Source organism: Thiocystis violacea, assembly GCF_016583565.1.
GTDB classification, from domain to species: Bacteria; Pseudomonadota; Gammaproteobacteria; order Chromatiales; family Chromatiaceae; genus Thiorhodococcus; species Thiorhodococcus violaceus_A.
In genome coordinates this window covers 1-48,020 of sequence record NZ_NRRF01000039.1, presented here as the reverse complement: position 1 = coordinate 48,020, position 48,020 = coordinate 1, and the positions used below count along the sequence as shown (strand labels likewise).

The window sequence follows — 48,020 nt, the reverse complement described above, 5'->3', positions numbered from 1 at the left end:
TGGAACTGGGACGAGGATCGCTGCACCATCCGCACCGGCCACGGACCCGAAAACATCACCCGCCTGCGCCGCTTCGCCATCGGGCTGATCAAGACGAAATCGAAGGATTCCGTGGCGGCAACCATCGATAAACTCGCCCGTAAAGTCCGTCGTGTCTTCGACTATCTGGGCATGACGGCAAACTCCGCACCCCGCGTCGCCCAATCAGCGCCCGCCGGTTACCGTGAAACAGCGCACTTGTTGTAGGAGGCTCAACAGGACGCAATATGTTGCCTCTCCTGGCGTCCGTCCAAGCTACCGCCCCGTTTCATGGTCCGGGGTGGCGCTCCGCCATGTGCGTTAGAACGGATTCGCCGTGGCCGGCTCGGCGGCTTGCGCAACACCCCGTAGCGGGCACTCGCCCTATCGATAGCGACCAGGAAACCGCGTGCCTTGCCTGATTGGCGCCGAATCGAGAGGATCCGTCTCGACGAGCCGGGGCCTCAGGGGCGTCGCTCAGGATGTTGCGTCGGCACATGATGAGCGGGCGAAGCCGGGCCGAGAACGCAGCTGATCAGCGCCCCGCCGAGAAGGCGCGCCGAACCGAACGCAACGGCGATCCAACCGGCGGTTCGCGCCGCCCGCGCCTTGACCGCAGCCGAGCTTAGGGCTAGCGTCGGGCTGTTTGGTCCAGAGGTCGCGGGCGATCACGCCGCCATCCTCCGTTGCTCCCTGCCACGAGCGCGCGGCTGGGAATCCTCCATGCCCCCGGGAGCCGTTCGGCGAGCCTATCCGCGATTACCAAGAGTCCCGCCATGTTCACGAATCTCCGTCTGTGGGCCAATCATCTCCTCGGTTTCGGGACCGCGATCCTGATCGCCATCTCGACGCTGACCTTTTTCAATCTGCGCGGCCTGGATGATGTGATCCTGGAAGCCGAGCGCACCGAGCTGCGGCAATACGCCGAGGCCATTCGGGTCGATGTCGCGGCCGAGACCCGTCTCGCCGAGGCCATGAGTGCGCTCGTCGCCAACATCCCGGAGGTCCAGCGGCATTTCGCCGCGAGTGATCGGGACTGGCTGCAAGCACAATTGCTCCCGCCCTTCAAGGTGCTGGCGGCCGACTATGGGGCCGTCCAGTTCCAGTTCCACACACCGCCCGCCACCTCCTTTCTACGGTTGCATAAGGTCGAGCAATACGGCGACGATCTCTCCGGTTTCCGCCATTCGGTCGTGGACACCAATACGAAGCTGACGGCACAACGCGGCTTGGAGTCCGGGGTCGCCGGACTGGGTGCTCGCGGCGTGGTGCCGGTGTTCGATCAGGGACGGCACCTCGGCTCCGTCGAATTCGGCATGTCATTCGGTCCCGGCTTCTTCGCCGCCTTCAAGAAAAGCCATGGGGTGGAGGCCGGACTACATATCTTTCGCGACGGCACGATCACAACCTTTGCCATGACCAAGGGTGACAGGCCGCTCTTGGATCCAGCCAGCCTCCAGAGCGCCTATGGCGGTACCCCGCAATACAAGCAGATCGAGGTCGATGGTGTCCCCATGGCGGTCTATGCCGAGCGGGTGGATGACTATGCCGGCGCCCCGCTCGGTGTCCTGGAAGTGGCCAAGGATCGGCTGCATTACCTCGCGGTCAAGTCGCGGGTGACCAACCAGGGGTGGCTGATCGGCGGCCTGGCGTTGCTGCTCAGTCTGGCGATCGCGATCCTGACCGCGCGCGTGCTCGCGCGACGTCTCCTGCGGGTCGCGGACGGATTGAATCGCGTCGCAGCGGGCAATCTGACCGGCGAGATCCTCCTGGGAGGGCGCGACGAACTGGCGGAGCTGGCGCAGATCACCAACCAGATGCGCCATCAGTTGCATGGGCTCGTGTCGCAGGTCGAGACCCATGCCGCGTCGGTGCTGAGCGCCGCGCGCGAGATCGCCCAAGCGGTGGATGGTCAGGCGGCGACCTCCAGCGAGATGTCGACCTCGGTGGCGGAGATCACCTCGACCATGGAGGAGCTCTCCGCGTCCTCCAGCCAGATCGCCGAATATTCCGGGTCCGTGGTCGAGGTCGCCCGCCGCACCTACGATGACAGCCTCCAGGGCGCCGAGGCCATGCAGCAGCTGGTCGACAAGATGGCGGAGATCCGCCGCGACAATCAGCACTCGCTCACCGAAATCGTCGACCTCGGCAGCAAATCCAAGGAGATCTCGCGCATCATGGAGATCATCGACACGGTCGCGGATCAGACCAAGCTGATCGCCTTCAACGCCGCGCTGGAGGCATCCTCGGCGGGCGAGGCGGGCAAGCGCTTTGGGGTGGTCGCGGCGGAGATCCGCCGGCTCGCCGATTCAGTCACCGAATCCACCGGGGAGATCGCGAGAAAGGTCGGCGAGATCCAGGAATCCATCAGCCGTCTCGTGATCAGCTCGGAAAAGGGCAGCCTTGGGATCGAGCAGGGCATGGACGCCTCCTCCCGCACGGCGGCCTTCCTCCAAGAGCTGGTCCAGGCCGCGAGCGAGACCACCAGTTCCGCCCAACAGATCAGTCTCTCGACCCAACAGCAGCGAACCGCCAGCAATCAGGTCGTGGTGGCGCTCAGGGAGATCGTGATGGCCAGCTCAGACACCGCGAAGTCGGTGCGCCGGATCTCCGAGGTCGCCCAAGCGATGACCCAGCTCTCCGCGACGCTTAAGGTTGAGATGGACCGCTTCACATTGAAGGAGACGACGACGGCGTCCGACTCGGCCGACAGCGACGCGCGGATCGGCTGATGAAACCGAGCGGCAAGGAGCCGATCAGCGTGCTGGTGGTCGACGATAGCGGCTCGGCGCGGGCGCTGATTCGCGCCCTCCTGGAAGAGGATCCGGGCCTGCGGATCTGCGGCGAGGCCGAAAACGGTCGCGAGGCGGTCGAGAAGGTGCTGGCGCTCAAGCCGAACATCGTCACCATGGACTTGCAGATGCCCGAGATGGACGGCATGGCGGCCATCGAGGAGATCATGGCCGTGCGCGCGACACCCATCCTGGTGCTGTCCGACCTGGCCGATGCGCGCAACGCCATGTCGGCGGTCGAGCGCGGCGCCCTGGAAGCGACCCATAAGCCGACCATCGATGAGGGTCGCGCCCTGGCGGCCCGCCTCAAGGTGCTCGCCGGCGTCCCCGTGATCCGCCATATTCGCCGCGCACAGGCGTCCGTGGCGACGGGCGGCACGTCTCAAACCGCTGTCGCGCCGATCCTGACCGGCGTTGTCGCACGCTCGCCCAAGGCCTCCGAGGTCAGTGACCGCGCGGGCTCGGTTCAGCCGCGTGTCTTCGCGATCGCCTCATCGACCGGCGGCCCCCAGGCGCTGGCGAGCCTACTGCCAGCGCTACCGGCGGACTTCCAGTCCCCCGTCCTCATCGCGCAGCACATCTCCGAGGGCTTCGCCGAGGCCATGGCCGGTTGGCTGAACGACCTCTGCCCGCTGAACGTCGCGGTGGCTCGGGCGGGCGAGTCGCTGCGGCCAGGGTGGATCTATCTGGCCGATCCAGCCGCCCACATGACCATCACCAGCGACAACCGCATCCAGCTGACGCCCTGTGTCGAGTCGGATATCTATCACCCGAATTGCGACCGTCTGCTCGCGTCAGTGGCCGAGGTGTGCGGCTGTCACGCGGTCGGGGTGATCCTCACGGGCATGGGGCGCGACGGGGCACGCGGCATGCTCGATATCCGCCGGGCGGGAGGCATCACCATCGCTCAGGACGAGGCCAGCTCGGTGATCTTCGGCATGAATCGGGAGGCCATCCTCGCCGGCGCCGTGCAGTCGGTGCTCCCGCTGCAGGCCATCGCCAACGAGCTCGGCTGGCTCGCGCGCATCCCGCCGGCGGCATGACAAGCCCCAACGCCATGAATCTCCAATCGGTTCAGTCCTTCATCAAGGAGCACTTGGGATTGCATTTCGGCGAACAGGCCGACGCGCCCTGGCGCCGGCTGCTCGCCAACCGAATCGCCAGCGTCGGTGCCGACTCCGCCGATGCCTACCTGGCGCGTTTGCGCACCGATGAGGCTGAATTGCATGCGCTGACCAGTCTGCTCACCATCAACGAGACCTACTTCTACCGCGAACCTCAGCATCTCAAGCTCTTGACCGAGCGTCTCTGCCCCGAGCTGCTCGCGCGCAAGCCGCCGGACAGGCCCATCCGTATCCTGTCGGTCGGCTGTTCCAGTGGAGAGGAGCCCTATTCCATCCTCATGGCGCTGCGCGAACGCTATGGCGAACTCGCCGACAGTCTCTTCGATCTCAGTGCCGGCGATGTGGACCGCGAGGCCCTCGAGCGTGCCCGCGCGGGCGTCTACAACGAGTTTTCGTTCCGCGCCCTGGCCCCGGCCTTGATCGAGCGCTATTTCACGGCCGTCGAGGGTCGCCGCCGTCGCATCGATGCCGGCCTCCGCCGCCGAGTGACCTTCCATCCGCTCAACCTGCTGGCCGCTGAGTATCCCGCGGTATTGCGCGGACAAGACCTGGTGTTCTTCCGCAACGTCTCGATCTATTTCGACGCGCCGACGCGCGAGCGCGTGCTTGGCCGGCTCAAGTCGCTGCTCAATCCAGGCGGCTATCTCATCGTCGGAATCTCGGAGACCCTGGCCAACGATGTCGGCATCCTGACACTGCGCGAGTTGGACGGCGCGTTCTTCTTCGCGGACGTCATCCCGGAGCGGCCCGTCCACACACCAGCTTTCAGCGCCGGCCCCGGGTCGTCCGCGCGTCCAGCGCTGGGGCTTGACGCCACCATGCGGCCGAGACCAGCCTCGGAGGCCGATCCCGCGCTGCTCGGCGGCGGCCCATTGCACGGGGAGCCGGAGCGGCGCGAATCGGCTGTCGAGCCGAGACAGAGGATGCGGGAGCAAGGGCTGGGCGAACAGCCCCTCATCGCGCCGCCCACGGCAGAACCCAGCAAGCTTCTGGCCCCCGAGTCCGTGGAGAGGCGCTACCAAGAGGCATTGGCCTTGACCCGAGCCGAGCGCTTCGACGATGCCCTGGCTCGGCTGGCCCCGCTCTGTGCCAGCGCGTCCCCCCGCATTCAAGACCTGACGCTCCAGGCGCACCTCCTCCTCGAAGGGGACGACGCGGCCGGCGCGAGCGCGGCGGTGGCGCGCGCGCTGGCGATCGACCCCTGGTGCCTGGATGCCTTGCTGTTGTCGGGCCGCATCGCCCAGGGACAGGGCGACGCGGCGGGGGCGATCGGCCACCTGCGCCGGGCCATCTACCATCGCTCGGATGCCTGGCAGGCCCACTTCCAGCTCGCCGAACTCTACCGCGAGGGCGGACACTGGGATCAGGCGCGGCGTGAGTATCGGATCGTGCTGCGTCAATTGGAGCGGCCGGACCGGTCACGGCCCGACCCACCCAGCGGCGAACCCGGCGCGCGGGTCGCGGACAGCGCGCGAGACCACAGTCCGCTGCCATTCCCCTACGCGCTTCGGGATCTACGCCTGCTCTGCCAGACCCGCCTGTCCCGACTCGACGCGACCCCGGGCTGAGGCGCGAGCATGGCCCTGGATATCAAGAAATTCCTCGGTCGCTTTACCGGTGAGGCGCGCGATCACCTGGCGCGACTCGAGGGCGGGCTGACGGCGCTGTCCGCCGGCGACGGGCTCGACGGCGAAACCATCAACGGGCTCTTTCGCGCCGCGCACACCATCAAGGGCTCCGCGCGCATGCTCAAGCTCGACAGCATCGCGGAGACCGCCCATCAGTTGGAGGAGGTGCTGGGGGCGCTGCGCGATGGCAAGCTCCAGCAGCCTCCCGAGCTTGGCAGCCTCTTGATGCGGGGCGTGGATGCCATCAGTGCACTCGTCGAGCAGGTGGAGCCGAGCGGCGGACAGCTCCCGCCCGCGGACCAGTCGCTCTGCGCCGCGCTCGCCCAGGCCGCGGCCGGCACGCCCCCCGCCGCCGCTGCCGAGAGTCCGGGCGCGACCAATCAGCCAGATCCAGATCCAGAGCCAGAGTTGGATATTCCTCCATCCGCTCCCGCCGCCGCGTCGTCCGCCGGCGTTCGCGCCCCAGAGACCGTGCGCGTACGCCTGGAGAAGCTCGACGAGCTCATCAAGCTGATGGGCGAGGTCGTCTCCGGCCAGACCAAGCTCCGCCAGCAGCTCCTGCACGCACGGGCCTTGGATGCCGCCTTTCAGTCGCTCCTGAGTGAGTCGCATGGTGCGCAGGGCGTCGACACGGCACGGCTGGCCGAGCAGACGGCGGCCTTACACCGCTTTACCCTGGGTCTGCGCGACCTGGTCATGGAAGAGGAGCTGCTGAGCGGCGACCTCAACGACCGGGCCTTGATCATGCGCATGCTGCCCTTGGCCATCGTCTTCGATCCCATCGCCAGGGTTGCCCGCGAACTGGGCCGCGACTTGGGCAAGGAGGTGCACTGCGAGATCAGCGGTGGCGAGATCGAGCTGGATCGCCATCTCATCGACCGCCTGAGCGATGTCCTGGTGCATCTTCTGCGCAACGCCATCGATCACGGGATCGAGTCTGCGCAAGAGCGCCAGGCCGCGGGCAAGCCGCGGCTCGGGCGGATTCGCCTGTCGGCGCGCCAGGAAGGGGTGGGGGTCCTGATCGAGATCGGCGATGACGGTCGCGGGCTGGATCGCGACAGGATCCTCGCCAAGGCAGTACAAAAGGGCCTGATCGAGCCCGCGCGCGCGACCGGGATCAACGACGATCAGGTCGCGGAGCTGATCTTCCAGCCCGGTTTCAGCACCAGCGCCATCATCACCGACGTCTCCGGTCGCGGCGTGGGGATGGACGTGGTCAAGCGCACCATCGTCGATGACCTGCAGGGCGTGGTGTCGGTCTCCAGTCGCCCAGGGGCGGGTGCCCTGATGCGCATCCAGCTCCCAGTGTCGCTCGCCGTCATGCGGATCCTAGTGTTCCAGGCCGCGGGCAAGGCGTTCGGGCTCACCGCCCAGCATGTCGCGGAGCTGATCCGGGTCCCCAAGGGGGAGACCATCGAGGTCGCCGGTCGTCCAGCCATCGTGCTGCGCAACGAATTCCTGCCCCTGATCCCCCTGGCGGAGCTCCTGCGCCTCGATGACTCCGCGCCAGGCGCGGGTGAGACCGCGCTGGATCGGCGCCCTGGTGGCAAGGCCCATCTGGTGGTTGTGATCAAGATCCATGAGTCCAAGCTGGGGCTGGTCGTGGACCGGCTCATCGACGAGCGTGACATGGTCATCAAACCCCTGCCCGAGCACCTGCGCGGCCTGGGCCTGGTGGCCGGGATCGTGGTCACCGGGACCGATGAGCTGGTCAGCGTCCTGCAGGCCCCGGCTCTGCTGGCCGCCGCGCGCCGCGCGCGCGGGGAGGCGCTGAGCGCACCGGAGCAAAGCCGCGCGCGCGACACGCCCGCGGGAGGGCAGCAGATCCTGGTCGTCGACGACTCGCGAAACACCCGCGAAATCGAGAAAGAGATCCTGGAGGCCCATGGCTACCGCGTCACGCTGGCCGAGGATGGGCTGGAAGGCTGGCAGAAGGCCTTGAGCGGTCACTTCGACGCGGTGCTGACCGACATTGACATGCCCGCCATGGACGGTTTTTCGCTCACCGCCCGGCTGCGGGAGAACGATCGCTATCGCGGTATCCCCATCGTCATCGTCACCTCCCGGCAGAAGGAGGAAGACAAGCAGCGCGGCATTCAGGTGGGGGCCGATGCCTATATCGTGAAGGGCGATTTCAATCAGTCCAGTCTGGTTGAGACGCTGCAAAATCTGCTAGGGTGAATTGACTCGGCGCGGCCCGATCGGCCGGCGGTCTTCCTTTGGATGGGTGGGCGCGCGCGAGCCAAACGCTCAAAGCCCGGGCGCGGCGCAACGATGCGGCCTGTCACCGCAATCCTGATCACCGATGGAGATGTGGAAGCCGATGCGTATTCTGGTCGTCGATGACGATCCCCTGGCCGGGGAGATGACGGTGGCCGTCCTGGAGGACGCCGGACATGAATGCCAGCTCGTCGAGCAGGGCCTGGAGGCATTGGAGGCGCTCAGCGACGCCACGCCCTTCGAGCTCGTGGTCGCGGATATGCACATGCCCCTGATGAACGGGCTGGAGCTCTTCGAGGAGATGCGCGGTCAAGGGCTGATGATGCCCTTCGTGCTGCTCACCGGTGACGATCCGCGGCCGCTGGCGGCGCGCCAGCCTGGGCTGCTGGCGTGCCTCATGAAGGACAGCTCGATGGAGGTCAACCTGCCCCGCGTCATCGCGCGGCGCTAGCGCACGGGCGACCGAGATGGCGAGCGGCAAGAACGAATCCTTCCGAGAGCGCAAACAGCGGCTGCGTCAATCCTTTGTCGCGCAGTTCCCGGAACGGCTCGCCCAGGCGCGCGAACTCCTCGCCCGCCTGAGGAGCGGAAGCGACCAGCGTGAGGCGCTCGAGAGGCTCCATCTCGTCTTGCACACCCTCAAGGGCTCTGGCGCCTCCTTTGGTTTCGATGCCATCAACGCGCCGGCCAAGGCCGCCGAGCACGCGCTGCGCGGCGTGCTGGATCAGGACGCGCGGGTGACGGACCGGCTGATCCTCGCGCTGGAGCAGGCATTAGGCGCCCTGGAAGGACTCGATCTCGCGCTTGAGCTCCCCGCCGCCCCTGAGTCGTGGCCGCGCTTCGAGATTCCCGCCCGTCACGCGGTCGAGGGCGACACCCGTGAGCGTCGCCAGCGCCTGGTCTATCTGTGCGACGACGATCCGATCATCGCCCAGGAGCTGTCCGGTCAACTGAGCTGTTTCGGTTATCAGATCATCCCGTTCGTGACCTTGGACAGCCTGCGGCAGGCCTTCCGGCGTGAACGGCCGAGCGCGATCATCATGGATGTCATCTTCCCGGAAGGTCAGGACGCGGGTCCCACGGCCATCGCTGCGCTGAACGCCGGCATTGACCAGCCGGTTCCCTGCATCTTCATGTCGAGCCGGGACGACTTCAGTGCCCGCTTGCGAGCGGTCCAGTCCGGTGGCAACGCTTACTGCCCCAAGCCGGTCAAGGCCGTCGAGCTGGCGGAGATTCTCGACCAACTGACCAACCCCGGAGCCACCGAGCCCTTCCATATTCTGATCGTGGATGACGACCCGGACGTCGCCCAGTTTTTTTCCATGGTGCTGGAAGAGGCGGGGATGGTCACGCGGGTGGCGAACGAACCCGCGCGCGTGCCCGGTGCGCTCGATGGTTTCAACGCCGATCTGGTCTTGATGGACCTCTACATGCCCAACTGCTCGGGTCCAGACTTGGCTCGGGTGCTGCGCCAGATGCCCGGGCATCTCAGTCTGCCGATCATCTACGTCTCCGCGGAGACCAATCTCGATCGCCAGTTCAAGGCATTGGAGGTCGGCGCCGACGGCTTCCTCACCAAGCCGCTCGAACCCGCGCGGCTGGTCGCCGAGGTCCATCTGCGCGCGGAGCGCATGCGTATCCTGCGCTCGCTGATGATCCGCGACGGCCTGACCGGTCTGTTCAACCACAACACCATCCTCCAGTTGCTGGATGTCGCCCTGGCCTCTTGCCGTCGGAATCAGACCAGCCTCTGCATGGCCATGATCGACGTCGATCACTTCAAGTCCGTCAACGATACCCATGGTCATCCGGCCGGAGATCAGGTGCTAAGGGCGCTGGGTCGCACGCTGCGCCTTCGACTGCGCGAGGTCGATCTGGTGGGACGCTATGGCGGGGAAGAGTTCGCGATCATCCTGGTCGGCGTGGATGCCGTGCATGCAAAGGAGATCATGGACGAATTGCGGGCGGATTTCGCCGAGGTGTCCTTTTTCGCCGATGACGTTGAATTCCATTGCGCCTTCAGTGGCGGTATCGCCGCCTACCCGCAATTCACCAGTGCCTCGGCCTTGGTCGATGCCGCGGATCGAGCGCTCTATCAGGCCAAGCGCGCCGGTCGGAATCGGGTCGAGATCGCCACGACCACGGCTGAGCTGGCGGATGCGCCGCCCAGCGAGCCAATGGGCGGACATGCAAGGGAGGGCCTGAATTCGAAGGCGTCATCCTCCGGTGTGGAGATGCGCGATGAGCACTAGCAGCACGACCAAGGGCCGCGAAGAAGACCAATTGGCCGCGCTACTCGAGCAGCGTCGGGATGCCGATCAGGGCATCCTCGAGGTCGAGGCAGCGACCGTCAAGCTGGTGATCTTTGCGATCGACGAGTCGCTCTTCGCCTTTTCGGGAGCCAATGTCGCCGAAATCCTGCCGCTGACGACCATTCACTTCGTGCCGGGTTGCCCGCCTTCACTGGAAGGCGTGATCAACGTCCGTGGCGATATCACCTCGGTGATCCGCCTTGGCGATCTGCTCGGACGCCCGCACGCGCCCGACAGCCGGCGCGCGGCGATCCTGTTGGGACAGAGTCGCGCCGAGGATGATGAAGCGCCCATGCGCAGCGGCCTGCGCGTCGACCGGGTGGAGGATGTCCTGGACATCCCCGAGGCATCCATTCGACCGCCGACCGACACCCTGCCGGAGCAACTGCGGGGTCTGGCCACCGGTCTTTTCCAATACCGTGGCGAGGTGGTCATCGCCCTGGATCTGGAGCGGCTGTTTCACGACTACCGCGGCGCACTGCGGTAACCGCCATGCCCGCGGCGACAGACCAGCAAAGGCCAGAGGCGAGCGAAACGGCAGAGTCGCGCGGGATCGATCTGGTGCGCTTCCGCGCCGGCGGTCTGACGCTTGCCGTGGAAGCGGCCAAGGTGCGCGGCATGCGCGAAACCCAGGGCTCGCTCGCCCCCAGGCTGGCCGACCTGCTCCATATCCAGGAATCACCGGCGACGGCCGCTCCCCCGGAGCGTCTGTTGGAATTCGCCCATCCCGAGGGGCCGCACAGCCTGCGGGTGGACGAGCCGGTCGTCCACTGCCGTCTCCCCGCCAGCGCCCTGCGGCCCCTGCCGCCGCTGCTGGCGGCCCGCCAGGGTCTCGCCTGCATTCGCGCCCTGGCCTGCGTGGGGCAGCCGCCCGATGAAGTGCTGATCATTGTTCTCGATGCCTGGCGCTTGCCCCGACTTGTCACGTCAGCGGACGACGAAGACCCGCCGGACGATGGCCCATCGAACCCGCCGGCCTTGATCCGGCAGATCGGGGATTAGCAACTCAGGTGGGTTGCGAGGACAACGGAATCGGACAGGCTCCTGGCATCAGACCAATTCCAGATAGCGGGCCGCGATGGCACGCCAATCCAGAGGCCGCACGAACGCCCGCGCGGCCTCGCCCAAGCGCCGGCGTGTCTCCTCGTCGGCCAGGAGATCCGCCACGGCCTGGGCGAAGGCGTCAGGTTCATCTGCAATGCGCAGATGCCGATCAGGCTCGACCGGGATGCCTTCAGCCCCCTTGGCGGTGCTGACCACGGCGAGACCGGCCGCGAAATAGTCGAGGATCTTCATGCGTGTCCCGCCGCCCTGCTGCAGCGGGACCACGGCGAGGTCGGCCGCCTTGAGATAGGGCGCCACGGCGTCGACCGGGCCGGTGAATCGGATCTGGGGATGGAGCGCCCGCGCTGGCGGGTAGGCGCCGATCGCAAGCACCGTCGCCCGCACGCCCGCGCGCTCCAGCCGTGGCAGGATCTCCGCCGCCATGACCTCCATGGCCTCCAGATTGGGCGGATAGAGGTAGATCCCGTGGTAGACCAGGATCCGCCGATCGCGGGGAATGTCGAAGAGCGCATGGAGATCCAGCGTCTCGGCGCGCTCGAACTGATCGAGATCGACGCCGTGCGGGATGACATGCACGCGCTTGGGGTCGATCCCGTCGGCCAGCAGGCGCTGGCGATCGGCCTCGGAGACCGTGATGACCGCATCGGAACGCTCGCACCAAGCCAGCTCGATCTTGCGCAGCATGGCGTAGCCGTGCGGCGGCAGATCCTTGGTCTGGTCCGCGAGGCGTTGGTACTCGATATTGTGCTCGACCAGGAGCGCCCGGCCGCCCAGCAGGTCCCGCGCCCAGACGCTTGCCCGCCCGTAGGCGGGGAACTCGGCCTGATAGGTCCGGGCGCCCGTCTTGAGGGCGAGATAGAGGGTGCGGACGATGAAGCTCCAATCCGCGACCGGAATGTAGAGGAAGGCGTCGTCGCGCGGAATGCCGGATGCGGCAAGGAAGTCGCGCACACGCCCCTCGTCCGGCCCGATTCCCCGCAGCCAGCGGGGAAAACGCCGCTCCTCGAAGACCCCCTTGCGCACGAGCCAATAGGTTGCGCGTTGCTCGCTCACCAGATAGACGGCGCCGACCGAGTAGGACAGCCCCCAGGCCGTGCGATCGATCTTGACGGCGGCCCCATGATTCGCCGGGCGAATATCCGCGCGCGAGATCAAGATCACGGCATCGCTGCGGCGCAGACTCCCGACCGCGCGGATCAGCCCTTTCAGCACGGGCTTCGCCAGCGGGCGAACCACTGCCTTCAGCCCGCGCAGCCCGGGGGCCAGCAGCGCGACGGGGCTCCTGCCGCGCCCGGTGTCGGCGCGCTCGGGCCGATCCGGCTCGACGGGTGCCGTGGCCTCGGGGGCCATCGCGGTATCGGCCTCAACCAGCCCCAGCCCGAGCAGGGGTTCCCCGAGCGGGATCCTGCGCGGCGACCGCAGAAAGGCCAGGAGCGGCTCGATGGTGTTCGCGTAGTGGAAGCGCTCCGCGACCAAACGCTGGGCGTTCGCGGACTTCTCGGCGACGCGCTCCGGATGGGCGATGATCTCGCGGATGACGCCGTCGAGTTCATCCTGACCCTCGACCACCCAGCCGGCGTCATAGTCGCGCACCGCGACCGCCAGCTCCATGTAGGCGTTGCAGATGAGCGGCAGCCCGTTGCGCAGGAACTCCATGGCGCGGAAGGATTGGCTATGCCAGCGTTCGGGATTCTCGTCGGCCAGCTCCACGCCGATGTGGCAGCGGGTGCGGAGAAAGCGCTGCATCTCGCCATAGGGCAGCAGGGGATAGTCCCTCACCGGGCCGTCCGCGCGGGCGGATTCGGGCGAGCCGCTGCGCGCCGCGCCGCCGGCGTCCGCCGCGTAGACATAGCTGCCCGAGAACAAGGCCAGCTCTTCCGTGCCCCTTCCATGGCGTCGCAGCGCGCGCACCAGGTGATCGAACCAGTCCTGGGTCCGCCGCCAAGGCCAGGAGACCCCGCCCGACACCAGCCGCAAGACCTCCTCGGCGGCGCCCTCATCGGTCTCGGCGGGGCCTTCGACGGAGATCGGCAGGACATCGATGGGTGCCGCGCCCCGGCAGTCGATGCCGGCGAGGATCAGCCAGGCGAGCAGGAAACTGGCCTGGCGCTGATTGCCGACGAGGAAGCGATCGGCCCGGCGATAGCAGGCCAGCGTGCGCCGGACCTCGTTGGGGAGATCCAGGTGCTCCTGGTACATGGCCTCCAGAATCCGCGGCGCCACGACATCCAGGACGATCGGCAGATCCAGATCCTCTGGCAAGGACTCGATCAGTTCCCAATAGCCGATGAGGAGCGCTGCGGGCGACTCCTGCGCGATGAGGCTCGCCAGGGTGTCCGCATCCGCGTAGGTCCGCACCCGAATGCCAGGACGCGGCGCCGGATCCCTCGGCGCCCCCAGGTCCGCCGGGTAGACGTGGACGACCTCGATCCCGGCCTGCGCGAGGCCAAGCGCCAGGAAATAGGCGCGCACACTGTTGCCGGAGGCGACCCCGGTCGGGTCGAGATAGGCCCCGTGGGTGATGAGCAGAACCTTCACGCCCAAGGCTCCGCCAGCAGGCGTGCCAGGGTCGCGCGGGCGGTCTGGCGGGAGAAATGCTGCTCGATGTTGGTCAGCCCTTGCGCGGAGAGCCGCGCCCAAAGGGCGGGGTCGCTGTAGAGGCGCGTGACGGCCGCGGCGAAGGCGGCGCCGTCCTCCCCGACGAGGATGTCCTCTCCGGGGGTGAGGAACATGCCCTCGGCGGCACAGGCGGTCGCCACCACGGGCACGCCGTAGGCCATGCTCATATTGATCTTTCCCTTGACGCCCGCCCCATAACGCAGCGGCGCGATCGACAGGCGTGCGCGCTCGAAATAGGGGGTGACGTCCTCGACGTAGCCGGTCACGTGCAGACCCCGTTCCGGATCGTCCAGGGCCAGCACCTCGCGCGTCGGTCGGCTGCCGATGATGAAGGTGGGCACCTGACCGATCTCGGCCTGAACCAGCGGCAGCACCTCCTGAACGTAATAGCGCACGGCGTCGACATTGGGGTCGTGATTGAAACCGCCGATGAAGAGGATGGCGTCGCGCGCCTCGAACGGCGCATGCGTCGGATGCAGGTCGTGGATGTTGCTCAGGATCTCCACGCGGACCTCGGGCACCTCGGCCGCGAGCAGATCCTGCTCGATGTGACTGACGACCAGCGTGAGATCCGCGCGCCGCATGAGGTCGAGCTCCTGGCGTTTGCGCTGCTCGGCGAGCTTGGACGCGGCCGGGTCGCCGCGCAGATCCGCCTCGCGCTGCTCGCGCAGGAAGTGCAGATCCACGGTATCGAACCACAGCCGCGCCTGGGGCGCATGCAGCCGCGTGGCGTCGAGGAGGGCGCTGGCAACCAGGACGCGGCTGAGGATGACCAGGTCGTACTCGGCACCGCGGCGACGCAGAAAGTCCTGAATGGAGGGCGTCTGGGGTGCGTGCAGCACCTCGATCCCGCGCCGCTGCAGCAGCGGACCATAGGGCTCGCCGTATTCCAGGTTGGAGGGCGCGAAGGTCACATGCCAGTCCTGCTCCAGGAAGGTCTCCAGCAGGTTGAACATCCGCAGCGAGCCCGAGTCCTGATCCGGGGTCAGCATCACGGCGTCCACGACCAGCAGCCGACGCCGGGCGTGCCCCATGAGACCCGCGTGGGCTGGAGCGCGGGACAGCGGCGCGGGAATGACGGCCGTGACCTCCGGCTGATAGAGGAGCGTCCAGCCCTGCGTCTGCATCGCGGCGCAGAGATCCTCCACGCCAACGGCCGCCGCCAACCGATCGCCCCCCGCATCGAGCAAGGCCTGCCGGCTCAAGAGGAAGCAGGCATCGGAGCCCGCGTCGACCTTGCGCAGGAAGTTGTACTCCGGGGCCAGGATATCCTGGCCCGCGCCGATCGGGAGCATGGCGCCGTCGCGCGTCCGCAGGCTGCCGGCCATGACCAAACGCCCGTCCGTCCCCATCACCTTCACGCAGACGCCACCCGCCGGCGCATCGCCGAGGCGCGTATCCTGGGCGGTCTGGATCATCCGCGCGAGCCAGTCGTTCGGCTCGATGTTGACGCAGGAGAGGAGCAGCAGCCAGTCCCCGGCGGATGCCGCCAAGGCCGCGGACACGGCCTGCGCCGCACTCGCGTCCCCATCCAGCGGCACGCGACGCAGCCCTGGCAGCCGGTCCTTCAGCGGCCCGAGGATGGGATGGCCCTTGGGGTAGTGGAGCAGCAGCTCGAACGGCGGAACATGATGACCCTGGGCCAGGGCCTTCAGTAGCCGAACGCTGTCCGGCGCGACGCGGGTCGGATCCAGCAGGATGGTCACGACGGGCTGGGAATTCGGTTCGAGACCGATGGAGGCCAATTCGAGGACCAGCCAAAGATCCCTGATGCTCGGCTCCTGACAAGGGCGGGAGCGGCGTCGCTTGCACAGCAGCGAGCGCACGACGACAGCGAGCCCGTAGGCCTGCGCGGTCTGGGACAGATTCCTGGCATGCGACACCCACCGGACAAGGGGACGCCGGATCCTCCCCAGGACGGCCTTGGCCAGCCGATAGGGGCGTCTGAACGGCGCGCCGACGAGCGCGAGAGCCTTCAGGAAACGGCCGTGCAACGACCGATAGCGCGCCAGCTCGTCCCGACACCCAAAGGCATCCGTCAGGCTCTGGACACCCAGTATCTCGAGCAGCTCGCGATCCGCCTCACGCGCCGACTCCAGGCTGCGCCGCCGCGCGTCAGCGCTCAGAATGCGCTCGTGCAGCGTCGCGATCTGCTGCTCCACCGCGCGCTTGTCCGCCGCGAGGATGCTGTGTCGCATCTTCCACTGCTCGAGGTCGAAGGTCGCCGCACTGAGCTGCTCGCTCAGCACCGCGTGCTTGCGCGCACTCTCCTCGCGCAGCTCCTCGTACATGCTGCGGTGCTTGGCGTAGTCGACGATGCCCAGCAACTGCTCCAGGGTCCAGCGCGGGCGCCATTTCTCGAAGATGGCGGCAAGGCCGGGGTCGAGCTGCTCGTCATCCTCACGCAATCCGAAACCGCTCGTGTGCGCGATGCGATAGACGGCACTCACATGATCGACATGGATCAGCGGGGTCAGCGCACTCAACTGGAGCCAGAAATCCCAGTCCTCATAGACGTCCAGTCGCTCATCGAAGCCTAGCGACTCGCCAAGCAGGCGACGCGCGAAGAGCACGGCGTGGATGGGCAGATAGTTCTCGATCAGCAGACGCAGCGGGTCATAGGGCGCGTTGAAGGTGTGCAGCACGGGCCAGTCGCCGTCCGGGGTCTCGCCGCGGCAGACCACGCCGGCATAGGCGGCCGCGGCGCCCTCGCCGCCGCGAACGGCCTCCACCAACCCGGCGATGTGCTCGGGCAGCAACCAGTCGTCATCGTCGAGGAAAAGGATGTAGTCGCCACGCGCCTGCGACAGGCCCAGGTTCGCCGCGGCACCGCGGCGCAGGGGAGCGCCGGCCGACGCGGTGCGCATGGCGAATTCGCCGCAGCGCTCGGGCCGCCCGAGCTGGTCGCGACCTTGCACATCGACCAGGATCACTTCGATGCCGCGATAGGTTTGGGCGGCGATGGAGTCCAACGCCTGATCCAGGGTGTCGCGGTTGGCCGTGCGGACGATGATGGAAACGAGCGGCTCGGTGTGCGCGGCATGCGCCGGATCGCTCGCGCGAGGGCGGCTCAGCCCAGGGGTCGTGTCGGTGATCCGCGCCGCCGTCGTCAGCCGAAAGCCCTCGGCGTCCGAGCCAGCCGCCGCGAGCCCAAAGGCGCGCACGGCATCCAGCGCGAGGGTCTGCCGCATCAGCGGCTCGGCGTCCTGGCGGACGTCCAGGCTGCTCATCGCGCGGCGTTTGAGGTCGAGCGTCTCAGTGATGCCGACCACATGGCTGAGCGGCATGGGCGAACCCAGCTCGTAGACCGCCAGCTCGCCGCCAACGCCGGCGCGCCTCAGCGCCTCGCGGGCCGTGAGTCCGAGCTTGGCCCGTCGCGGGTCGGGGTCGTCCACGCCGGGCGCATAGAGCCGCGCCGGGGCGCGGGCCTGAAGCGCCTGAATCAGGCGCCGAACGGCCGACTCGTCATAGACGAAGGGACTGGCCGGCAGGCTCCAGACCTCTGGCCCCTGATAGCCGAGGCAGGCTCCGGCGGCGCGGCAGGCCTCCACGACCGCGGGATCCTCCGCGCCATCGCTCAGCACCAGGACCGCGACCGCGTGCCCACGGGCGGCATGGAGCGCCAGGGTGCCGCCGCAGCCGAAGACCTCGTCGCCAGGATAGGCCGCCAAGGCCAGGACTGGGCCGGTATCCACTGCCATGATCGGCAGAGGCTGGAGATGCGGGGTTTCGCGAGTAAGCATGCAGGCAGCGGGTCGGCGTCGGTGTTGATCGGACTGAATGCCGTCTGGCCGTCGGATGATACACCAAGGCAGAGCGGTAGATCGGCCGCGTTGCGTTCGCGCAACGCTCGAGCCCATTGAACGTCGCCGACGCGCCTGGAGCTTAACGAGCTGCGGGGCCGGCGCGCTGTGGCGCGCATGCCGCCTGGCCTGCCGCGACGCCGTTCGCGACCGCGCAAACCTGGTCGACAAGGCGAGAGAATGCTGTCAATGTCGTTGATTGGACGAGAGGCGGCTCAAGGCCCCGCCCGCGCGCAAGCGCTGGGCGGCCTCGAACTCCTCATCGGTCATCTGGCAGCCGACGACCTCACGCAGACGCTCGGCATCTCGGTCGCCCTGATCCATCGCCAGCGACAGCCAGAAGTGCGCCTGCGCCAGATCGATGACCACACCCCGGCCCTCGGCATAGATGAGACCCAGGGCGTACTGGGCATCGATCTCGCCACGCTCTGCCGCGGCACGAATGGGCGCGACCTTGGAGGGGTCGTTGCGCAGCAGGATGAGGTCTTTGAGGAAGCTGTTATCACGCATGGGGACGCCTGTCGGAATCGCATTTCGAAATCGATTGGTCGGGATCGGGCATCCACAGACCCGAGTCCGGTGGAAGCGGCGCATGATCATCGGGCACCATTATGGACTGGGGAGCCATTGGGGACATCCCGGTTTCCCAGCCTTGGAGCCGGCTGCTACCATCGCCACCGCACGAGCACAGGCAACCGAACCAGCCATGTCGATCGCTCGACCCATTCCGCGCGGCAAGGCACCGACGTGCGGAGCCAACCAGGAGCAAGCCCTCCATGTCTCTGATCAGCCCCTTCGCCGGCCTGCGTCCAGCGCCCGGCCGCGCCGCCGATGTCGCCGCCCCGCCCTATGACGTCATGAGCGCCAGCGAGGCCAGACGCATGGTCGAGGGGCGACCCTGGAGTTTCCTCCACATCTCGCGGCCCGAAGTCGACCTGCCCGAGGGCTCGGATCCCTATGCGCACGCCGTCTATGCGAAGGCGCGCGAGAACCTCGAGCGCATGCGCTCCGCTGGCGTACTGGCCCGCGACCCGAGCCCGAGATACTACGCCTACCGCCTGACCATGGGCGATCACCAGCAAACCGGCTTGGTCGCGGCGGCCTCGGTGCGGGCCTACGACAGCAACCGCATCAAGAAGCATGAGCTCACCCGCCCCGTCAAGGAGGACGACCGCGTCCGCCAGATCGAGGCGTTGGACGCCCAGACCGGCCCGGTCTTCCTGGTCTACCGCGCCAACAGGGCGATCGACGACCTGCTCGCGCGCCTCTGCGCAGCGCCGCCGGAGGTTGAGGTGACGGCAGCCGACAGCGTCCGCCATGAGCTTTGGTGTATCGCCAGCGCCGATGACATCGCCTTTCTCACCCAGGCGTTCGATGCGCTGGACGCGCTCTATGTCGCCGACGGCCATCATCGCTCGGCCGCGGCTTCGCGCGTCGCCGCCAACCGCCGGTCGGCGGCGGGCGACCAGGGCGACAGCGGCTTCCTATCCGTCATCTTCCCGCACGATCAGATGCAGATCCTCGACTACAACCGCGTCGTCAAAGACCTCAACGGCCTGAGCGCGGACGCCTTCCTGGCCCGTTTGCACGATGCCTTCAGGGTCACCCGCGCCGAGACGCCGGTGAAGCCTGGCGAGCCGGGCAGCTTTGGCATGTACCTGCAAGGCGCCTGGTACCGGCTGCACCTGGACCCGAGCCGCATCCCAAGTGACGACCCTGTCGCAAAACTTGACGTGAGCCTTCTGCAGAATCATCTCATCGGCCCGATTCTGGGCATCGCCGACCCTCGACGCGACGAGCGCATCGATTTCGTGGGCGGCATCCGTGGGCTGGAGGGCTTGGTCGCGCGCGTCGACTCGGGCGAGATGGCGGTCGCCTTCGCCCTGTACCCCACAAGCATGGTCGACCTCATGAGCGTCGCCGACGCGGGCGAGGTCATGCCGCCGAAATCCACCTGGTTCGAGCCCAAGCTGGCGGATGGTCTCGTGAGCCTCGTCCTGGACTAGCGACGCGCACCCATCCGACCCTCGCAGCCGGCGACGTCCGCCAGCGGACGGGCGCCGGCTGCCGGAGGCCTTAACCTGGATGCGGCGGTTGGACGGCCTCCGGGGTGGGTCAGCAGACAACCTCGATCTCTAAGACGACCAAGGCGTTACACAAAGCGCGGAGCGCTCAACTGCCGGATCTAGGTTTAAACATGGTGAAACCGAACTACAACCTTCCCGACCAGGACACGGACGATCGCACCGCCATCCGTCACTGGCTGACCAACCTTGCGACGCACTATCCGGCCGACGAGGTCGCGCAGGTCGCCACGGCCTGCGAGGCGATCGCGGACTGTCACGGCGACCGCCACATCGAGACGGGCGAGACGCATGTGCGCCACGCCGTCTCCACCGCGGACATCCTGGTCAGCCTGCGCATGGACCACGAGACCCTGATCGCGGCGCTCCTCAACGGCTGCCTCGACCACGGCGACATCACCGAGGCCCAGCTGCTGGAGCGCTTCGGGCCGGGGATCACCCGCATGATCGGCGACCTCGCGCGTATCGGCCAGATCGCCAACGTCGACGCCATCATCGCGGACAAGGACCAGCCGCAGCACGAAGAGAACCTGCGCCGACTCCTGCTCGGCATCGCCGAGGACGTGCGCGTCGTCCTGGTCGTGCTCGCCGAGCGCGTGCACCTGATGCGCGCCATCAAGAACCTGGAGCCCGCGCGCCGCACCAAGATCGCGCGTGATACCCAGCGCATCTATGCCCCGCTCGCTAACCGCCTGGGCATCTGGCAGGTCAAATGGGAGCTGGAGGACCTGACGCTGCGCTACCTCCAGCCGGAGGATTACAAGCGCATCGCCACACTGTTGGCCGAACGTCGCGAGGAACGCGAGCAGTACATCGCCGCCGTCATCCAGACCCTGCGCGAGAAGTTCGCCGAGGCCGGTATCCAGGCCGAGATCAGCGGCCGGCCCAAGCACATCTACAGCATCTGGAAGAAGATGCAACGCAAGGCCGTGGACATCGGGGAGATCTTCGACCTGCGCGCGGTGCGGATCATGGTCCACACGGTGGCGGACTGCTATGCCGCGCTCGGCGTGGTGCATGGCCTCTGGAAGCACATCCCCAAGGAGTTCGACGACTACATCGCCACCCCCAAGGGCAATCTGTATCAGTCCCTGCACACGGCGGTGATCGGCCCGGAGGACAAGTCGCTGGAGGTGCAGATCCGCACCTATGACATGCACCGCCATGCCGAATTCGGTGTCGCCGCCCACTGGGCCTACAAAGAGGCCAAGGGCCACGACGCCGCCTTCCAGCGCCGCGTGGTCTGGATGCGCAACTGGCTGGAGCTGAAGAACGAGGGTGACGAAGCGGCCGACTTCGTCGAACGCTTCAAGGCGGAGCTGGAACCGGTCCATATCTACGTGCTCACGCCCCAATCCAAGGTGGTCGAGTTGACCAAGGGCGCGACGCCGCTCGATTTCGCCTATGCCATCCACTCCGAGATCGGCAACCGCTGCCGCGGCGCACGGGTCAACGACCGCATCGTTCCCTTGAACTATCGCCTCGACAGCGGCGACGTGGTCGAGATCCTGACCCAGAAGAACGCCGCCCCCAGCCGCGACTGGTTGAGCCCGCATCACGGCTATCTGACCACGGCGCGCGCGCGCAACCGCGTGCGCCAGTGGTTCAAGCAGCAGCACTTCGACCAACACCTGCACGAGGGCCGCGCCGCACTCGAGCGCGAGATCGCCCGGCTCGGCATCGTCGAGAAGCCCCAGCTGGACGAACTGGCGCCCAAATTCAATTTCAAGCGCGGCGACGACGTGCTCGCGGCCATTGGGCGCGGCGATCTGGCCGTGGGGCTGGTTGCCCGCAAGGTTGGCGAGCCCAAGTCCGAAGAGGCCAAGGCGAAGGAGGCCGAGCCGAAACCGCGCGCCCCGTCCAGACACAAGCCATCCAGCGGCGGCGTCATCGTCGAGGGCGTCGACGACCTCATGACCCAGATGGCCCAATGCTGCAAACCGGTGCCGCACGACGCGATCATCGGCTTCGTGACCCGAGGGCGCGGCGTGACCATCCACCGCAAAAGCTGCAGCAATGTGCGTCACCTGCCGGCCGACGAGGCCGAACGGCTGATCCAGGTGCGCTGGGCCGACCAGCCGACCGAGTCCAGCTACCCGGTCGACCTCCTGGTCATCGCCTCCGACCGCAAGGGGCTGCTGCGCGACGTCACCTCCATCTTCTCGGACGACGACGTGGACGTGGTGGGAGTCAACACCCACTCGGAGAGGAGCACGGACACTGCGTCCATGCGCTTCACCCTCGAGGTGAAGGACATGGGCCAGGTCGAGCGGCTCATGGGCAAGCTCCAGCAACTGCCCGAGGTGCTCAGTGTCAGGCGCTCAGTCTGATGCGCGGGGCGGCATGAGCAGGTCAGCCGACATCACCGCCGCGAACCTGGACGCCATCGCGGCCAGGTTCGAAACGGACAAGCCCGCGCGCGCCATCACGCCGCTGGGGCGTGGGCTGATCAACGACACCTTCCGGGTCGAAACCGCCGGCGAGAGCTATGTGCTTCAACGCATCAACGGCGAGGTCTTTCCGCACCCCGAGCAGATCATGGCCAATCTGCTCGCGCTCAGCGAACTGCTGGCCGATGCCGACGCGGGTGGTCTGCGCATCCCGCACATCGTCCTCACCGGCGATGGCGTCGCCTTCGCACGCGATCAGGCGGGCGCGCTCTGGCGGATGATGGAGCTGATCCCGGACGCCAGGAATCTGGCGGGGATCGAGAGCGCGGAGGAGGCCCAGGAGGTCGGTCGGGTGCTCGGCGCCTTCCATCGCGTCACCGCAGCCTTACCGGTCGCGCGTTTCGGCGTCTCGCTGCCGGGGTTCCACGATACGCCCGCCTATCTGCGGCGGCTGGAGCAGACGGCGTCCGAGCGGAGGCATCAAAACGCAATCGGTGAGGCCGAGGAGCCGCTGGCATTCGTCGATCAACACCGGGACCTGGCGGGCCTGCTGGCCGGTGCGGAGCGCGTGGGACGGATCCGGCGGCGCATCACGCACGGCGATCCCAAGCTCGACAATATCCTCTTCTCCACGGGCAGCCCCAAAGCCCTGGCGCTCATCGATCTGGACACCATCCAGCCAGGACTCCCGCAGCACGACCTGGGGGACTGCCTGCGCTCCTGCTGCAACCGCGGCGGCGAGGGTGCGCCGGATCCAGGCGACACGCATTTCGACCTGGAGATCTGCGAAGGCATTCTGCGGGGTTACGCCGCGGAGACCCGCGGACTGCTCGGCGCCGGGGACATCGCCAGCCTCTACGACGCGATTCGCTCGGTGCCCTTTGAACTCGGACTGCGGTTCCTGACCGATCATCTCGACGGCAACCGCTACTTCCGCATCGACTACCCAGGTCAGAACCTGCTCAAGGCACGCATCCAGCTTGCACTGGTCGCGGACATCGAAGCCAAGGAGCCATCGCTGCGGAGCATGATCGAGGAGGTCTTCGGCGGGGACGGCAGATGACGCGGCCCTACTGGGCGGACGCTTGCAACTCCTTGTGCCGACGCAGGATGTAGCGCCCAAGCAGATCCTTGGTATTGTCCTCCAGCGGCTCGAAACAGATGCCGAGCTGAACCCGTTTGTCGTCGAGCTGGGTGTGCCGTACCACATAGCCGAGCAGGCGGACGAATTCGGCCTCACCGGGCAGAACCAGCCGGAGATCCGTCAGCGGCTGACTCAGGTTCGGAATATGATCGGCCGGCTGCTCGATCGCCATGCCGGTGTAGGACAGGTTCACTACGCGCGGACGCTCCAGCAGACCGCTCTGATCCACCAGTTGCATCTCGTCGTCGCTCGCGGACGACACCCGCCAGCTGCGCGAGCGCTCGCCGCCTTCCAGGATCTCCGGGATGCCGACCTCGAGGGTCATCTCGCCGGTATCCACGCGCGCGCGCGGCTTGAGCGGGAAGCGCAGCCGATGGCCTTGCCAGCCCGCCTGCAGCTCGATTCGCGGGCTGTCGGAGAAGGCTTCGATCAGGCCGGCGGCATCCTCGGAGACGCGCAGCCACCCACCGACCTCCTCCGGCTCGTGCTCCGGCTGGGCGAAGAGTTGCTGGATGTAGTCCAGCTCCTCGGAGGAAAGGATCTCCTTACTGCGTGATGCCACAAGAAGTCACCAGATCGTTAAGTCGCCAGATCGTTAGGCGATTTCCGGGAAAAAAACAGACCCGCGGTTCCGATCCCGTAGGATGGGCAAAGCCCTGGCGATGCGCTGCTTTCGGAGTGCCGAGGGTCGCGGGGCGTGCCCATCATCCCAGCTCGGCGTCTTGCAAGATGGGCACGTCCGTCTGGCGTCGAGCTTGGGCGCGAGCCCAGAGCGCGGACGTTGCCCATCCTACCGATCCGGATCTATGTGGGTAAGATCATTTCCGGAAATTGCCTTATCTCGCCAGGTCGTCAGAAAGGAGGCACCCAGGCATGGTATCCGCCCCTCGCGCGACTGCCCATCCCTCGAAAGATCTGCAGGCGCCGAACCGCGGTACCCGCCAAGTATCAAGTATGGCTGACAATTCAGACAAGTAGCGAGACGACGGGTTCGCGCCCATCACGCACTTTCATCTGTGCCACGCCATCCACCGATGGACTGAGCCTTGTCAGGGACGGCGCGCCCGTGCCCCGCTATGCTGGCGAGGTCTCAAGCCGTCACGAGCCGCCATGACCGCCTCGATCGAGAATTCACATTTTCTGCTGAGACGGCTGCACTCGCTGCTCGGCCTGGTGCCGGTCGGCGCCTTCCTGGTCTTCCATCTCTGGGAGAACTCCCAATCCCGATTCGGAGCGGCGCACTACAACGGCGAGGTCGTCGCCTTCCTGCAAGGCATGAACTATCTGACGGTGATCGAGCTCCTGGTGATCGCCCTCCCACTCGCCTTTCACGCCGGCTACGGGCTCCTGATCTTGCCCCAGATGCGCCTGGAGCCCAGGCGCTATCCCTATGCCAGGAACTGGCTCTACGGCCTGCAGCGCGTCTCCGGGGTCGGCATCCTGCTCTTTCTCCTCGTGCATGTCGGCACCACGCGGATTCAGGGCCTCTGGCAACCAGCGATCCGCGCGGACCTCTATGGCCACATGCAAGCGCTGCTCTCCGAGCCCTGGATGCTCGGCCTCTACGCGGCCGGACTGCTGCTCTCCGTCTTCCACCTCGCCAACGGGCTGGCGACCATGGGGATCGTCTGGGGTCTCACGGCATCGGTCCAAGCGCAACGGATCTTCGGCTATGGCTGCCTCACCTTCGGCCTCGTCCTCGCCGCCATCGGCATCCAGGGACTGCTGGGGTTCCTGCCATGACGGCCGCACCTGGCGCCATCGTGATCGGCGGCGGGCTCGGCGGGCTCTGGGCAACCCTGAGGATTGCGGACGCCGGCTTTCCGGTGCAGCTCTTTTCGCTCTTCGAGGTCAAACGCAGCCACTCGGTCTGCGCCCAGGGCGGCATCAATGCGGTGCTGGATACCAAGGGCCAGAGCGACTCGGTGCGGCAGCACATCATCGACACCATCAAGGGCGGCGAATACCTCGCCAACCAGCCGCCCATCAAAAGCATGTGCGAGAGCGCGCCCGGCCTCATCCGCACCTTCGACCGCATGGGCGTGACCTTCTCCCGCACGCCCGAGGGGTTGCTCGATCAGCGCCTCTTCGGTGGCGTCAAGCACAAGCGCACCTGCTTCGCCGGCGCCAGCACCGGCCAGCAGCTGCTCTACGGTGTGGATCAGCAGGTCCGCCGGCTGGAGTCCCTGGGTCAGGTGACCAAGCACGAGTGGTGGGAATTCCTGGAGCTGATCAAGGACGCCGACGGGATTTGCCACGGCATCCTGGCCATGGACCTGCGCAGCCTGGAGGTGCGCGCCTTCCGCGCGGAGGTCGTGATCCTGGCAACCGGCGGCTTCGGTCAGATCTACGCGCCCAACACCACGACCTCCACCGCCTGCACGGGTGCCGCCGCCAGCCGCTGCTACCGACAAGGTGCGCGCTTCGCCAACGCCGAGTTCTTCCAGTTCCATCCAACGGCCATGATCGGGCGCGACAAGACCCGGCTGATGAGCGAGGCCGCCCGTGGGGAAGGCGGACGGATCTGGGTGCCGCGCAATCCGGCGGAACGCCGCGCGCCCAAGGCCATCCCCGAGTCGGAACGCTTCTATGTCCTTGAGGAGTTCTTCCCCTCCTATGGCAACACGGTGGCACGCGACGAAGCCTCGCGGGCCATCTGGCACGTCACCCGGCAGCTGGGTCTGGGCGTGCGCGGCACGGACCGCGTCTATCTCGATCTGACGCACCTGGACCGCCACTTCGTCTCGACCCGGCTTGGTGCCATCCTGGATATCTACCGCAAGTTCGCCGGGGTCGACCCGCTCGACGAGCCGATGGAGATCTTTCCCGCGGCCCACTACCCCATGGGCGGACTCTGGGTCGACTTCGAGCGCGACGACAGCGGCGGCATGCGCGCGGAGAGTCCGCGCAACCACGCGACCAACATCCCCGGTCTCTATGCCTGCGGTGAGTGTGACTACGCCTATCATGGCGCGAATCGGCTCGGCGCCAACTCGCTGCTCTCCGCGAGCTTTTCGGGGCGCGTCGCGGGCGAATCGGCCGTCTGTTATCTCAAGGGGCTCGGCGCTGACCGGGCCACGCTGAGTCCGACCGAGGTCGAGCGGGCGATCCAGGAGCAGGCGTCGCTGAATGCCGGACTCATGCGCAGCGAGGGTCCCGAGAATCCCTTCCAGATTCACCGCGCGCTGGGCGAGCTGATGACGGCCAAGGTTGGCGTGGTCCGCAGCAATCCGGAGTTGGAGGTCGCCCTGGAGGAGTTGCAGACGCTCGACACGCGCCTGGACCGCATCCGGCTGGGCGACGCCAAGGCGTGGACGAATCAATCCCTGTCCTTCGCCCGCCAGCTGCGTGACATGATCCGGCTCGCGACAGTGGTCACCAGGAGTGCGCTCGCGCGTGACGAATGCCGCGGCGCCCACTACAAGCCCGAATTCGAGCGCCCCCTCCCGGAGGGTAAATTCCCCGGCGACCCGGAATTCGAGGACTACCGCGCAGACTGGCAAGCCAATAACGCGCGCTGGCTGAAGACCACCATCGCCGAGCAGACGCCCGAGGGCACCAGCATCCGCTTCGAGGAGGTGGATACCAGCCTCTATCAGCCCACCAACCCTCGGGACTATCGATGAGCCGACAACATCGCACTGCCGCGTCCGAACCCGAGCCGTCAGCCGGAAAGGCCGAACCCGACCGCATCCACCTCAGGATCCGCCGCCAGGACCGACCCGAAAGCCGGCCCTATTGGCAGGACTTCGCCATTCCCTACCAGCCGGACCACAACGTCGTCTCGGCGCTGCTCGTCCTGCGCGCCGACCCGGTGACAATCGCCGGTGAGCGCGTCGAGCCCGTCGCCTGGGAGCGCAACTGTATGGAAGAGGTCTGCGGCTCCTGCGCCATGCTCGTCAACGGCGTCCCCAGACCCGCCTGCTCGGCCTTGGTCGACAGCCTGGCACAGCCCATCGCGCTTGAGCCGCTGCCCAAGTTTCCGGTCGTGCGCGATCTGGTCGTGGATCGTTCGCGGATGGATCGGACGCTCGCCCAGGTGAAGGCATGGATCCAGATCGACGGCGCCTGGGACACCCATGCGCCGGCCCCACGCACCTCGCAGGCCGAGTGGGCCGCCAACTACCTCTACAGCCGCTGCATGAGCTGCGGCTGCTGCATGGCCGCCTGCCCCCAGTTCGGCCCGCACGCGGACTTCGTCGGACCGGCGCCGCTGGCCCAGGTTCGGCTCATGAACGCGCACCCCACTGGCCGCTACGACAGGGTCGATCGGCTGCACGCCATCATGGGCGAGGGTGGGCTCAGTGACTGTGGCAATGCGCAGAACTGCGTGAGGGTCTGCCCCAAGGCGATCCCGCTGACGACCGCCATCGGTGAGCTGGGTCGTCAGACGACGCTGCAGGCGTTGCGGGATCTACTTGGGTAGGGCGATGGACTGGGGGGTACCCGCGCTATTTGGGTAACGACAGGCGGTAGCTGGATTGGTAGAGGGCCATGGTCTGCTGCTGGTCGGCCTCGTCATCACGGCCGCAGAGGCGGAAATAGGTCTCGGCGAAGGCCCGATCGGCCCCCAGGATGTGGGCCAGCAGCCAGTCTCGCACGATGCCCTGAATGGTCTCATCGAAGACGTGCAACCCCTCCGCCCGCCAATCGCGCAGCATGGCGGTGTACTCGGCCATCAGGATGGCGTGCTCGCTGCGGTGTTCGCCGACGCCGTCGTAATCGAACGCACGCATGAAGTCCTCTTCACGCTGGAAATGCTCGCGCATCGCCTCGCCGAGAGCGGTCAGGGCATTGATCAAGGCGTTGGCATCTCCGGACCGACCGCGCGATGCCTGAGGGCAAAAGCGGATGCAGATGTCGCCGAGCTGCTCGATCAGGGCACGATGGTCTCGGTCCAGTGCCTCGATATGCAGAGACCACTCCTCTCGCCAAGTCAGAAGTTTGGGCATGAAATCCTCCATATCCCGGACTCTTGCGGTCCGATGGTATTGTTGGTGGTGCCTGAAGCACCCGTTTTCGGTCAGATTGGAAAGGCGCCATCCCGCGCTCAGGTTTTAGTCGATTCCGTCCGTCAGGATACCGGCAATCGGCGGCGATACAGCTGAATCCCGAGGTCCAGGCCAGGCTCAACTAGCCTGACGCGGGTGATCGCCGAAACGGGACGACGCGTCCTTGCCATTCCCCGATCGCTTGACCGCGCTGCTTGTCGAGCAGGCGATCCAGTGCCGGACCCATCTCTGCGAGCAGCCTTCGCTGCACCGCGCGCAGATCTCCATAATAGTAGACCATTTCACAAGGAACAGGGGCGTCGAGCGACTCGCGATCGACGCTCGGGCGCCAGGCGAGGCGAATCAGCCGCCCACCCTGCCCGTCGTGGTAGGCATAGCCGCCCTGGGCGTCGACGAAGACGATCTCGCTCGACTCGACGACCGCCAGATACTGCATGACCCGGATCGGCACGAAGACGCTTGCGCCATCCGAGCGTTTCAGCAACAGACGCAGGCGGTTGTGGATGCTCGCGGGCAGATTGCTGGACTCGCGCGCGACCACCTCGTCCGGTCTGAAGAAGGTCTCTTTGACGAAATAGCTGGACATGCACGCTCCGGGGTCGCGCGACCCGATTCAGTCTTCGTCCCCCAGCTGAGGATCCCACCCGGCGGCGCGCGCCTGATCCACGGCCGCCGCATAAATGCGCGCATGACGCTCACGCAGCTCCGGCGGCAGATTCGACGCCAGATGACCAAAGGGCTGCCAGGCATCGCTGACCTTGTCATAGAGGGCGTCGATGCCTTGAATGGTCCAGCCCTCGCACGTCTCCTCCTCCGGGATGATCCCGAACACCCATGCATCGCGGATGATATTGGCCGTTGGCGTCATGGCGCCGCCTTCCTGCTTGTGGATCCCTTCGTAGACTTTAGATTTCATGGTGTAACTCACTCTGGACTGCTGATACTGGGTTGACCCGCTCGCGCCTCAACCTGCTTAAATACGCGCCTTTCGTCACAGCCTCAAGGAAAGGACGCATGCAAGACACCCTGATCGACCTCATCCGCCACGGCGAACCCGTCGGCGGACGCCGCTATCGCGGCAACGGCGCGGACGACCCCCTCTCGCCGACCGGCTGGCGGCAGATGTGGCAGGCCGTCGGCGACGACGCGCCTTGGGACCAGGTCATCAGCTCGCCCATGCAGCGCTGCCACGCCTTCGCCCGCGAGCTGGCGGGGCGCCACCAGCTGCCTCTGGCGGTCGACCCAGGCTTTCTCGAAGTCGGCATGGGTGCCTGGGAAGGCCGCTCGCACGCGCAGGTGGAGGCCGCCGAGCCGCAGCGGTACGCCGCCTTCTATCGGGATCCAGTCGGTTGCCGTCCGCCAGGGGCCGAGCCACTGGACGCCTTCCTCGCGCGCATCGCGGCCGCCTACGCACGCCAGCTCGCCGCCTACCCTGGCCGCCGGCTGCTGATCGTCTGCCACGCGGGCGTTACCCGCGCGGTCGTCGGGCACGTCCTGGGCGCCGAGCCCAAGGGCTGGTATCGGCTGCGCGTCGACTATGCGGGGCTCACCCGCATTCGCGAGGATCGGTTCGGTCCAAGTCTGGAGTTCTTCAACCGGCATCGGCTGGCCTGAGACTCATCTCGGCACACCGGATCGACCGGCCGATCGCGCGCGCCGGTTCTTCGCCTTGAGCCTGATCTACGATGCGGAGCAGATCGGATGGGCTGCCGGTCGAATCCTCCGGCCGCCGAGCAACCGAGTCGTCGGCCAGCTGCGGGAACGCGGAGACTGCTCCCTGAGCTTGACCTCTTGCGACCGTGAGGCGGTAGCCGCCTTCGGTTTATACTTCAGGGTTTTCCGAACCGCTCCAGCGCCTAGCCCATGCACCGTACCGACGACCTGCGCATCCGCGAAATCACCGAAGTCCGCTCACCCGACGCCCTCCATCGAGAGTATCCCCTCTCGGACGCGGCGGCCGATACCGTCTACGACACCCGTCACGAGATCCAGCGCATCTTGCACGGCAACGATGACCGGCTGCTGGTCGTGGTGGGGCCCTGCTCGGTCCACAACCCCGACGCCGCCCTGGAGTATGCCCGTCGGCTCAAACCCTTGCGGGAGGAGCTGCGTCAGGACTTGCTCCTGGTCATGCGGGTCTACTTCGAAAAGCCGCGCACCACGGTTGGCTGGAAGGGACTCATCAACGACCCCAACCTGGACGGCAGTTTCGAGATCAACAAGGGGCTCGGCGTCGCCCGCAAGCTGCTGCTCGACCTCAACGAGATGGGCATCCCGGCCGGCACCGAATTCCTCGATCTCATCAGTCCGCAGTACATCGCCGACCAAGTCAGCTGGGGCGCCATCGGTGCCCGCACCACGGAGAGCCAAGGTCACCGCGAGCTGGCATCCGGGCTCTCCTGCCCGATCGGCTTCAAGAACGCGACCAATGGCGACGTCAAGGTCGCGATCGACGCCATTCATGCCGCGGCGCGCCCGCATGTCTTTATGTCCGTCACCAAGGCTGGCCAGTCCGCCATCTTCAGTACCACGGGAAACGTGGATACCCATGTGATCCTGCGCGGCGGCCAGCGTCCAAACTACGATACCGAGAGCGTGAACATCGCCGCGGAGCAGATTGCCGACGCGGGTTTGACGCCCAAGATCATGATCGATTTCAGCCACGCCAACAGCGGCAAGAAGCCCGAGAAGCAGATCCGCATCTCGCAGGACGTCTCCGGTCAGATCGCCCGGGGTGACAGGCGCATCATCGGCGCCATGATCGAGAGCCACCTGATCGCCGGGCGGCAGAACGCCGGCGCGCCCGACGACCTCATCTTCGGCCAGAGCATCACGGACGCCTGTTTGGGCTGGGACGATACCGAGCCCCTGCTGCGCGAGCTCGCCGAGGCCTGTGCTCGACGGCGCGCCTGCTGCTGATCGAAAGGCCGTTTGCACACTCATCGTTGTTTTGGCTATGGTTCGTATCTCCACGGGGTCCGATTCTCGCGCGGCGAATCGACCCTCGCGCTCGCCCATCGAGCACAACTTGGAGATGAACCATGTCGCACTCCGGCCTCCGCCCCTCTGGCTCCCGGATCCTTGGGCTGCTTGTCGTCACCGTGCTCATCGCGCCACAGGCGCGCGCCGAGCTTTACAAGTGCCAACAGCCCAACGGCCGGATCATCTACCAGCAAACGGCCTGTGGCGGGCACGCCGACGTCGAGGCGTTTGCCGTGGACATCCGCGGGCCAGACGGCTCTGACGGCGCCGCCTCGGGGCAGAAATACTCCATCGGCAGCCAGGCCGCCCAGATGCGCGCCGAGCGCGAGCGGCTGAACGGAGCACGCCTCAAGGCCAGACAGGCGAGCGAGGCCGCCGCGAGACGCGCGGCGGCGGACTCGGACAAAGAGCCCGACCGGGCCAAGTGCGCGAAACACCGCGCGGAAGTCGCCAAGTGGAAGGAAAAGGTGATGAAGGGCTACCGCACGCGCACGCAGAAGGACTACAACGATAGCAAGCTTGCCTATCACGCGGCGCTGGTCGATCGCTATTGCGACTGATGCGCGATGCCCTTGCGGCGACGGCCACCTGCCAGCGAGCCGACTGGGAGAGCCGACCTGAGGCTAGAGTCGGTCGAGATAGCGCGTTCCGCCCAGCCGTCTGGTCTGGTCGCGGATCCAGGCCGCGCGACGCTGAAGTCGCTCGGAGGGATGTTCCAGGGAGTAGTTGCCTGGCGCGGGGAGCACCGCGATCATGAGCGCCGACTCGTCGGGCGTCAGCTCACTCGCCGAATGCTGGAAGAAGCGTTGGCTGGTGGACTCGATTCCGTAAGTGCGAGGACTGAATTGCGCGATGTTGAGATAGACCTCGAGAATGCGCTCCTTCGGCCAGAGCACCTCCATCAGCAGGGTGAGCCAACCCTCTGCCAGCTTGCGCCCCCAGCCGGATCCCGGCCAGAGAAAGAGGTTCTTCGCGGTCTGCTGCGTAATGGTGCTCGCCCCGCGCAGACGCCCGCCCGAGAGGTAGGCCGACAGGGCGTGCCGGATCTCGATCAGGTCCAGCCCCAGGTGGCTCGGAAAGCGCTGATCCTCACCCGCGATCGCCGCCAGCCGGATGCTGTTCGGGATGCGCTTCCAGGGGATCCACGCGTGCTGGTAGTACGGCGGCGGCTGATCGAATTGCCTGAGGTTGAGGGCATGCTGCAGCATGAAGGCGGAGGCAGGCGGATCCACCCAACGCAGCACGATGACCAGTGCCGCACTCGATAAGACGCAGAAGATCGCAACCCCCAGCGCCCAGCGCCAAAGTCTCGACGCCAGCCGCGCGGCATCGAGGCCCCCGAGCCAACGCCTGACGCCTGCCGGCTCTGCAAGCCCGGCGAACGGCTGGTCAATGGCGTCCGGTCCGCCAAGCGCGGGCGTGCTCGCCGGATGCTCGATCGAAGGCGAACAGGGCGGCACCAGATCCTCATGTCCACCGGACGCTCCGATCTCAGTCATTGGCGACACGGAACCTTTCGACGATCTCCAACGGAATTTCACTCTGAACGGGGCCGTCAGCGTCCGGTCGCCAGCGACCAGCGGCTGGAAACCCGGCACTTGCCGATCCCAGGGTTGCAGTGGGCCAAGCGCCTCGCGGGTGACGGGCAACAAAACAGCAAGAGGTGCCAGCCGACCTCGCCCGAGCCCCTCGCGGCTGCATCCGCAAAGGATGGGAGCCGCCTAAGGTGGAGGTGAGTTGGCGGGAAAGCGGCTGGGGCAGCCCCCTGCCTGGAGATTATCCTAGATCCTGGCGGCGGCGCGAGGATGGAACAATCACGGAAACCGCCGACCCGTTCAGGCGCTCGGGTTCAGCGCGGGAAGTGCAGCCCAGCGAACACCGCCCTCGGCCTTGGTGCGTCGCGTGAGACCGGCGCCGGGACGCAGCTGGCCCATCAGCTCGCGCTTCCATTGCGTGAAGTCGATGGACTCGCGGCCATAGCGCGCGGCGTCCAGCTGCCGCATCAGCTGCTCCAGCCGCTCTCGGCTAGCCCCAGGCCGCAGGGAGACGATCTGCCGCGTGAGGGTGGGCTGGGTGAAGTCGCCCTTGAGTCGCAGACAGCCGCGCGACTCCTCCTCGAAGACCGCGCACCAGTCCTCCGGCGTCGCGGCGCGATTCGCCTGGCGAATGCAACGTTGCAGCTGGCTGCCCGCCGGCAGCGCGCGCCGCATCGCCGCGCGCGCCCGGGGCAGGACGACCGCCGGCTTGAGTCCCTCCAGAGAGGGGCCGATCCGTCGCCCAATGAAGCCAAGTCCTGCTTTCAGCGCCCGCCAGAGCACACCTAGCGACGCCCGACTCAGCTGCCAGGGGCGGCCACGGTAGAAGACGCCGACCCAATATCCCGCGATCAGCAGGAAGATCCCGGCGAGGGGAATCCAGATCTTGGCCCAGCCGGACGCGGTGAGGGCGGAGGTCGAGAACCCGAATGGCCCGCCACCGCGGATCGACAGCGTCTTGATCGGCAGCCGCGCAACCTCACGGGTTCCGAGATCGACGTTCCACCAGGCGATGCTCATCTCCGGCAGGCTGATGCGTCCGCCAACCTGCGGAACCAGGGTGTAGTACTCGGTCCGCGTGGCGGTGAGCTGACGTTCGTTCGATGAGAGCTGGGTGTCGGTCAGGGTCTGCTCGCGATAGACGCGGAAGTCAGGGCCGACCAGCTGATTCTCCAGGCTTGGCAGCTGCACGGCGGTCGCGCCCACGCCCTCGATCTCCAAGGCCAGCGTCACCGGCTGACCGGGCTCCAGCGTCCCTTCGCGGTCGAGGCTGGACTTCAGCGTCAGTGAGCGCAGCGGAAGCCAGGGCCGCACGGAGGTCATCGACGGACGCACCTGCAGATGGAGCGATTGCTCCGTGCGTGCCTCGTAGCGCTGCGTCATGCCACCGATGACCTGATCGCCGGAGACCTTGATCGACGGCAGCGCCAGATCTCCCGCGCGCAACGGGACCACGGTCAGCACGAAGCTGTTGACGATCTCGCGCCGTCCATCGCGCTCGCGGGTACTGGTGTCGGGTCCCTTCAGCGTCTTGATCAGGAAGTCGCCCGAGGGGGCCAGCTCCAGATTGGCCGTGCTCAGGTTATCGCTACTGACGACGTCCAGATGCAGGATGACGGGCTGCTGCAGATAGGGATCCAGCTCCTCCAGGCGCCATTCGACCTGGGGTGCCTGGCGCTGAGTGGCCGCATAAGGCGCCTGCCCATAGCCGGGAGCCCAGCCGGGCTGTTGGTAGCCGGGCTGTTGGTAGCCGGGCTGCTGGTAGTTGGGCTGCTGGTAGCCGGGATAGCCGTAGGGCGCCTGACCTTGCGGCTGGGTCGGCATCTGAGGCTGAGCGGGTCGCGGCGCATAGCGCGGCGGCGCACCCTGGGCATTGGTCGGCGGCACGGGGCGGAATTGCGGGAATTGGCTCTGCGGCTGGCCCGGTTGCTGGGGCTGTTGGCCCGAATAGGGCGGCGCATAGTACGGCTGCCCGTACGCCCCTGGGCCATAGCCATAGGGTTGCGCAAAGAGGTTCGGGATGCCCGCGACGATGAAGCCGAACACGATGGCGAGGGCACCAAGGCCACGGAGCACAGCGCGCGATGACCCGCGAGACCGGCCGCGCGAAGCCCGCCGCGCGGCACCGCTATGAGACATCACCATGGGCGCGTCTCCCGCCAGGGTCCTGTCAGGCCCTGCGACTCGCGCAGCTCTTCGATGCGAAACTGATTGCGCATGAGCAATGTGGGATCACCCTGTATCTGCCTCAGACGTTGTTCCATGGCAGCCATGCCCGGACCGCCCATCGCCCTCAGCCCATCCAGGGAGGGCATCTGACCCTCGCGGGTCTCGGCGTCCTGATCCGCACCCGGCCTGAGTCCGAGCTGATCGAATTGCTCGACGGCCTTGGTCTGGCGCTCGTCGATGTTGTCGGGAAGCTCGGCCGAGCCGCGCTTCCCGGGCGGCCCGAGCTGTTGGGAGTCGGAGCGCGCCTCGCGGCCGCGGCCCTTGTCCTCTTCGCGCGCCCGGTCATCGGGTCTGTCTCCGCCCGCACCCTCCTCGCGCGGTTCGCGCTCGGAGCGGCCCTTGTCCTGCTCGCCTTCCCGCTCGCCGCCGGCCTGGTCGAGCTCCTGTTCGCCGCCGCCCGCCTTCTCGTCTCGGCGGTCCTGGCGATCGGATTCGCGTGCGCCCTGGTCCTCGCCCTTATCCCCAGCCTTGGCGTCGCGCCGCTGCATGTCAGCCTCCTTGCCGCTTTGCTCGCCTTCCGGGCGAGTCTCCTTGGGTTCGCCCTGGTCGTTCTGCTCGGCGGCCTCCTTGTCCTTCGCGGCACCCTCCTGGGAGCGCTCTTGCTGGTCTTGCCGCGAACCCGACTCCCGCTTGCTGGACTCCTCGCGATCACCGGCCGAACGCTCCGTCTGCTCTCCGGTCTCGCCGCCGCCGGTCGACTCCCGCGTCTTCGCGCCCTCCTGACCGGTCTCGTCCTGGGATTCGTCGCCGGCGCCTTGCGTCTGTTCGCGCTCGCGGCCCTTGCCCTCGGCGCCCTGCTCGGCGCCCGCATCACCGCTCTGCTCCCCGGACTCGCTCGCGGATTCACCGTCCTGCTGGTCCTGAGACTCGGAGCCGGATTTGCCCGACTCCTGCGGTTGACCCTCTCCAGACTGCTGCTGCTCGCTCTCCTGCTGCTGCCCGGATTGCTGCTGATCCGATTGCTGCTGCTGATCGCTAGCCTCTTGCTGCTGGGATTGCTGCTGCTGGGACTGCTGCTGCTGGGACTGCTGCTGCTGGGACTGCTGTTGCTCGGACTGCTGTTGCTCGGACTGTTTTTCCTGGGACTGCTCTTGTTCAGACTGATCTTGTTGAGACTGATCTTGTTGAGACTGTTGCTCTTGCGACTGCTGCTCGGACTGCTGTTGCTGGTTCTGCTCCTGCTGCTTGGACTCCTGCTCCCGGCGCTGCTCGCTCGATTGCGCGCGTTGCTCCTTGTCCCCGGCCTGCTCCTTGGTCTCGTCCGGCTTCTTTTCTTCGGTCTGGTCGCGGAACTGTTCCTGCTCCAGGCGGGCAAGCATGGCGCGCGTCAGCGCCAGGTTGTAGGCCGCATCCTCGTGGGAGGGATTGGCGCCGAGTACATCCTCATACGCCTGCGCGGCCCCGGTGTAGTCGCCGAGCTGGAAGCGCGTGTTCCCCAGGTTGTACTCAGCCTCTTCGCCGAAACGCCCCTGCGTAGCCTCGCCGAAGGCGCGTTCGGCCTTCTGGTAGTCGCCTGCGCGATAGAAGGCCACACCCTGTCGGTAAGGATCCTCGAAGGTTTGCGCCGCCGCCTCGTAGCGGCCGTCGCGGTAGCTGTCGTAGGCCTTCTGCTCATCCGTGCGCAGCCAGTCCGCGCGCACGGGCAGCGCGACCAGGCCGATGAGCGCGAGCGCATGAGCCGCGGTTCGGATCGGGTGCAGACTGGAGCTCATCAGGGCGCACCTCGCGATGCCGCGGCGCTCGAACGGCGGCGCGGAGGACGCCGGCCAGTGCCGCGGAACTGGGGAAGCAGCAATGCCGCCAGGAGCAGCACCGGCAGCCAGAAGCGCTCGTTCCAGATGCGGGTGCGCGCGTCACTGGCCTCCGGCGGCAACCGGCTGCGGGTTGCGGCCTTGAGGATGGCGGTGGTGTCCGAGTCGCGGTAATCGGCCGCCAGATAGAATCCGCCGCCGGCCTGAGCCAGGTTTTCGAGCTGACGCGCGTTGAGGGCGGAGCGCACCGGTTTGCGCTCGGGGTCGGCCGGATCGACCACCACCCCGCCTTGCGGCGCCGGCACGGTCGCGCCCTGGGTGGTGCCAATGCCGAGCGTGTGGAAGCGGATGCCCTCCGCGCCGAGCCGCGCGACCCGGTCGAGCAGGCCGGGCTCGTTGAAGTCGCCGTCCGAGATCAAGAGGATGGCGCGGGCGCTGTCCTCGGGCAGACCGGCGAGCAGGCTCTCCGCGCGATCCAGCGCGCGCGTCAGGCTGCTGCCCTGCAGGCTGGGACTGGCCAGATCGGCCGAGAGCGCCGGCAGGGTGTTGAGGATGCTGCTGGTGTCCTCGGTGATGGGCGAGAGCACATGCGGCACCGAGGCGAAGACGATCAGGCCCAGCCGCACCTCGCGATCATTGACGATGAGGTCCTGCAGCTCCTGTCGGGCGCGGCCGAGGCGGCTGGGACTGACGTCCTCGGCCAGCATGGAGCGCGAGATGTCCAGGAGCACCAGCAGATTGTTGCCGGGGTGGAAGAGCCGGACGTCGGTGTAGTCCCAGCGCGGACCGGCCATGGCGATGAGCAGGAGCGCCCAGAGCAGACTCCAGCGCAGGAAGCGCCCCCAGCGCTCGGTGGTGCGCAGATCGCGGGTTCCCGTCAGGTGCGGCAGCAGGTGCGGATCCGCGTAGCGGTGAATCGGTCCCTTGGCGGCACGCGCCGCGCTGCGGACCAGCCAGATGGCGACGGGGATGACGGCGAGCAGCCCCAGGAGCCAGAGCGGTTGCGAGAAATGAAAGCCTTGATCAGACACTGGCGAGCCTGCGCACGTAACGCTTGCGCCCCTCGGGGAAGAGGCCGAGCCCGAGCAGCGCCAAGAGCGCCATCCCCAAGGGCCAACGGTAGAGTGGTTTGGGCAGGAAGGCGGTCCGGGCCTCGGCCTCGGTCTTCTCCAGCTGCCCGATCCGGGTGGAGATCTCCTCCAGGGCGCTGGTGTCGGTCGCGCGGAAGTAGCCGCCGCCCGTCAGGTTGGCGATCTCCTGCAGCGTCTCCTCGTCCATGGTGAGGTCGTCGCGATAGCGCACGCTGCCATCCTCGAAGATGGGGATCTGCGTCTGTTTGCTGCCCACGCCGACGACGTAGATGCGCGTCCCCGTGGCGCGGGCCAGCAGGGCCGCCTCCTTGGGGGCGAAGCTGCCGGCGTTGTTGTCGCCGTCCGCGATCACGATCATGACGCGTGAGCCTTCCGGGCGCTCGCGCAGCTTGCTGACGCCGAGCGCGATGGCATCGCCGAGCGCCGTGGCCGGTCCGGCGATGCTGGGCACCACGCCGTCGAGCAACTGATGCACGGCGTGGCGGTCCAGGCTCAGCGGCGAGAGGATGAAAGCCTGGCTGCCGAAGAGGATGAGTCCGACGCGATCGCCGTCGCGATTGTCGATGAAGCGCCCCATGACGCCCTTGACCACGGCCATGCGGTTGACCTGACGGCCCTCGACGCTGAAGTCGAGCGCCTCCATGGAATGCGAGCCGTCGACGGCGATCATGAGGTCGTAGCCCGGTGTGCTGACCTCGGTGTAGGGCGTCAGCCACTGTGGCTGCATGAGCGCGAGAACCAGCGCGATCCAGAGCAGGTAGAGCAGCGCGCGGTGCAGCCAGCCAGCGAGCTGAAGACGCGGACGACGGGCGCTGAAGGCCTCCCTCAACTCGTCGAGGCGCGGGTGGAGCAAGGTCTCGCGCTGCCCCTCCAGGGTCTCCTCGACCTGCTCGCGGCGGTCCGGCCAGAGATAGGGCAGGATCCAGGGCAGCGGCAGGAGCAGTCCGGCCCAGGGCCAGTGGAATTCAAACATTGCCATCACCTCCCGCGGACGCCGGCCGCGTCGACCAGAGGCGCCATGCACGCTGCTTGGGCTCGCGCGCGCTCACCCAGCCCTCGGCGGCCGTGATCAAGGCCATGAGATCCTCCCTGAAGGCGCCGGGCGGGGCGTAAGGCGCGACCAGCAGCGGCGTTCCGCGCTCGCTCCAGGAGAAGCCGTTGGGGTCGTGCGCGGACAGCCAGTCCAGCCAATCCCGGCCAGTCAGACCGGCGCAGGCGGGGCGGCCGAGGCGCGCCATGGCGATGCGGCGCAGCAGTTCGGAGAGCTCGCCGGCCGTCGCCTTGGGATCCTGGCCGGCGCGGATTCGACGTCTCAAGTCCCGCAGGGCGGCCGCCGCGTCCCAACGCCAGGTGCCCAGCGTGATGCCGGGGATGGGTACCCGCAGACTCAGCGGGACGCGCCAGCGCCAGATCGCATAGCCGATCAGGACCAAGCCACCCAGGATCAGCCACCAGCCCGGTGCCGGTGGCCACCAGGGGATCGGCGGGATGTCGCGAATGTCGCGTAGCGGCTGGGCCTGTTGGAGTGGAGTGAAGATCGTATCCATCAGAAGAATCGGTCCATCAGACCGCCCGCGAGCGTGCTCGCTGCTCCAAGTTGCGGATGAGTGTGAGGTGGATCTCCGTGTCCGTGCGCACGGGAAGCATCACGATGTGGAGCCGATGCGCCATGGCCTGCAGCCGCTCGCGCCGCTCCTCCCAGGCGCGCAGATAGCGTTCGGCGGCCTGAGCGTCGTCCGTGTCGATCTCGACGAGCTCGCCGTCCGTGCTCGTGAAGGTCGCGATACCCATGGCGGGGATCTGCCAATCGGCCGGGTCGTCGATCGGAACCAGGGCGACCGTATTGCGCTGGCAGAGGTCGCCGAGGATCTGCTCCAGCCCCATGGCGTCGCGATTCAGATCCGCGATGACGAAGACCAGAGAGCCGGTCGGCAGACCCGAGGTCGCCCGCCTCAGGGCACCGCTGAGACAATCGATGGAGGGATCCATCTCGGCGCCTGGCTCGGTCAGCGTGCGCAGCAGCTGCCAGAGACCGCGCCGACCGCGCGATGGTCTGAAATGCTGAAGCCCGCTATTGGGGTCGCCGAACACCAGACCACCGACACGATCATTGAGCCGGCTCGCGGCCCATCCGATGAGCGCCGCCGCGCGCGCGGCCTGAACCGACTTGAAGGTGCCACGGGTGCCGAAATTCATGTGCGGACCCTTGTCCACGCAGAGCACGACCGAGCGCTCACGCTCCTCGCGGAAGATCTTCATGTGCGGCTCATTCGTGCGCGCCGTCACCTTCCAGTCCATATAGCGGATGTCGTCGCCCTCGCGGTACTCGCGCACCTCCTCGAAGTTCACGCCAGCGCCACGGAAGACCGAGGCGTAGAGCCCGGCGAAGGCGGAGTTGACCAGATGATGCGACTGCAGCCCCAGTGTATGGGCCTGATGACGAAGCTCCAGCAGATCGTCGAGTCTTGGGTAGAGGCTCATGCGGGGAAAGTGGCCAGTGAACAGTGGACAGTCGTCAGTGATCGACGCACAGCCGCGGAGGTCCGCCCCGCGTCTGCCCGCCGATCACCGCCCGTTGCGCGCTCGTCAAGGAATGGCAACCAAAGACAGTAATCGACGGATGAAGGCGTCAGTGGTCACGCCCTCGGCCTCGGCCTCGAAGGTCAGCAGGAGGCGGTGACGCAGGATCTCGGGCGCCACGGCCTGGATGTGATGGGGTGCGACGAAGGGGTCCCCGTCCATCCAGGCGCGGGCGCGGGCGCAGCGCGCCAGGGCGATACTGGCGCGCGGCGAGGCGCCGAAGCGGCACCAGCGGCCGAGGTCCTTGTCGTAGAGCTTCGGCTGACGCGTCGCCTGCACCAGATCGACGATGTAGTGATGCAGCTTGGGGTCGAGGTAGAGATTGGCGACGTCCCGGCGCATGGCGAACAGCTCCGCCTGGCTCAGCCGCTTGGCCGGCGGGGCATAGCTGTGCTGCTGTTGCTGGCTGTCCAGCTCGAGGATCTTCAGCTCCTCGTCACGGGTCGGGTAGGTCACCACCGCCTGCATGAGGAAGCGGTCGAGCTGCGCCTCTGGCAGGTGATAGGTGCCCTCCTGCTCCACCGGGTTCTGCGTCGCCAGGACCATGAACAGCTGCGGCAGTGGATAGGTCTTCTGACCGACCGTGATCTGGTGCTCCGCCATCGCCTCCAGGAGCGCCGATTGCACCTTGGCCGGGGCACGGTTGACCTCGTCCGCGAGCAGCATGTTGTGGAACAGCGGCCCTTGGCGGAACTCGAACTCGCCCTTCTCGTGGCGGTAGATATCCGTGCCGATGAGGTCCGACGGCAAGAGATCCGGGGTGAACTGGATGCGGTGGAAGTCGCCTTCCAGCGACTCGGCCAGGGCCTTGACGGCGGTGGTCTTGGCCAGCCCCGGCATGCCCTCGACCAGCAGATGACCGTCGCTCAACAGGCAGACGAGCATGCTGTCGATGAAGGGTTGCTGGCCAATGATGCGTGAGGCGATGTGCTCGCGAACGGCATTGAGATCGGTGGGCGTCATGCTCTTGTACTTCTCTGTCCCGGGGATGGCGGTGGATGAAGTGGCTGGGCGCCAATCGTCGTGAATGCGCCGCGGTGAGCTCCGCGGTCCGTTGTTATCGCGTGGCTATGCTGTGCCTTTTCCGAGGCGAGCGCAACCCTGGGCAAATACCTGATTACATTGATTTATGGGTCTATTCGGCAAACCCTTGAGGCGAAGCCGCCTGCCAGGGCCGGCCCAGCGCAGACGGCATCCCGGATCCCGATCAGGCCCGCCGCAGCATCGCGTCACGCCCGCTTCGTTCAGAAGCGATTTGTTCACAAGTGTCAAGACCCGGCGGTCCAGGCGTGGAGGCATCGCGCCCGACCCGTGCGGCGAGAAAACACGCCGCAGCAACAGGCTGAAACAAAAGCCTTTTTTTCAGCGATCAAAATTTGTGCAATCTGTTCTCGAGCCAGTCGCCACGCGCGCTCGGCGCACTTGCTCAAATGTTCTCCACAGACTTATCCACAGGCTCTGTGGGCATCTTGGAAAATCACTTGGATGGCATTGCGTTGCGGAGATATGACGATAAGCGGTCGAAAGTTTGAACGCCAACTGTCAGTCGATGCGCCCCCGCGGCGGCGGATCTTCTCCGCGACAGCCGCTGAGCGGGTAGCGCGGCAGCCAAGACAGGTTGTTCTATCGGAGATTTCACCAGTCAACGACTGCCGACGCACGCAAGTTCATCCGGTCGTCGCGCGAAGGGTATATACTTGCGTGTTGGCCAGTCTCTGCATGCATCGCGTCGGCGTCAGGCCAAGGACCGACCATCGACCCGATTTCCCCCCAAGCCTTTTTCGCGACTGCCCGGAGCCTTCCCCGTGATCGAGACCCTTCGCAACATCGCCATCATCGCCCACGTCGATCATGGCAAGACCACGCTGGTGGACAAGCTCCTGCAGCAGTCCGGCACTCTGGGCGACCGTTTCGGCCCAGTCGAGCGGGTCATGGACTCCAACGCCCTGGAGAAGGAGCGCGGGATCACCATCCTCTCCAAGAACACCTCCATCCGCTGGAACGACTACCGCATCAACATCGTCGACACCCCCGGCCACGCCGACTTCGGCGGCGAGGTGGAGCGCGTGCTCTCCATGGTGGACTCCGTGCTCCTGCTGGTCGACGCGCAGGAAGGCCCGATGCCGCAGACGCGCTTCGTCACTAGCAAGGCCTTCGCGCACGGGCTGCGACCGATCGTCGTCATCAACAAGATCGACCGCCCGGGCGCCCGCCCCGATTGGGTCATCGACCAAGTCTTCGACCTCTTCGACCGGCTCGGCGCGACGGATGAGCAGCTCGACTTCCCCATCGTCTATGCCTCCGCCATCAACGGCTACGCGGGATTGGCCGACGATGTCCGCGAAGGCGACATGACGCCGCTGTTCGAGGCCATCGTCAAGCACTGCCCCGCCCCCGAGGTCGATCCGGAGTCGCCCTTCCAGATGCAGGTCTCGACGCTGAACTACAGCTCCTTCGTCGGCGCCATCGCGGTCGGCCGGATCCGCCACGGCAGCGTGCGCCCCAATCAGCAGGTCGTCGTCGTCAAGCGCGACGGCTCGCGCTACAAGGCCAAGATCGGGCTGGTCTACGGCTACCTGGGACTGGATCGCTATGAGGTTCCATCGGCCACGGCCGGCGACATCGTCGCCCTGACCGGAATCGACGCCCCCAATGTTTCGGACACCCTGTGCGACCCGGATCATGTCCACGCGCTGCCGGCCCTGACCGTCGACGAACCGACCGTGACCATGACCTTCCAGGTCAACACCTCGCCCTTCGCCGGCAAGGACGGCAAGTATCTGACCTCGCGCCAGCTCAAGGACCGGCTGGAGCGCGAACTCATCCACAACGTCGCCCTGCGCGTGGAAGAGGGCAACGACCCAGAGAAATTCCGCGTCTCCGGACGCGGCGAGCTGCATCTCTCCATCCTCCTGGAGAACATGCGCCGCGAGGGCTTCGAGCTGGCCGTCTCGCGCCCCGAGGTCATCTTCCGCGAGATCGACGGCCAGATCTGCGAGCCCTATGAGCAGCTCACCGTCGACCTGGACGAGACCTCCCAGGGCGCCATCATGCAGGCGCTCGGCGAGCGCCGCGGCGAGCTCAAGGACATGGTCCCAGACGGCAAGGGCCGCGTGCGGCTCGACTACGAGATCCCCTCGCGCGGGCTCATCGGCTTCCAGACCGAGTTCATGTCGCTGACCTCCGGCACCGGCCTCAAGTATCACGTCTTCGACCGCTACCGCCCCGCCAACATGGGCGGCATCGCCCCGCGGCGCAATGGCGCGCTCATCTCCAACGGCACCGGCAAGGCGCTCGGCTACGCCCTGTTCAACCTGCAGGATCGCGGCCGCATGATGGTCTCCCCAGGCGAGGAGGTCTACGAGGGCCAGATCGTCGGCATCCACTCGCGCGACAACGACCTCACCGTCAATCCGCTCAAGGCCAAACAGCTCACCAACATCCGCGCCGCCGGCTCGGACGAGAACATCCTGCTGACCCCGCCGGTGAAGTTCACCCTAGAACAGGCACTGGAGTTCATCGAGGACGACGAGCTGGTCGAGATCACCCCAAGCGGCATCCGCGTGCGCAAGCGCTACCTCAAGGAGCACGAGCGCAAGCGCGCCAATCGCGGCAGCTGAGGCGCCCATCCGCTGGGAGCTGACCTCGGCGTCGATCATCCTTCGGACCAGTCGTCTTCGGTCGGGTGGACAAGCGCAGCGCAGTCCACCAACAACGGCGCGGGGTTCAGTGGACTTCGCTCTCGCTCGTCCACCCTACCGGTCCAACCGATGACCAAGGCCCTGACCTCTGGGCCTAGGTTGCGGGCACAGCCCTGTGGGAGCGGCGCCCCCGCCGCGACCGGGCATGCGCCGCAGCCAATGCCGCGCCCCCTCGTCAGCGTACCTGGGCGATCATGAATGCCCCCGAAGGGACGCAAGCGGCGCCGGCATCCGAAAGGATGCGGCCCGCCGAGTTCGCCCCGCGGCCTCTTACCCGAAGCGCAGAGCGACCCAAGTCCGAGCGCCAAGCCTGCGTCTGAACCGATCGCCAGGCCCGGCTCAGAGCCGATCCGCCGGACTCTTCACCGGCAGCACGCCCGGCCGATTCATCACATGCGTATAGATCATGGTCGTCGACACATCCGCGTGACCGAGCAGTTCCTGAACGGTGCGGATGTCGTAGCCGTCCTCGAGAAGATGGGTCGCGAAAGAATGCCGCAGCGCATGTGAGTTGACCCGCTTCGCGATCCCCGCCTCCTGACCGGCCAGCTTGATGGCCCGTTGCAGCGAGGATTCGTGAAGATGGTGCCGCCGCACCTGCCCGGAGGCCGGATCCTGCGAGAGCCGGACGCTCGGAAACACGAACTGCCAGATCCACTCCTTCGCCGCGTTCGGGTACTTCCGGGCCAGAGCCGATGGCAGATAGACCGATCCGACACCAGCATCCAGGTCGGATTGATGGCGCGCCTTGATCTCGTGTAGGTGACTTTCGAGAGGGCCGCGCAGGGTCTCAGGCAAGGGCACGACCCGATCCTTTCCACCCTTGCCGTTGCGCACCAGGATATGGCCATTGCCGAAATCCGCATCGGCCACCCGCAGCCGAATCCCCTCCATCAGCCGCATCCCGGTCCCGTACAAGAGCCGCGCTAGCAGACCCAAGCTGCCATCCATCCGGGCGAGCAAGGCGCGCACCTCATCCCGAGTCAGCACCACCGGCAAGCGCGTCTGACGCTTCGTCCGAGCGAAACGCACATCCTCAAGCGGCCGCTCCAGAACCTGCGCGAACAGGAAGGCGACCGAGTTGTAAGCGAGCCCCTGCGTCTTGGCCGCCACCGAGCGTTCCACGGCCAAATGGCTCAGAAAACGCTGCACATCCTCCACGCCCAAGGCATCCAGCTCCCGGTCACCGCAATAGACAAGGAAACGGTGGCACCAGTCCACGTAGGACTGCTCCGTGCGAATCGAATACTGCATCGCCCGGATCGTTCGGGCCAACTCCTCGAGAATGGGAAACGTCTCCGCGGAACGCGCAAAACGTGGGCCGGCATCCCGACCGCTCGCGCCAGATCCAGCGTCAAGCGGCTGCTCGCGCACAACCGTCGCATGCGCCGACTCCAACCTTCGCTGCGCCGCTCGCCAATAGGCCCAGTCGACATCTTTTCCGCCTTTCGTTTGCGCGAGATCAACCAAGAGCAGCTGAAGCGCATCGACAATCTGCCGCACCTGCCAATCGGCGAGATCCGCCCGACCCGATACCTGCTGCAAATAGGCCGTAATCTCCGTGGCAGTTAAGGTCGACAAGGCCGTCGGCTTCGCGACCTTCAGAAACTCCTCCACGCGTTGCACATACCACCGGTGGAATTTCTGCGGCACCTCACGGCGGACCAACAGCTCCAGGTACCGATCCCAGTTGGAGGGAGCGCCGTCTTCGCGACGTCGACGAGGCGGGTTGAAAGTAGACACGTTTAGGCTACCCTTGGGCTAGGCTGCTTTCAGTCTAGAACAGAAGTGGCCCGCTACAACCTAGAACACGTTGAACAAATAGAAGGAAAAAGAGGCCACTTCATCAGCCAGAAGTTTCATTTATAACTCGGCGCGACGATACGCTCATAAAAAAAGGGGGATGAATCACATGGAGGCGACATTACAAAACATCTTCAGAGACGGCTTTAAATCCTATCACGAAAATCACGGATTGAGTGCCGATCAAACCCGCGCCGCGCAAGCGATTATGCTCTGCCAAAGTGAAGCGCTCGGCTATGAAGAATGGATCTGTCTGAACGACGGCCATACCGAGCAACAGAATCATTCTTGCCGTCATCGCAGTTGTCCACGCTGCCATGGCGCCCTGACCCATGATTGGCTGGAGCGTACGCAAGCGCGACTGCTTCCCTGCGACCACTATCATGTCGTCTTCACCCTTCCGCATGATCTTAATGCACTGTGGCAATACAATCGTGAATGGTGCAGCGATCATCTGTTCAAGGCATCGGCGGAGACCTTGAAGGAGTTGCTGAGCGATGAAAAGTACCTCGGAGCCGAGGTCGGTCTGCTCAGCGCGTTGCACACCTGGGGGCGCACGTTGAGCATTCACCCGCATGTGCATGTCCTGGTCACGGGAGGCGGCTTGGATCGCGATGGCGCGTGGCGCACGGTCAAGAACGACTATCTTCTCCCTGTCGCGGTCATCAAGGCCAAGTTCCGCGGCAAATGGCTCACCTGGCTCAATGACGCCTACGCCGCCGGTGACCTCACGCTGCCCCCGGACTGGACGCCGGAGCGCTGGACACAGGTGTTGCGAACGATCGCGCGCAAAGACTGGAACGTGCGCATCCAGGGGGGCTATCGTCATGGTTATGGGGTCGCCAACTACCTGTCGCGCTACCTACGCGGTGGTCCTATCAAAGATCATCGCATCGTCTCGGCCACGTCGGATCGTGTCACCTTTTGCTATCGCGATCATCACGACAACATCGAAAAGACCCTGGCGCTCTCCCAAACGCAGTTCATCGACCGCGTACTCTGGCACGTGCCGGTCAAGGGGCAGCACCATGTGCGCTATTACGGACTCTATGCCGCGGGCGCGGCCACCAAGCGTCAGCAGGTGCGCGATCATCTCGGCGTGGTCGAGGAAACAACGCTCCCAGCGGAGCCGCGCGTTCGCGAGTGCCCCACCTGTGGGCGTGCCCTGTTTCATCGGGTCAGCGTCCGCGGTCAAATTTCCTATCTAAGGAATACAGTGCGCTCCAAAGCCCGGAGCGATGTTCAACCAGGCGCTCAAGCAGACCCCATTAACCTCGGCGCTGCTAGCCGAAATCTCGGAGCTGTTTTTTTTGCCCTGCCAGGGGCTGCTTAGCTTAACGTTAGGCAATACGAATCTCCATCCATTTTAGGAGTAAAAGAATGTCAAAATCAATATCAACATTGCTTCTATTCTTCTCGCTGGTCCAATCGACTCAAGCGGGATTGCTAGGTACAGAGCTGAGTCTGCAGGTTATATATCAAGCAACGCAATCAAGCTCAATAGAAACAATAGGATTTCTGACAACAGCAGTTGTCGACGCAACTAATATCGAGTTCCCAAGTGTAGCCGAATTGGATGTCGAGGGGGACAATTTTTACGTGGTCGATGTATCTATCAATGTAGGAGACAACTATATAGAAATCGGTTTTGAAAATTGCCCATCCGCAGGATACACCGCCGGGTACCAAAATGGTTATGTATTTACTTTCGACAGCGGAATAATCGCAACGATCACGGGCGCCGCGATCGATCATGATGCGACAACTATTGACTTAGCAGAAAATGACGTAACATTTTCAGGTAATCAGTTAACAGTAAATGTGGAAGGATTGCAATATAATAACTCTTCTTTTGTGAGAATCGATCTGTCAACTGAAGGGGGGCCAGTCACAAAACCAGAGATATCGGTAAACGATGGTTTTGTAAGGCTAGATACAACAAGAGGGAACGCCCCTGATGATACTGATTGTGAAAATGCCGATCATAATGGCCGAATGGTATTTGATGAACTCACGTTTCGGAGTTGAAATTCGCCATAGTGACGGTCTCATGCCTCCATAGAATCAGGCTCTGCGCCCTCCAACTGGAGGGTGAAGTCATCGAGTTGTAATGCCTGGACAAAGAAGCGCTGCACCT

General features: G+C 66.1%; 37 protein-coding genes. 21 read left to right on the top strand and 16 right to left on the bottom strand.

Going from position 1 to position 48,020, the window contains the following annotated elements; genetic code table 11:
- The 9 genes from CKO23_RS15555 to CKO23_RS15515 all read left to right on the top strand — a co-directional run.
- Positions 1-246 (top strand): hypothetical protein (locus CKO23_RS15555; protein ID WP_200329707.1); only part of this gene is annotated, 246 nt, incomplete at its 5' end.
- 548 nt (positions 247-794) lie between these two features.
- Positions 795-2,750, top strand: a complete 1,956-nt coding sequence (locus tag CKO23_RS15550) for a methyl-accepting chemotaxis protein (protein WP_200332736.1) — start codon at positions 795-797, stop codon at positions 2,748-2,750.
- Positions 2,750-3,853, top strand: coding sequence for a chemotaxis-specific protein-glutamate methyltransferase CheB (cheB, locus tag CKO23_RS15545; protein WP_200332735.1), 1,104 nt, complete (start codon positions 2,750-2,752; stop codon positions 3,851-3,853). The genes CKO23_RS15550 and cheB overlap by 1 nt, the downstream gene beginning before the upstream one ends.
- A 14-nt stretch (positions 3,854-3,867) precedes the next feature.
- The gene (locus CKO23_RS15540; RefSeq protein ID WP_200332734.1) at positions 3,868-5,502 is read left to right on the top strand and encodes a CheR family methyltransferase; all 1,635 of its coding nucleotides are present in this window, start codon (positions 3,868-3,870) and stop codon (positions 5,500-5,502) included.
- 9 nt (positions 5,503-5,511) lie between these two features.
- Entirely contained in the window at positions 5,512-7,743 is a 2,232-nt protein-coding gene (locus CKO23_RS15535; RefSeq protein WP_200332733.1) for a hybrid sensor histidine kinase/response regulator, read from the top strand.
- A 142-nt stretch (positions 7,744-7,885) separates the two neighbouring features.
- The gene (locus CKO23_RS15530; protein ID WP_200332732.1) at positions 7,886-8,233 is read left to right on the top strand and encodes a response regulator; all 348 of its coding nucleotides are present in this window, start codon (positions 7,886-7,888) and stop codon (positions 8,231-8,233) included.
- 16 nt (positions 8,234-8,249) lie between these two features.
- Entirely contained in the window at positions 8,250-10,034 is a 1,785-nt protein-coding gene (locus tag CKO23_RS15525; RefSeq protein ID WP_200332731.1) for a GGDEF domain-containing response regulator, read from the top strand.
- Positions 10,024-10,581 (top strand): chemotaxis protein CheW, encoded by a 558-nt coding sequence (locus CKO23_RS15520; protein ID WP_200332730.1) that lies wholly within the window; start codon positions 10,024-10,026, stop codon positions 10,579-10,581. Before CKO23_RS15525 ends, CKO23_RS15520 begins: the two co-directional genes overlap by 11 nt.
- A gap of 5 nt (positions 10,582-10,586) precedes the next feature.
- Positions 10,587-11,096, top strand: coding sequence for a hypothetical protein (locus CKO23_RS15515; RefSeq protein ID WP_200332729.1), 510 nt, complete (start codon positions 10,587-10,589; stop codon positions 11,094-11,096).
- A 48-nt stretch (positions 11,097-11,144) separates the two neighbouring features.
- Here CKO23_RS15515 and CKO23_RS15510 read toward each other — a convergent pair whose 3' ends face one another.
- From CKO23_RS15510 to CKO23_RS15500, 3 genes are all read right to left on the bottom strand, one after another.
- Positions 11,145-13,697 (bottom strand): glycosyltransferase, encoded by a 2,553-nt coding sequence (locus tag CKO23_RS15510; protein WP_200332728.1) that lies wholly within the window; start codon positions 13,695-13,697, stop codon positions 11,145-11,147.
- Complete coding sequence (locus tag CKO23_RS15505; RefSeq protein ID WP_200332727.1) at positions 13,694-17,473, bottom strand: glycosyltransferase; 3,780 nt, start codon at positions 17,471-17,473, stop codon at positions 13,694-13,696. The genes CKO23_RS15510 and CKO23_RS15505 overlap by 4 nt, the downstream gene beginning before the upstream one ends.
- A 294-nt stretch (positions 17,474-17,767) precedes the next feature.
- Positions 17,768-18,091 (bottom strand): sel1 repeat family protein, encoded by a 324-nt coding sequence (locus CKO23_RS15500; RefSeq protein WP_200332726.1) that lies wholly within the window; start codon positions 18,089-18,091, stop codon positions 17,768-17,770.
- A 266-nt stretch (positions 18,092-18,357) separates the two neighbouring features.
- Between CKO23_RS15500 and CKO23_RS15495 the strand changes: the two genes are divergently transcribed.
- From CKO23_RS15495 to CKO23_RS15485, 3 genes are all read left to right on the top strand, one after another.
- Positions 18,358-19,587, top strand: coding sequence for a DUF1015 domain-containing protein (locus CKO23_RS15495; protein ID WP_200332725.1), 1,230 nt, complete (start codon positions 18,358-18,360; stop codon positions 19,585-19,587).
- Between the two features lie 191 nt (positions 19,588-19,778).
- Positions 19,779-21,995 (top strand): RelA/SpoT family protein, encoded by a 2,217-nt coding sequence (locus CKO23_RS15490; RefSeq protein WP_200332724.1) that lies wholly within the window; start codon positions 19,779-19,781, stop codon positions 21,993-21,995.
- A gap of 13 nt (positions 21,996-22,008) precedes the next feature.
- Complete coding sequence (locus CKO23_RS15485) at positions 22,009-23,118, top strand: phosphotransferase enzyme family protein (protein WP_200332723.1); 1,110 nt, start codon at positions 22,009-22,011, stop codon at positions 23,116-23,118.
- A 7-nt stretch (positions 23,119-23,125) separates the two neighbouring features.
- On the opposite strand, the gene CKO23_RS15480 is transcribed toward CKO23_RS15485, so the two are convergent.
- Positions 23,126-23,761 (bottom strand): PilZ domain-containing protein, encoded by a 636-nt coding sequence (locus tag CKO23_RS15480; protein WP_200332722.1) that lies wholly within the window; start codon positions 23,759-23,761, stop codon positions 23,126-23,128.
- 548 nt (positions 23,762-24,309) lie between these two features.
- On the opposite strand from CKO23_RS15480, the gene CKO23_RS15475 reads away from it, so the two are divergent.
- Genes CKO23_RS15475 through sdhB form a run of 3 tightly spaced genes read left to right on the top strand, consistent with a single transcriptional unit; the run spans position 24,310 to position 27,625 of the window.
- A complete protein-coding gene (locus CKO23_RS15475) occupies positions 24,310-24,942 on the top strand; it encodes a succinate dehydrogenase (RefSeq protein WP_200332721.1) in 633 nt (210 codons plus the stop codon).
- The gene (gene sdhA / locus CKO23_RS15470; RefSeq protein WP_200332720.1) at positions 24,939-26,825 is read left to right on the top strand and encodes a succinate dehydrogenase (quinone) flavoprotein subunit; all 1,887 of its coding nucleotides are present in this window, start codon (positions 24,939-24,941) and stop codon (positions 26,823-26,825) included. Before CKO23_RS15475 ends, sdhA begins: the two co-directional genes overlap by 4 nt.
- Complete coding sequence (gene sdhB / locus CKO23_RS15465; protein ID WP_200332719.1) at positions 26,822-27,625, top strand: succinate dehydrogenase iron-sulfur subunit; 804 nt, start codon at positions 26,822-26,824, stop codon at positions 27,623-27,625. Before sdhA ends, sdhB begins: the two co-directional genes overlap by 4 nt.
- A 25-nt stretch (positions 27,626-27,650) precedes the next feature.
- Here sdhB and CKO23_RS15460 read toward each other — a convergent pair whose 3' ends face one another.
- The 3 genes from CKO23_RS15460 to CKO23_RS15450 all read right to left on the bottom strand — a co-directional run bounded on the left by CKO23_RS15460 (position 27,651) and on the right by CKO23_RS15450 (position 29,127).
- Positions 27,651-28,151 (bottom strand): bacteriohemerythrin, encoded by a 501-nt coding sequence (locus CKO23_RS15460; protein WP_200332718.1) that lies wholly within the window; start codon positions 28,149-28,151, stop codon positions 27,651-27,653.
- Between the two features lie 181 nt (positions 28,152-28,332).
- Complete coding sequence (locus CKO23_RS15455) at positions 28,333-28,797, bottom strand: hypothetical protein (protein WP_200332717.1); 465 nt, start codon at positions 28,795-28,797, stop codon at positions 28,333-28,335.
- Between the two features lie 27 nt (positions 28,798-28,824).
- Positions 28,825-29,127 (bottom strand): hypothetical protein, encoded by a 303-nt coding sequence (locus CKO23_RS15450; protein WP_200332716.1) that lies wholly within the window; start codon positions 29,125-29,127, stop codon positions 28,825-28,827.
- A 98-nt stretch (positions 29,128-29,225) separates the two neighbouring features.
- On the opposite strand from CKO23_RS15450, the gene CKO23_RS15445 reads away from it, so the two are divergent.
- The 3 genes from CKO23_RS15445 to CKO23_RS15435 all read left to right on the top strand — a co-directional run bounded on the left by CKO23_RS15445 (position 29,226) and on the right by CKO23_RS15435 (position 31,753).
- Positions 29,226-29,825, top strand: coding sequence for a histidine phosphatase family protein (locus tag CKO23_RS15445; protein ID WP_200332715.1), 600 nt, complete (start codon positions 29,226-29,228; stop codon positions 29,823-29,825).
- A gap of 249 nt (positions 29,826-30,074) precedes the next feature.
- Positions 30,075-31,130, top strand: a complete 1,056-nt coding sequence (locus CKO23_RS15440) for a 3-deoxy-7-phosphoheptulonate synthase (protein WP_200332714.1) — start codon at positions 30,075-30,077, stop codon at positions 31,128-31,130.
- Between the two features lie 122 nt (positions 31,131-31,252).
- Positions 31,253-31,753, top strand: a complete 501-nt coding sequence (locus CKO23_RS15435) for a DUF4124 domain-containing protein (RefSeq protein WP_200332713.1) — start codon at positions 31,253-31,255, stop codon at positions 31,751-31,753.
- Between the two features lie 63 nt (positions 31,754-31,816).
- Here the strand turns inward: CKO23_RS15435 and mtgA are convergent, their stop codons facing one another.
- From mtgA to CKO23_RS15395, 8 genes are all read right to left on the bottom strand, one after another.
- Complete coding sequence (gene mtgA / locus CKO23_RS15430) at positions 31,817-32,692, bottom strand: monofunctional biosynthetic peptidoglycan transglycosylase (RefSeq protein WP_200332712.1); 876 nt, start codon at positions 32,690-32,692, stop codon at positions 31,817-31,819.
- 336 nt (positions 32,693-33,028) lie between these two features.
- Positions 33,029-34,774 carry a BatD family protein gene (locus CKO23_RS15425; RefSeq protein ID WP_346014616.1) on the bottom strand — a complete coding sequence of 582 codons (1,746 nt, stop codon included), beginning with the start codon at positions 34,772-34,774 and terminating at the stop codon, positions 33,029-33,031.
- Positions 34,775-34,866: 92 nt separating this feature from the next.
- Entirely contained in the window at positions 34,867-36,669 is a 1,803-nt protein-coding gene (locus CKO23_RS15420) for a tetratricopeptide repeat protein (RefSeq protein ID WP_200332710.1), read from the bottom strand.
- Positions 36,669-37,739, bottom strand: coding sequence for a VWA domain-containing protein (locus CKO23_RS15415; RefSeq protein ID WP_200332709.1), 1,071 nt, complete (start codon positions 37,737-37,739; stop codon positions 36,669-36,671). Before CKO23_RS15415 ends, CKO23_RS15420 begins: the two co-directional genes overlap by 1 nt.
- Positions 37,732-38,772, bottom strand: coding sequence for a VWA domain-containing protein (locus CKO23_RS15410; protein WP_200332708.1), 1,041 nt, complete (start codon positions 38,770-38,772; stop codon positions 37,732-37,734). The genes CKO23_RS15415 and CKO23_RS15410 overlap by 8 nt, the downstream gene beginning before the upstream one ends.
- Positions 38,765-39,346, bottom strand: coding sequence for a DUF4381 domain-containing protein (locus tag CKO23_RS15405; protein WP_200332707.1), 582 nt, complete (start codon positions 39,344-39,346; stop codon positions 38,765-38,767). Before CKO23_RS15405 ends, CKO23_RS15410 begins: the two co-directional genes overlap by 8 nt.
- Before the next feature lie 16 nt (positions 39,347-39,362).
- A complete protein-coding gene (locus CKO23_RS15400) occupies positions 39,363-40,280 on the bottom strand; it encodes a DUF58 domain-containing protein (protein ID WP_200332706.1) in 918 nt (305 codons plus the stop codon).
- A gap of 105 nt (positions 40,281-40,385) precedes the next feature.
- Entirely contained in the window at positions 40,386-41,342 is a 957-nt protein-coding gene (locus CKO23_RS15395; RefSeq protein WP_200332705.1) for an AAA family ATPase, read from the bottom strand.
- Between the two features lie 842 nt (positions 41,343-42,184).
- Here CKO23_RS15395 and typA point away from each other — a divergent pair.
- Positions 42,185-43,999, top strand: coding sequence for a translational GTPase TypA (typA, locus tag CKO23_RS15390; protein WP_200332704.1), 1,815 nt, complete (start codon positions 42,185-42,187; stop codon positions 43,997-43,999).
- A gap of 420 nt (positions 44,000-44,419) precedes the next feature.
- Here typA and CKO23_RS15385 read toward each other — a convergent pair whose 3' ends face one another.
- Positions 44,420-45,454 (bottom strand): integron integrase, encoded by a 1,035-nt coding sequence (locus CKO23_RS15385; RefSeq protein WP_346014617.1) that lies wholly within the window; start codon positions 45,452-45,454, stop codon positions 44,420-44,422.
- A 538-nt stretch (positions 45,455-45,992) separates the two neighbouring features.
- On the opposite strand from CKO23_RS15385, the gene CKO23_RS15380 reads away from it, so the two are divergent.
- Entirely contained in the window at positions 45,993-47,216 is a 1,224-nt protein-coding gene (locus CKO23_RS15380) for an IS91 family transposase (protein WP_200332702.1), read from the top strand.
- 47 nt (positions 47,217-47,263) lie between these two features.
- The gene (locus CKO23_RS15375) at positions 47,264-47,911 is read left to right on the top strand and encodes a hypothetical protein (protein ID WP_200332701.1); all 648 of its coding nucleotides are present in this window, start codon (positions 47,264-47,266) and stop codon (positions 47,909-47,911) included.
- Positions 47,912-48,020 lie beyond the last annotated feature (109 nt).

Excerpts from the sequence above, each read along its gene's own strand:
- CKO23_RS15450 (WP_200332716.1), bottom strand. The coding sequence starts at position 29,127 with ATGAAATCTAAAGTCTACGAAGGGATCCACAAGCAGGAAGGCGGCGCC.
- CKO23_RS15475 (WP_200332721.1), top strand. The coding sequence starts at position 24,310 with ATGACCGCCTCGATCGAGAATTCACATTTTCTGCTGAGACGGCTGCAC.
- CKO23_RS15400 (WP_200332706.1), bottom strand. The coding sequence starts at position 40,280 with ATGAGCCTCTACCCAAGACTCGACGATCTGCTGGAGCTTCGTCATCAG.
- CKO23_RS15375 (WP_200332701.1), top strand. The coding sequence starts at position 47,264 with ATGTCAAAATCAATATCAACATTGCTTCTATTCTTCTCGCTGGTCCAA.
- CKO23_RS15520 (WP_200332730.1), top strand. The coding sequence starts at position 10,024 with ATGAGCACTAGCAGCACGACCAAGGGCCGCGAAGAAGACCAATTGGCC.
- CKO23_RS15380 (WP_200332702.1), top strand. The coding sequence starts at position 45,993 with ATGGAGGCGACATTACAAAACATCTTCAGAGACGGCTTTAAATCCTAT.
- sdhA (WP_200332720.1), top strand. The coding sequence starts at position 24,939 with ATGACGGCCGCACCTGGCGCCATCGTGATCGGCGGCGGGCTCGGCGGG.
- CKO23_RS15550 (WP_200332736.1), top strand. The coding sequence starts at position 795 with ATGTTCACGAATCTCCGTCTGTGGGCCAATCATCTCCTCGGTTTCGGG.
- CKO23_RS15535 (WP_200332733.1), top strand. The coding sequence starts at position 5,512 with ATGGCCCTGGATATCAAGAAATTCCTCGGTCGCTTTACCGGTGAGGCG.
- CKO23_RS15420 (WP_200332710.1), bottom strand. The coding sequence starts at position 36,669 with ATGAGCTCCAGTCTGCACCCGATCCGAACCGCGGCTCATGCGCTCGCG.
- CKO23_RS15525 (WP_200332731.1), top strand. The coding sequence starts at position 8,250 with ATGGCGAGCGGCAAGAACGAATCCTTCCGAGAGCGCAAACAGCGGCTG.
- CKO23_RS15455 (WP_200332717.1), bottom strand. The coding sequence starts at position 28,797 with ATGTCCAGCTATTTCGTCAAAGAGACCTTCTTCAGACCGGACGAGGTG.
- CKO23_RS15540 (WP_200332734.1), top strand. The coding sequence starts at position 3,868 with ATGAATCTCCAATCGGTTCAGTCCTTCATCAAGGAGCACTTGGGATTG.
- CKO23_RS15485 (WP_200332723.1), top strand. The coding sequence starts at position 22,009 with ATGAGCAGGTCAGCCGACATCACCGCCGCGAACCTGGACGCCATCGCG.
- cheB (WP_200332735.1), top strand. The coding sequence starts at position 2,750 with ATGAAACCGAGCGGCAAGGAGCCGATCAGCGTGCTGGTGGTCGACGAT.
- CKO23_RS15490 (WP_200332724.1), top strand. The coding sequence starts at position 19,779 with ATGGTGAAACCGAACTACAACCTTCCCGACCAGGACACGGACGATCGC.
- mtgA (WP_200332712.1), bottom strand. The coding sequence starts at position 32,692 with ATGACTGAGATCGGAGCGTCCGGTGGACATGAGGATCTGGTGCCGCCC.
- CKO23_RS15500 (WP_200332726.1), bottom strand. The coding sequence starts at position 18,091 with ATGCGTGATAACAGCTTCCTCAAAGACCTCATCCTGCTGCGCAACGAC.
- CKO23_RS15440 (WP_200332714.1), top strand. The coding sequence starts at position 30,075 with ATGCACCGTACCGACGACCTGCGCATCCGCGAAATCACCGAAGTCCGC.
- CKO23_RS15405 (WP_200332707.1), bottom strand. The coding sequence starts at position 39,346 with ATGGATACGATCTTCACTCCACTCCAACAGGCCCAGCCGCTACGCGAC.
- CKO23_RS15495 (WP_200332725.1), top strand. The coding sequence starts at position 18,358 with ATGTCTCTGATCAGCCCCTTCGCCGGCCTGCGTCCAGCGCCCGGCCGC.
- CKO23_RS15515 (WP_200332729.1), top strand. The coding sequence starts at position 10,587 with ATGCCCGCGGCGACAGACCAGCAAAGGCCAGAGGCGAGCGAAACGGCA.
- sdhB (WP_200332719.1), top strand. The coding sequence starts at position 26,822 with ATGAGCCGACAACATCGCACTGCCGCGTCCGAACCCGAGCCGTCAGCC.
- CKO23_RS15410 (WP_200332708.1), bottom strand. The coding sequence starts at position 38,772 with ATGTTTGAATTCCACTGGCCCTGGGCCGGACTGCTCCTGCCGCTGCCC.
- CKO23_RS15435 (WP_200332713.1), top strand. The coding sequence starts at position 31,253 with ATGTCGCACTCCGGCCTCCGCCCCTCTGGCTCCCGGATCCTTGGGCTG.
- CKO23_RS15460 (WP_200332718.1), bottom strand. The coding sequence starts at position 28,151 with ATGCCCAAACTTCTGACTTGGCGAGAGGAGTGGTCTCTGCATATCGAG.
- CKO23_RS15395 (WP_200332705.1), bottom strand. The coding sequence starts at position 41,342 with ATGACGCCCACCGATCTCAATGCCGTTCGCGAGCACATCGCCTCACGC.
- CKO23_RS15445 (WP_200332715.1), top strand. The coding sequence starts at position 29,226 with ATGCAAGACACCCTGATCGACCTCATCCGCCACGGCGAACCCGTCGGC.
- CKO23_RS15530 (WP_200332732.1), top strand. The coding sequence starts at position 7,886 with ATGCGTATTCTGGTCGTCGATGACGATCCCCTGGCCGGGGAGATGACG.